At 44.6% G+C, this 44,885-nt stretch carries 28 protein-coding genes; 25 read left to right on the top strand and 3 right to left on the bottom strand.

Annotated features, from left to right (window positions below):
• The first annotated feature begins 666 nt into the window (after positions 1-666).
• The 4 genes from FFM80_RS11040 (at position 667) to FFM80_RS11025 (ending at position 3,269) form a co-directional block, all read left to right on the top strand.
• On the top strand, positions 667-1,161 hold the full coding sequence (locus tag FFM80_RS11040; protein ID WP_137640844.1) for a GNAT family N-acetyltransferase: 495 nt from the start codon (positions 667-669) through the stop codon (positions 1,159-1,161).
• 150 nt (positions 1,162-1,311) lie between these two features.
• The gene (locus FFM80_RS11035; protein WP_137640843.1) at positions 1,312-2,097 is read left to right on the top strand and encodes an AzlC family ABC transporter permease; all 786 of its coding nucleotides are present in this window, start codon (positions 1,312-1,314) and stop codon (positions 2,095-2,097) included.
• A 20-nt stretch (positions 2,098-2,117) separates the two neighbouring features.
• Positions 2,118-2,468: an AzlD domain-containing protein gene (locus tag FFM80_RS11030; RefSeq protein WP_137640842.1), complete on the top strand. Its 351-nt coding sequence runs from the start codon at positions 2,118-2,120 to the stop codon at positions 2,466-2,468.
• 84 nt (positions 2,469-2,552) lie between these two features.
• Entirely contained in the window at positions 2,553-3,269 is a 717-nt protein-coding gene (locus tag FFM80_RS11025) for a sulfite exporter TauE/SafE family protein (protein WP_137640841.1), read from the top strand.
• A gap of 256 nt (positions 3,270-3,525) precedes the next feature.
• Here FFM80_RS11025 and FFM80_RS11020 read toward each other — a convergent pair whose 3' ends face one another.
• The gene (locus tag FFM80_RS11020; RefSeq protein WP_137640840.1) at positions 3,526-4,719 is read right to left on the bottom strand and encodes an SAM-dependent methyltransferase; all 1,194 of its coding nucleotides are present in this window, start codon (positions 4,717-4,719) and stop codon (positions 3,526-3,528) included.
• Between the two features lie 268 nt (positions 4,720-4,987).
• On the opposite strand from FFM80_RS11020, the gene FFM80_RS11015 reads away from it, so the two are divergent.
• From FFM80_RS11015 to FFM80_RS10985, 8 genes are all read left to right on the top strand, one after another.
• The gene (locus FFM80_RS11015) at positions 4,988-5,944 is read left to right on the top strand and encodes a hypothetical protein (protein WP_137640839.1); all 957 of its coding nucleotides are present in this window, start codon (positions 4,988-4,990) and stop codon (positions 5,942-5,944) included.
• 400 nt (positions 5,945-6,344) lie between these two features.
• Complete coding sequence (locus FFM80_RS11010; RefSeq protein ID WP_137640838.1) at positions 6,345-7,499, top strand: ROK family protein; 1,155 nt, start codon at positions 6,345-6,347, stop codon at positions 7,497-7,499.
• A 670-nt stretch (positions 7,500-8,169) separates the two neighbouring features.
• Complete coding sequence (locus tag FFM80_RS11005; RefSeq protein WP_171001090.1) at positions 8,170-9,243, top strand: AI-2E family transporter; 1,074 nt, start codon at positions 8,170-8,172, stop codon at positions 9,241-9,243.
• 75 nt (positions 9,244-9,318) lie between these two features.
• A complete protein-coding gene (locus tag FFM80_RS11000; RefSeq protein ID WP_137616185.1) occupies positions 9,319-10,011 on the top strand; it encodes a 2,3-diphosphoglycerate-dependent phosphoglycerate mutase in 693 nt (230 codons plus the stop codon).
• 201 nt (positions 10,012-10,212) lie between these two features.
• Entirely contained in the window at positions 10,213-10,428 is a 216-nt protein-coding gene (locus tag FFM80_RS10995; RefSeq protein ID WP_137640836.1) for a hypothetical protein, read from the top strand.
• 129 nt (positions 10,429-10,557) lie between these two features.
• The gene (locus tag FFM80_RS10990; RefSeq protein ID WP_137633866.1) at positions 10,558-10,803 is read left to right on the top strand and encodes a hypothetical protein; all 246 of its coding nucleotides are present in this window, start codon (positions 10,558-10,560) and stop codon (positions 10,801-10,803) included.
• An 838-nt stretch (positions 10,804-11,641) separates the two neighbouring features.
• A complete protein-coding gene (locus FFM80_RS14820) occupies positions 11,642-11,752 on the top strand; it encodes a DUF3781 domain-containing protein (RefSeq protein ID WP_223877345.1) in 111 nt (36 codons plus the stop codon).
• A 205-nt stretch (positions 11,753-11,957) separates the two neighbouring features.
• Complete coding sequence (locus FFM80_RS10985; protein ID WP_137640835.1) at positions 11,958-13,367, top strand: hypothetical protein; 1,410 nt, start codon at positions 11,958-11,960, stop codon at positions 13,365-13,367.
• Between the two features lie 573 nt (positions 13,368-13,940).
• Here the strand turns inward: FFM80_RS10985 and FFM80_RS10980 are convergent.
• The gene (locus FFM80_RS10980) at positions 13,941-14,225 is read right to left on the bottom strand and encodes a hypothetical protein (protein WP_137640834.1); all 285 of its coding nucleotides are present in this window, start codon (positions 14,223-14,225) and stop codon (positions 13,941-13,943) included.
• Between the two features lie 326 nt (positions 14,226-14,551).
• Between FFM80_RS10980 and FFM80_RS10975 the strand changes: the two genes are divergently transcribed.
• From FFM80_RS10975 to FFM80_RS10930, 10 genes are all read left to right on the top strand, one after another.
• Positions 14,552-14,872 (top strand): hypothetical protein, encoded by a 321-nt coding sequence (locus tag FFM80_RS10975; RefSeq protein WP_137640833.1) that lies wholly within the window; start codon positions 14,552-14,554, stop codon positions 14,870-14,872.
• 394 nt (positions 14,873-15,266) lie between these two features.
• Complete coding sequence (locus FFM80_RS10970; protein WP_137640832.1) at positions 15,267-17,804, top strand: AAA family ATPase; 2,538 nt, start codon at positions 15,267-15,269, stop codon at positions 17,802-17,804.
• 288 nt (positions 17,805-18,092) lie between these two features.
• Positions 18,093-19,943 (top strand): GIY-YIG nuclease family protein, encoded by a 1,851-nt coding sequence (locus tag FFM80_RS10965; protein ID WP_137640831.1) that lies wholly within the window; start codon positions 18,093-18,095, stop codon positions 19,941-19,943.
• A 288-nt stretch (positions 19,944-20,231) separates the two neighbouring features.
• Positions 20,232-20,564, top strand: a complete 333-nt coding sequence (locus FFM80_RS10960; protein ID WP_137640830.1) for a hypothetical protein — start codon at positions 20,232-20,234, stop codon at positions 20,562-20,564.
• A 380-nt stretch (positions 20,565-20,944) separates the two neighbouring features.
• Positions 20,945-23,347, top strand: a complete 2,403-nt coding sequence (gene ppsA, locus FFM80_RS10955; RefSeq protein WP_137640829.1) for a phosphoenolpyruvate synthase — start codon at positions 20,945-20,947, stop codon at positions 23,345-23,347.
• A 683-nt stretch (positions 23,348-24,030) separates the two neighbouring features.
• Positions 24,031-24,795 carry a WxL domain-containing protein gene (locus FFM80_RS10950; protein WP_137640828.1) on the top strand — a complete coding sequence of 255 codons (765 nt, stop codon included), beginning with the start codon at positions 24,031-24,033 and terminating at the stop codon, positions 24,793-24,795.
• Positions 24,796-24,883: 88 nt separating this feature from the next.
• Positions 24,884-25,942 carry a WxLIP family cell surface protein gene (locus tag FFM80_RS10945; RefSeq protein WP_223877344.1) on the top strand — a complete coding sequence of 353 codons (1,059 nt, stop codon included), beginning with the start codon at positions 24,884-24,886 and terminating at the stop codon, positions 25,940-25,942.
• Between the two features lie 26 nt (positions 25,943-25,968).
• Positions 25,969-26,388, top strand: a complete 420-nt coding sequence (locus FFM80_RS10940) for a hypothetical protein (protein WP_137640827.1) — start codon at positions 25,969-25,971, stop codon at positions 26,386-26,388.
• Positions 26,388-27,947, top strand: a complete 1,560-nt coding sequence (locus FFM80_RS10935) for an Ig-like domain-containing protein (RefSeq protein WP_137640826.1) — start codon at positions 26,388-26,390, stop codon at positions 27,945-27,947. The genes FFM80_RS10940 and FFM80_RS10935 overlap by 1 nt, the downstream gene beginning before the upstream one ends.
• 894 nt (positions 27,948-28,841) lie before the next feature.
• Positions 28,842-37,403, top strand: coding sequence for an MBG domain-containing protein (locus tag FFM80_RS10930; protein WP_137640825.1), 8,562 nt, complete (start codon positions 28,842-28,844; stop codon positions 37,401-37,403).
• Positions 37,404-37,619: 216 nt separating this feature from the next.
• On the opposite strand, the gene FFM80_RS10925 is transcribed toward FFM80_RS10930, so the two are convergent.
• Positions 37,620-40,739 carry a hypothetical protein gene (locus FFM80_RS10925; protein WP_137640824.1) on the bottom strand — a complete coding sequence of 1,040 codons (3,120 nt, stop codon included), beginning with the start codon at positions 40,737-40,739 and terminating at the stop codon, positions 37,620-37,622.
• Between the two features lie 523 nt (positions 40,740-41,262).
• Between FFM80_RS10925 and FFM80_RS10920 the strand changes: the two genes are divergently transcribed.
• The 3 genes from FFM80_RS10920 to FFM80_RS10910 all read left to right on the top strand — a co-directional run bounded on the left by FFM80_RS10920 (position 41,263) and on the right by FFM80_RS10910 (position 44,781).
• Positions 41,263-41,745: an NAD(P)/FAD-dependent oxidoreductase gene (locus tag FFM80_RS10920; RefSeq protein ID WP_137640823.1), complete on the top strand. Its 483-nt coding sequence runs from the start codon at positions 41,263-41,265 to the stop codon at positions 41,743-41,745.
• Positions 41,746-41,983: 238 nt separating this feature from the next.
• Entirely contained in the window at positions 41,984-42,796 is an 813-nt protein-coding gene (locus FFM80_RS10915; protein ID WP_137640822.1) for a zinc-ribbon domain-containing protein, read from the top strand.
• Between the two features lie 188 nt (positions 42,797-42,984).
• Positions 42,985-44,781: a BspA family leucine-rich repeat surface protein gene (locus tag FFM80_RS10910; RefSeq protein ID WP_137640821.1), complete on the top strand. Its 1,797-nt coding sequence runs from the start codon at positions 42,985-42,987 to the stop codon at positions 44,779-44,781.
• The last annotated feature ends 104 nt before the right edge of the window (positions 44,782-44,885 follow it).

Raw genomic sequence — 44,885 nt, 5'->3', positions numbered from 1 at the left:
TGCCACTCTGGTTGGGCCAGCATCGGCTGGAACGTGGTGGCCGCGGTTATGAGCCACAGGGCGGTCTCATAAGCCGGGCTTTATCTAAGGCGGAAAATCACCGTCTAAGATAAACGACACCACTGAGCCAATTCTGACCCGCCCGGCGTTAATTAACCGGTTACTAATAGAGAATTCGTATTAGTCAATAGAGCGTTATTTAAAATGTGCGTTGGTGCCAGTTCACTAACATGTTTGTAGTGGGTTAGACTGGTTGCTAGGACATGATTTTCGGGACGAAACGGCTGTACATGATGACCTAGGTTTGCTTTCCGTTGATCTAATTGGTCTTGACCCTAACCACTAACTAGCCAATTGGTCGATTAATTAGCGCAGGGTGGGCTGGATGATGCTCAGTGGTGTCGTTTGACTTAGAGCGGGTGACTTTCCCGGTCTTAGTCAAAGCCCGGCTTGGAAGACCGCCCTTAAGGCTTCCAAACGTGGCCACCACGTTCCAGCATCGAGCCAGACCACCCGGAGCGGCAAGTTAATGATCAGTCATCACAACGATAGACAGACTTAAATAGTGATATAAACTGATTGAAAAAGGAATATCATCTAACTGCATAAAAATGTATAATGGAATTAGGTCGAAAATGTAAGAGCTTTCGAAAGGATGTTGATAACATGGATGTGACGCTACGAACGGCGACCATGTCAGACTTACCATTGATTGTGGATATTTATAACCAAACGATTCCGAGCCATCAAGTGACGGCGGATCTCAAACCAGTGACGGTGGATCAGCGGCGGCCGTGGTTCTTAGCTCACTCAGCCAATCATTACCCGCTATGGGTTGTCCAAGCTGATGACCAAGTTGTCGGCTGGATGAGCTTTTCGCCATTTTATGGTCGGGCTGCCTATGCTAAGACAGCAGAGATTTCAATTTATTTGGATCGAAGTGTTCAAGGTCAAGGCGTGGGGAGTCAGGTCTTGACATTGATTCCGACTCAGATGACCACGGTCGGCTTAACAACGTTAGTGGCCTATATCTTTTCCAGTAATTTGCCGAGTATCAAGTTATTTAAGAAGTTTGGCTTTGAACAATGGGGCTTCTTGCCAGCGGTCGCTGAATTAGATCAACGCCCGAATGATTTAGTAATCTTGGGGAGACATTTTTAGTGGCACCGGACTTAGGGAAACGATTACATATGGGCTTAAACCGAACAATATCGGTGAAAAGGTAGGATTGCAGCTTGAAACATGTTAAAATTAAACCCGAATGTCTAAGCAAATAGACATCACACAATGTTGCTAGAATTCTTTACTGGTATGGTACTGGAGGCATTCTTGGTGAAAAAGAACGAGCCAAATTGGTTAGCGGTGTTACGGACAGTAATGCCACTTGGGCTTAGCTATATCCCCATTGGTTTAGCTTGTGGGGTCTTATTGCATGCAGCCGGGTTCAACCATCTACTGACAGCGTTAATTTCAGTGTTGGTCTTTTCCGGTGGTGCCCAATTTTTGATTGCATCGATGTTAACTATCAATGCACCAATGACGACAATTATTTTGATGATGTTTTTCCTAGAACTACGGTATGCGCTGTTAGGGTCGAGTTTATCACGTTACCTTAAGGGCCAGCCGTTACCGTTCATTTTTGCGTTCGCTTTTTCGATGAATGATGAAAATTACGCGGTTAACTATTTGAAGTTTGCAACGGATAAACATTGGAAACCCACGCAAGCACTATTGGTTGAACACTATTCCTTACTTTTCTGGACTGTCAGCAATATTATCGGCAGTTTGATTGGGAGTGCGTTGACCATCAACTTGAGTGTGGTTGATTTTGCTTTGACGGCGCTATTTATTTATATGGCAGTTATGCAAACAAAGAGTCGTTTAACAATTTTAGTCTGTGCGTTATCAGGCGTCTTAACGATTTTCTTCTTGGTCTTGATGAAGAGTACGTTAGGCTTAGTAGTGGCAACGTTGATCGCATCGTTGACTGGCTACTTTATCGAGCGCCATTTATTAGCACGTAAGCCGGAAAGTCATCTGTTATATAAGGTTCACGATCCAACTAGCCAAACGGCGATGGAAGAATCTGACAAGTAGGGCACCGAGGAGTTTTGATTATGCAATCAGTTAGTTCAATGACTAGTATGGACCATTTTTGGTTGATTATCTTTTGTGCAATCGTGGCGTTTATTCCACGTTTTTTTCCGTTGCTATTCTTCACGAAGCGGCAAATTCCGGAATGGTTTAACGAATGGATGCGTTTTGTCCCTGTATCGCTATTTACAGCGCTAGTGGTCAAGAGTGTCTTCGTTGATAGTAAGTACAACATTATGACTTCCGGTAATTTAGGCCTGATTATTTCATCGATTTTAGTGGGTATCGTCGCTTATCGCACGCGCTCAATGACGTTGTCGGTGGTGATTGGCTTAGGTGCAGTTATGATATTTGTGCTAGTACTGCATATTTAACGATTAAGCTTATGAAGACTGGGAAACCGGTCTTTTTTTGTAGGGTGAACACATTCTGCCAATAGACTAAGGGGGCGCCCAAAAATGTCACAATTGCTAATCATTTTGCCAGCTATTCTAGCTGGTCTGGTCCAAGGCTTAACCGGTTTTGGCGCTGCAATCATCATGATGATTTTTCTCCCAGCGTTGCTTCCCATCGATCAAAGTGCGGGGGTGGCGGGTTTAATTATGGCAGCCAGTGTCATCATGTTGGTTGGGCGCTATCATCAAGCCATAAAGCTCAAACGTATCATCATACCGTTTATCGTCTATGCCAGTGTGGCTGCCTGGTCGGTTCATTTGGGCCAAGTCTTGGATCTGCAATTATTACGGTTATTGCTGGGAGGCTTATTAGTCGGCTTGGCAATCTATTTTACGCTATCCAAACAAGCAGGAACGCAACGGTATCCGTTTTATATTGCCGGTAGCTTTATGATTATTTCTGGCTTCTTCAATGGCTTATTCGGAATTGGTGGCCCGTTGATGGCGTTATATTTCTTATCACTATCAGAGTCAACTGCCGACTATACGGCTAATATGCAGACCTTTTTCTTAATCGATATCATTTACATCACTAGTATTCGAGTCGCTAGTGGCATTTTAACGGTTGCCGTGATTCCAGTGATCCTAATCGGTATGTTAGGCGCGTTCATTGGCACCGCGATTGCGGCCCGGTTGTTAACCCACATGAATATCCAACTAGTTCGGCGCGGTATTTACGCATTTATTGGGATCAGTGGCCTATATTATTTGTTGTTTTAGAAGGAAAGTGCGGTCAAGCGTACTACAGTGAAATTAATTAGCGTAGGGGGGACTGGATGACGCTCAGTGGTGAAATTTCTCTTGAGCGAGTGGGTTACTCGGTCTAGAGAAAGCCCGGCTTATGAGACCGCATTTTTGGCTCATAAACGTGGCCACCACGTTCCAGCGTCAAATCCAGTCCCCCCGGAGCGGAAAAAACGATAATACAAAAAAATTGCGCCTAGTCAGCTGACTAAGCGCAATTTTTGATTAAGCTTTAAGCATTAACGGTGTTGTCATCATACATATATTCCCGTGTCATTGGTAAGTTCCGTGAAGAAGGTCCCTTTGAGACAAGGTATTGCATGACGTCGATGTTACCAGATTCAAATGAAGCGGCACAAGCTTGGAGATATAAGTCCCACATCCGCGTAAAGCGGGTGCCCATCTTATCTTCGATGGCTTCGCGTGCAGCATTGAAGTTGACGTCCCAGAGTTCGGTCGTCTTTTGGTAATGCCGACGTAAGGTTTCAACATCATCGACTTGTAAGCCACAGTCAACGATGTGTTGTAAGTTTTCGGTCATCCCAGGAACGTAGCCACCGGGGAAGATGTACTTGTCTAACCAACCATTAGTAGCACCGCCTTGTTGCCGGGTAATCCCATGCAATAAAGCCACGCCTTCTGGTTTCAAATAATGGTTAACGCGTTCGAAGTACATCTTCAAGTTGGCTTTCCCAACGTGTTCAAACATCCCAACACTGGTGATGTAGTCGTAAGTTTCGTCGCCAAGTTCACGGTAGTCTTCCAACCGAACTTCAGCAACGTCACTTAAGCCTTCGTCTTCGATCCGCTTAGCAACCAAGTTGTATTGTTCTTGGGATAAGGTGATCCCAACTACTTTTAAGCCGTATTCCTTGGCGGCTGTCAACATCAAGGTTCCCCAGCCACAACCGATATCTAGCAAGGTCTTGCCAGGTTCAGGGTTCAACTTTTGAATGATGTGGTGAACTTTGTTGATTTGCGCTTGTTCCAAAGTGTCATCTTCATTTTGGAAGTAGGCACAAGAGTAAGTCAGCGTTGGGTCTAACCACATTTCATAGAAGTCGTTACCCACATCGTAATGACTCTGAATGTCTTTTTGGCTCTTCTTTTCAGAATGGGATTGTTTGGGCATGAACTTCTTGAATTTAGAGACGTTGAAGAAGCTTTCAGCAGATTCATAGGCTGAGCGAATCAACTTTTGAATACTGCCATCGATTTCAATCTTACCATCCATGTAAGCTTCGCCAAGCGCAATTGACGCATTTCTGGTAACATCGTGCATGGGAATGGCTTCTTTAAAGGTAATTGTTACATCGGGAGTACCATCGCCACCGTAGTTTTCGCTAGTGCCATCCCAATAGTTAACCTGGATTGGAATATTGAAAGAGTGGCTTAACAAGCTGCGATAAAAAGTCTTTTCTAGCATTACAATAAGGATCCTTTCTCGATTAAAAATACAGAATATATTATACGCCAATGAAAATGGGAATGTAAGCACTTGGTTCTAAGACATTTGTGTGCAAACGGTTAACTAAATGGTGGGTCGCGGTTCGTCATTTAATAATTTATTAAATTTCAAGATATTCGAGAAACTGATAGAAGTTCGAGGAGATTCAACCTTAAAAAATCGGCATAACAATGTATAATAGGCTTAGGTTCTAATTTATGGAAACCAACTAATGGGGGTGTCATTTTTGAAAAAGTGGATGTGGGTGATTGTCGCAGCAGTCATTGTGATTGGTGTCAGCGGTTATACCTATTCAAAGCACCGCGAACAGACGACTGCGTATACAACAGCGATGCGTTATGGTAAAGAAGCCATTCAAGATAAAAATTACACACAAGCAGAATCGTTCTTCAGTCGGGCGTCACGGACGAAAGCCAACGATGCGGCCGCACAACGTTATTTAGAACAGACTCAAACGTATGTTGACGGTGCCAATGCCATCAAAGAACGGCAGTTTTCAGATGCGAAGACGAGCTTTACCACCGTCTCCAAGACGAAAAACGGGTCCAGCGTGCTAGTCACCCGGGCGAAGACCGAATTGAAGCTGATTAAGAAGATCTTGAAAAAACGGCAGACCTATGCGAGTGAGTATCAAAAAGCGTTGGAATTAAATCAATCCAATGAATTTACGGATTCTAATGGTGTGTTAACCGTGCTTTTCCAAAGTAAGACCTTTAGTCAGTCTTATTATAAGGATATTTACAAAAAGGCCCATGCTTTACGGAAGCAAAATAACGCAGCTTTGAAATCCTTGACGGGTTCGACGCCAGTGATTGCTAATGGGAGTTCGCAAAGTAGTCAGTCAACGACGGATGACGAGAGTAGCCAATCAGACAATGATCGTTCAACGGGTAGCAGTACGGCCAAGAGTAAAGCTAATAGCAGTAGCTCTGGCTTGACCAGTGCAGAACAAAGTGCGGCTAAAAATTATTCTGGTAGCAATGAATACACCGTGACGAGCTCACAGCAGGCCGTCAATGGTTCAGCCGTGACTAGCAGCCAAATCAAGTCAACGCGTTCTGAATTGAAGGAAGCTGGCATCGATGCAGATGCATTAAGCGACCAAGACGTTCGAACCGTGCTACAGACGGCGGCTAGCGAGCATACATCACCAGTTCAAGCAGCAAAAAAATTATTTAAATAATTTAAAATTGGCCGCCGGTATGGTAGTTGACTTTACAATCATCGAGAAAACGCTTAATTTTAAGTGTGAATCGGTGATTTTTTTATAAAAACTGTTATAAATAGATGAGTAAGAGTGAATAAATTCATTTCTTGCGTGTAGCGGAACAAAATGGGGGCAGTCAGAATTTGTATCGCGAATTGGGGCATTTTTTAAGCCGTCAAATGTCAAAACGGGTATAAATATGACTATTTTGTGTACTATTTCAGTTTGATGCTTTAGAATATTAACAGACTAGGGGGTTAAGGTGAACGTAAGTCTTATTGGATGCATGGCAGCGCCAGAAGGACTTTTGAGTAACACGAACTTCGGCATTTAAAAGGCTATTCAATAAAACTTAAGTGGACACCGAAATGTAAGTATGATTATTAATAAACATGTCATGCGCAGTACCAACGAGAAACAGGTTCTTCAGCAAGTTATCAATGAAGGTCCGATCAGTCGTAGTCAAATCTCACGGAACTTAAGTTTGAATAAGGTGACGGTTTCTGATATCTACAATCAGCTTTTGCGGGCGCAGTACATCAAGGAAATTGGTTGCGGTGTTAGCACCAAGAATGGTGGTCGTAAACCAGTCATGGCTGAATTAAACGTTAACTATGGCTTTGTGGCTAGCATCGATTTGTCAGAGACGGCGGTCAAATTAATGTATTCACGTTTCAACGGCAAGATTCTGCATTTCCAAAGCTTTAAGACAACGGATATGACGTTGACTGATGTGATTGATTTGATTGAGGATCAATTGCGTAACGTTGACGATTATGGCACGGTCCACGGCTTGATGGGGGTCGCAATTGCCTTGGACGGTATCATTTATGAAAATAAGATTTTAAAGACGCCAATTAAATGTTTAGCACATTTTGACTTGGCAAAATATTTGCGTGATAAACTGCGGATACCAGTTATGCTCGAGAAGAAAGCCAACTTAACGGCGGTCTTTGAACGCGACTTCCACGACAATGAGATCTTCGATAATGTGGTCTCCGTGGTCGTTCGTGACGAGATTCATGCCGGAATTGTGGCGGATTCACGGTTGTACTCCGGGCATGAAGGTGAAGCCGGTGAAGTTGGGACGGCTTTACTGGAAGACCGGAAGCTCGAAAATCATATGGAATCGGCCAACGACTATGCATCCGAAAAGTCACTTTGGGCGAAGTTAAAGGCAATTAAGCATGTCGATCGCTTAGATTTAACGGCGGTTAAGCATGATTATATCAACCACAATCCTGAAGTAACGCAAGTCTTTGATGACTTCGTTTACTACTTGTCAAAAGTCGTTGCGAACGTGTCAACGGCCTTTGCACCGGATGTGGTTGTCTTGAACACCAGCGTGCTAGAAATCTTGCCACAACTGTTGACGGATATCCGCAACATGACGGCTAAGATGTCCTCGCCAAGCCGGCAAGTACCAATCATTGCTACTAAGAACGTGCAGTCAGCGGCCTTGTTAGGTGGCGCTTCGGAAATCATTCATCAAGCCTTGGGTCTTGAAAGCTTGAAGATGCATTTTTCTTAAATAGTTAAAGTATGAAAACTAACGTGTCGGTAACTTTGGGTTGACCTTAGTTACCGACACGTTTTTTATTGTGTTATCGATTGTCGTCTCCACTGTCCAGAAATTTAACGCGGTGGGGCGGACCTGACAGCCGAAGTACGGTCAGTCAGGCGCCTTTAAGCCTAGAACCCAAGTCTTAAAGGTCGGCCCAGCCACTAAGCCGGGGAAATCACCGGCTAACTGGCTCGCCACGGCGTTAATTTCTGGCCAGTTCCGACTGGGCTAGCTATTAGTTGGATGAGCTGGGCACGGACAATAAGGGTTAGTTTTGAAATTATCTTAGTCTTCAAAACTGTTTATCTGACGGTTATTGGTAGAGCTGGGTATTTTAAAAATTAACCGTCTAGCTAAAAATACATCGTTAAGATAACGCCGGGCGGGTCAGAATTGGCTCAGTGGTGTCGTTTGACTTAGTCGGTGACCTTCCGGCTAAGTCAAAGCCCGGCTTTTGAGACCGCCCCGTGGCTCAAAAACGCGACCACCACGTTCCAGCCGATTCTGACCCAACCAGAGTGGCAAGCTTTCATGAAAATAAACCCATAGAAAGTTGAAATAAGCATCACAGTTTCATATTTTTTTAAACCGTTTTCAGTTACAATGAAAGGGAGCGTTTTAAAGGGAGTTGAATGTTTTGGAACTTTGGTCACACTTTGTTCATAACGTCCGGTTGCGGCGGGCCAGCGTATTGGCGTTAATTGTGGTGATTTTGTATTTGGCATCTAGCATGATGAGTATCATTTTATTAACGTTTATTTTCACCTTTTTGGTGACGCGATTGGTGCGCTGGATTCAAAAGCACGTGCCAGTACCGAGTGCGTTGATTGTGATAGCGGTGTATGCGTTAGTGGTGCTGGGGATGTACTTTGCGGTGACGGCCTATTTGCCGCAGTTGATTAAGCAGACGTTAATGACGTTTCAATCCGTCTACGAGTTCTATCAAAATCCCTCGAATGATACGAATGAATTGTTACGCTGGGTGTCGTCGTATTTTCAGGAATCCGATATCATTAAGCAAGTGAAAACGGGCATTTCAGTGGTGTTTAAGTACATTACTAATATTGGTAATATGGGCGTCACCTTCTTCTTGTCATTGGTTTTGAGTTTCTTCTTTACCGTTGAAGACCGCCAGATGCATCGGTTTTCACAACGCTTTTTAACGAGTACCTTTGGTTGGTTCTTCCAGGATGTTTACTTTTTTGCGAAGAAGTTTGTGAATAGCTTTGGCGTGGTCCTAGAAGCCCAGTTTATGATTGCGATTGTGAACACTGTGATTACACTGATCTTTATGGCGTTTTTACGTATGCCACAGCTGATCAGTTTGGGCTTGATGATCTTTCTATTGAGCCTGATTCCGGTGGCGGGGGTGATTATTTCATTGATTCCGCTAAGTCTGATTGCTTATTCAGTCGGTGGGTTGAAGTATGTGGTTTATATGGTGGTCATGATTGCGGTCGTACATCTGCTGGAAGCATACGTGTTGAATCCGAAGTTTATGGCGAGCCGGACAGAAATTCCCGTCTTTTACACTTTTGTTGTTTTATTAGTCAGTGAACGGCTCTTTGGTGTTTGGGGGTTGATCGTCGGAGTACCGATTTTTAACTTCATTTTAGACATTATCGGTGTGAAACCGGTTCACGGATTAAAACCGCAATTACATTTGAAAAAAAGTTTAAATTCACATCATGATTCTGCAAATAAACCCTGATAATATTTTGATTTTTCAGCGTTTCAGTGTAAAATGAATGAAGTAAATAATAAATGAAAGAGGTCATTAACTGCTATGGCAAAATTAGTATTGATTCGTCACGGTCAAAGTGAATGGAACCTGTCAAACCAATTTACGGGTTGGGTTGACGTTGATTTAAGTGAAAAGGGTGTTGAAGAAGCCAAGGCTGCTGGTAAGAAAGTTGCCGAAGCCGGCTTGAAGTTCGATTACGCCTTCACTTCAGTTTTGACTCGTGCCATCAAGACATTGCACTATGTTTTGGAAGAATCTGACCAACTTTGGATTCCTGAAACCAAGACTTGGCGCTTAAACGAACGTCATTATGGCGCTTTACAAGGTTTGAACAAGAAGGAAACCGCTGAAAAATACGGTGACGACCAAGTTCATATCTGGCGTCGTTCATACGACGTTTTACCTCCATTATTGAGTGCTGATGATGAAGGTTCAGCTGTTAACGATCGTCGTTATGCTGACTTAGACCCTAACATCGTCCCTGGTGGCGAAAACTTGAAGGTTACCTTGGAACGGGTTATGCCTTTCTGGGAAGACCAAATTGCACCTAAGTTGCTTGATGGCAAGAATGTCATCATCGCAGCCCATGGTAACTCATTACGTGCCTTAAGCAAGTACATCGAAAACATCTCTGATGATGATATCATGAACTTGGAAATGGCTACTGGTGAACCAGTTGTTTATGACTTCGACGAAAAGTTGAACGTTTTAGGCAAAGAAAAGTTAGGCAAATAATCAGCTGATTATTTACTAGATTTTCAAGAAGCGCCCGCTTAGTGGGGGGCGCTTTTTTATGGCTTTAAAACTGGCTAAGTTGAGATAACTTAGGATTAGATTGGCAATTAATGACAACAAACGGCCGCTAGTGGACGCTAAATGGACACTGCCACTTTCAAGTTAGTTGATGCATTTTCTAAAAATCAAGGGGGACTTTGCATGTATGATGAAGCAGAATTAATAGAAGCCAAACGGCAAATTGATTCAACCTTGCATAAGATTCGTGAAGTTGTGAAGACTTTTGAAGCTAAAGAAAATCCATCACGGTATAAGTCGCAATTGACTTTAGCCAAACGCCGACTGAAAGCTTTTGGCATTGCGAATCAGTTAATTGAAGATAAGTTGGCTGAGTTGAAGTCAGATAGTGGTTACTAGCCATTAAGATTTAGCGAATTGTGAGTGGCGTGAAAAAGCTCCCCGTAATTCCCGTGGCACCTATATAGATGTAAAGCATAAGATTTGATTGGTTAAGACGAAGAGAAATTGATAGGGGTATTTGAATACATGAGTGAAACAGCAGCAAACGAAGTCACACAACGCGAAATGATCCGGATTATTGGGTTGTTTCGTAAGAATGGTTTTAAGGGCGAATACGTGAGTTTCCAACACGTCGTTGACGAAGGAGCTAGTTACTTCGTTGTGATGTCAGATGAAAACAACGGGACGCAAGGCTTGTTTAAAGCCGACTTGTTGGCTGGGACGATTGAATTCCAATATATGTTGGATGAAAATCATGAAGTAGCTAAGTAAATAGATGAATTTGAGAGGGATGGCTGTGGCTGTCTCTTTTTTGGTACATATATAGTATTTAAAAGCTGGTATACTAAAAAGTAAACTTAGTATTTAAAACAGTAGTTAATATTGTAGAGCTTGAAAGAGAATTACGGAGCTGTGGCTAGTATTGCAGAGCTCAAAAGAGAATTATGGAGCTGTGGCTAGTATTGCAGAGCTCAAAAGAGAATTATGGAGCTGTAGCTAGTATTGTAGAGCTTGAAAGAGAATTACGGAGCTGTAGCTAGTATTGTAGAGCTTGAAAGAGAATTACGGAGCTGTGGCTAGTACTGTAGAGCTTGAAAGAGAATTACGGAGCTGTAGCTAGTATTGTAGAGCTCAAATGATGATTTAGAATCAAAAATTGGAGAAGACTGGAAACAATTAAACTTTATTGAACAGGCAGCTGTGGGGCTCGCGTATGAGCATGGAACAGTCCGTACGCGTGAATTGTCGGCAGCTGTAGATAATTATAGTCTGAGTTCGGTTAGAAATGCACTAAAACATTTAACTGTAATGGGAATTTTGGAGAGAGTTGCAGGAGCACCGACGTCACCTAATCAATACTATCGTCTAATTAAATGATGGTTATTGAAATAAGAAAAATCAATTTTTAGTTTGAATTGTGTTGTGTCAGCAATTTTAGTGTTAATCAAGACAAAGCTGGAAAAATAATTATCAATTAAATTAGGGCGGCTCTGAATCTGGGGCGGCTCTTTTTAGGACAAATATTATCAGTAGTAACTAGAAAAGTATTTAGGAAAGGAAAATAAAATTGACAGACGAAAATGTAAATCTAATTACTCAGGGACACTTAGTGCAAATTAAAAAACATGTTTGTTATACCAAGTTGGTGTATCAGCGGGTGAACAAAAAATTGGCTGTTAAGTTGTCAAAGGCAGAGATAGAGTCACTAGTCATTTTGTAAGAGGACCGATATCTGGTATCGGTCCCTTTTTAGTTGAGCTTAAATGATGAATTTATTGTTCCCTGAATATTTAAGAAAAAATATTTTCGGCTGTAACTAATGATGTGTAGCGTATAAATCATTAACCCATCTATAAACGTGCGTTCCCCTTTCGCAATATCCGTGATACACTTAAATAAATTAGTTGAGCGGAGGGGAATATGGGGTGAAAAAGATGACTTATCAACTTGATAAAAAGAGTGATCAAGCTGAACGTTTTGACTATCAAGACCAGGCACGAGAAGCTAAGCAGGCGTTAATTGAGCGTTATTGCAAGCGCCATGTGTCAACGGCTGCACCTGCAACACCAAAACCAGTAGTGGCTACTAAAGAGAAGCCAGATGCTAAGTTAAAACAAGAAAATCGACGTTTAAAACGGCAATTAAACAAGCTTAAACAATCGAAACAGGACCAAGATCAGGCGCATGCATTGCGGCAACAATTACACCAAATGAAGCATCAATTGCAAGCAACGCAAGCGAACTTGCAACAAACCAAAGCTCAGGTTGTACAGCTTCAACAGAGTCGTGACCAAGTATTGGTAGATCAGCAGAATCTTCGACACCGATTAACACAGACTGAAACTTATATTAACGGGGCTAGTGATTGGCTCACGTATAGTTTGATTATTGCAGCTCAAGCTGAGAAAAAAATGACCGAAGCGCGGCGGCAAGCAACCCTTAATCAGGAACAACGACCGATTACGGCTAAAGAAAAAGAGAAACTTAAGCAGCATCATGATTTTAAACACCAAGTGATGGGATTGAATACTGCCCTTCAAAGAGCGCATGAACGGACCGCAATGTTGTTAAAAGAAAACATACAGTTGCGACGTCAGCCTAAGAATCAGTCGCAGTTAACAACGTTGCCGTTAGTAGATCAGGTGATGCGTGAGCTAACGGTTGACCGGATAGGGACTGTTAAGTGGTTACCGAGTGCTTATCAGCAGTATCGGAAGATTCTGTTAGAAGACGTGATGGTGAATGATGGTAACCGAATTTTTGGTTATTTGGTTAAGCACCGGGGCGGTTATTATTTTCAAGTAGTTAATGGTCAGGCTTATCAACAGTATCGATGTGTTGGCCCGGCTAAGAAACGGCTATCGGAGAACGTTGTTTATGCGGGGAAAATTGATGGTAATCGGGTTTTGGTTACGACGGTCTTTCGTGATGTTACACCTAGCCAATTACGACTGCAGCATGAGGTACAGCTACACCGACGCCATGCGCGTAAGGATTACCGAAGTTTATTGCCGGCGGATGCCGTGGCTAAGTTGACTGGGAAAAAGGTGCTGGTGGTTACTTGGCAACGGACACAGCGACTCAATCAGATGTTCCGCTCGTTTGGAATCGATCCGATAATCGTGAATGATCAAGAACGCAGTATTTCATGGATCACGACTACTGCATTATCCAAGCAAATTGACTATACGTTACTGCTGAGTGAAGGGGTGTCGCACAGCTTGTTAGCGACGGTTGGTAAAGCGCAGCTCAAGGCGCGTCATGACCTTGATTTAGTTTACAATGAATCGCCTGAGGAGCTTTTACGCCGGTGTTACCGCTTCTTCAGCCGATGATTTTAATCCTAGTGAAAAATGAAAGGGTTACTTGAATGAGTTAACAATTACGCTTGGTGCTAGTAGGCTTAAACTGTCACTCTGGTTGGGTCAGAATCGGCTGGAACGTGGTGGCCGCGTTTGAAAGCTAATTCTGGCCCACCCGGTGTTAACTAACGGGGATTAAAAAGTTAACGATTGATTATTTTAAGTTCAGTTATTCAACCGGTAGGCGGTAAGTCCAACCAGCAGGCGTTGACTTTAGATTAGCGCCGAATACTTATGATATTTTAAAAACGTACCGTCAAGCCGTAGTAATCTGAGGCTTGACGGTACGTTTTGAGTAATTGTGCTTAAAATGGGACAACTTCAGCGCCATGAAGAGGTCAGCTATTAGTGTTTAGGGACCCCACAGAAGCCGTCGCAGGCACATTTGCGTTCTGAAATCATTGGACAACGGCAGATGCCATCGCTACTGGCGCAACCACAGCCAGGCGCACAGGTCATGCCGGCATGACAAAATGGATTGTCATCCTTTTTAGTCTCGTTCTTTTTAATATTTTCGGTCATTATGATCGCCTCGGATTAAGTGGATTAACAACTTTGTAAGTTGTCCGTGCTGATGACTTTAAATCGGTCATCAAGTTGTTGAGTTAGCTGAACTTGTTCGGGCTCAGTTAATTGGTTACGTTCACTACCGACAGTGGGGCGAGTCAGCACCTGTTGATATAGCGCGGCTTTAGCCCGTGCCGGATCATCAGTCTTGGCGGTTGCTGCGGTGTCGAGTCCCGTCGTGGTATCGATATACGCGGCGCCGTTATTCACAATAAAGCCAGCCGCGAAATAATCTTGGTGATTAACAAGAAAATATTCAGTCATGCTAAGACCCCTCTTAGGTAAAAGATTTAGGACATACCTGTATTATACTAGCTATAGGCCGTAAAACAACCGTAGTCGTCACTTTACCCATCGCCGAAGGGGTCGAAGCGCATCGATGGCAACGTACTGGTTAACCTGGTAATTAAAACTAAATCGTCCGTTTAGTTGAAATCGTGTTAATATGAGATTAATGATAGCGCTTTCTTAAATGGCATTGATGCGACTATCCTAAAGCTTTCAAAACAGCGACAAGTTGTTGAGATTGGTCGCGGTTAGAAAAGCTGTTTTTTGCCAATGTCTAGCTCAATTTTGAGGAGGGGTTAATGATGTCACCGGATTTTCCAAAGGCCGTCAAGGTTTGGATGGCTGCGAACTTGTTAGCTATCGAATTTGATAATGGTCAGACTCGATATATGCGAACTCATTATATGGATAATTATGTGTCGGCGTGGTCGCCTAAGCGGGGGAAGGGCAACCGGCTTAACTTGCTAATGGCACCGACTTGGGCGTGGTTTGGCTCAAATGCACGGGTTGAACCGAATGGCGCAGTGATTCTTTTTGATAAAGATGTCTACACGCCGCAAGAACTTTGGGAAAATAGTCAGGAACAGATTAATCTCGTCTCAGGTATTAAAGGTAAGTCGTAAGTGGTAACTTAATCCAACGCATCAAACGTGAAATACCCACTTATAAAGGTTTAATTATGGTCATAATGAATTTTGACTTTTAAACGGTGTCCAGTCATGGTATGATTAGACGCGTAGGCGTACCCATGGTCGGGTATGCTCGAAAATCCTGATAATTTACGTTATGAGGTAATCGGGTCTTTGGGTTGTAAAATCCAAAGGCTCTTTTTTTGTGATTAAAGCTATGGTGGATTAGTGGCCTTGATGATGAAATGACCAACTTTTGTAAATAAATTTCGTTATTCCTATTGACTGTAACCAAACGGGACAGTTTATGATTAAAGCTGAGTCCAATGTAGGTTTGTTTTCAAAATAATCTGGATTAGGTTAGGATTGAGATTAAAGGTGGCTAATTATGGTAACGAATGAAAAGCAGATTGAACATATTAGTGTACGGGGCGGTAACGTCCATAATTTAAAAAATATTAATGTTGATATTCCCCTAAATCGCTTTGTGGCTATTTCAGGGCCTTCGGGATCAGGTAAGAGCTCGTTAGCGATGGGCATTTTGTATGCGGAAGGGTCGCGGCGCTATCTAGAGGCACTCTCAACCTATACACGGCGGCGTATTGGTCAAAGCAAACGTTCGCAAGTCCAAGAAGTCAAGCATATTCCGTCCGCGATTGCTTTACGTCAACGGCCGAGTGTCCCGTCTGAACGGTCAACCGTCGGATCGATGAGTGAATTGTTCAACGTGGTCCGATTGATTTTTTCACGGTTGGGCTCAATGGTTTGTCCCAACGGGCATCGACTGGCGCCTAGTCTCAAAGTGGCGCAGTCGATGGACCTTCCCGGTGGCGCCGATAGCAAGATGGGGTATGTGACGTGTCCAGAATGCGGCGTTGAATTTATGGCGAAGTCTGCGGAAGACTTTGCCTTCAATTCTGGTGGCGCTTGTCCAGAATGTCATGGGACCGGGAAAGTTCGGGAATTAGATGAAGCCAAATTAATTGGCGATGAGAATTTGAGCCTGGCTGAAGGGGTCGTAGCGTCATGGCATTTACCTGGTCGGAACTTTATGCCGACTGTGGCAGAAACCCTGGGCGTGCGCATCAATGTTCCTTATAAAGACTTAACTGATCATGAAAAAGACATTGTGTTGAATGGCGCGAAGAAACAATATCCGGTCGACTTTCGGACGTCAACGGGGCGGGTCTTCCATACCGATAAAACGTTGTATGAAAATGCCCATGCGGCGGTCTATGATTCACTTAAAACGGTTAAAAGTGAACGCGCAATTAATAAGGTGAACCAATTCTTCCACTTTTCAGTTTGCCCAACTTGTCATGGGACACGCTTGAATCCGGAATTATTAACGCAATTAGTTGGCGGTAAGAACATTGCCGAAGTCGCGGATCTCACGCTGGGAACTTTAGCTGATTGGCAAGCTGAAGCCCAACAAGACTTGCCACAAGAAATGACGGCGATGGCGACCATTCTATTTAAAAACTTAACGGATACGTTGCGGCCACTGCTGGAACTAGGGCTGGACTACTTAACGTTAGCACGCAATGGGAATACGTTGTCTACCGGTGAATTACAACGACTCCAACTTGCCAAGACGATTCGAACGGAGACGACTGGCGTGTTGTATGTTTTGGATGAACCGTCGATTGGGCTACATCCAGATAACGTCAAAGGCTTGATTCGTATCTTTAGAGAGCTGATTGCCCAAGGAAATTCGTTAGTGGTCGTTGATCATGAAGTCGATATCATTGAAGCGGCTGATTGGGTGATTGAGATTGGTCCCGGTTCCGGCGATGCTGGTGGAAAGGTGATCGCTGAAGGTACGCCGCAATCGTTAGTCGGTAATCCAAAATCGTTGATTGGCCCGTATATCTCAGGTCAAGCGTCGATTATGCATGCTAAGGTGCCGACTGCTAAAAAAGCGAGTGAGTTGACGACCGAATTCGAAGTGCAAGATTACTTTAATTTACACGACGTGGCTGTTTCGATTCCGGGTAATGAAATTACAGCGGTCACTGGCTTTTCCGGTGCTGGGAAGACGAGTCTAATCTTAGATAGTCTAGTGCCCGCGATCAAAGCGGTTAATGAAAAGGCAGCGTTGCCCAAACAAGTGAAGCGGCTTAAAACCCATCTAACCGATGTCGTGTCTGTCGATGCGAAGCCCATCGGTAAAAATACGCGGTCAACAATTGCGACTTACACGACAATTATGGATAATTTACGGCGATTATTTGCGAGTTTGCCAGCTGCCAAAGCTAAAAAATACGGTCTTGCTTATTTTTCGTACAATAATAAGCAAGGGGCCTGTGAGCAATGTGGTGGGCTCGGCACGATTACACTGGATATTCAATATTTACCAGATATGGAAGAAGTCTGTCCATACTGCCATGGCACGCGCTACAAGGATGAGATTCAGCAGATTCGCTGGCATGGCTATAACATTGTCGATTTGTTGAATTTATCCGTCCGTGATGCCTTAGCTGTTTTTGAAGCCGTCCCTAAGATTGAGAAACAGTTACAATTGTTGGATGAGATGGGTCTAGGCTATTTGCATTTAGGCGAAAGCACGCCGAGTTTGTCGGGCGGTGAAGCCCAACGGTTAAAGCTGATGAGTCATTTGAATAAGCGTCAAAACAAAACACTGTTTATTTTTGATGAACCTTCTGTGGGCTTGCATCCTCAAGATGTCCAAACATTGCTGGGCGTGATTAATAGTTTGAAGGCGAAAGGCGCCACAATTATTATCATCACCCATGATCTAGACTTGATGACCAATGCCGATTATTTAATTGACTTGGGACCTAAAGGCGGTCAGGCTGGGGGTCGATTAATGGCTAGTGGTGAACCTAAGCAGTTGATTAAAACGGCTAAAAGTTTGACGTTGGATTACTTGAAAGCCCATTTCCAGAAGTTTGAGTTAGCATAGAGTGGCTAATAAAATAAGGACCAGTGACCCAATAGTGGTTGCTGGTCCTTATTTTATGCTCCAAGTTTGTTTTTAGAGCGAACGTACACAGAATTTGGTAAAACTGCCTTTAATAACCTAACTGGATTCTTGCAACCTGGGATGCAGGAGATATTGTAGCGATAAAACAATCGGACCTGATTCGATAGTCACTAAATTTGATATTGCTTACTATAAAAATCATTTGATATACTTTTAATAGACAGCTCTAGAGGAGAGGTCATCAAATAAAGGGTAAGGGGCAAAAAAATGGGATTTGTTTTTGTGATTGTATTTATGGGGGTTGTTTTCTGGGTTGCGCGAGATGGTAAGAAGAGACAACAGCAGAAAGAGCAACAAGAATTAGAGCAAGAGCACCAAGCACAACTGGAACAGGCGCGACAAGAGCAGATCAAGCAAGAAGAAAATCGTCTTAGACAATTAGAAGTAGAAAGATTGGAGAAAAAGCGTCAGATAAGGATCTTACGGGAACAAAAGATTGCGGAACAAGCTCAACGCGAACGACAGTCAGATGAACTTTCTGAAAAGGAGGAGCATCATTCGCAACTTCATTTTGATTTTCACTTCAATTATTTTTATGAAGAAAGGTTCAAGTCTCTAATTGTCATATTTAATAAACAAAATGATTGGCAAAATTATGAACGGTTTATTGATGATTCAAGTGATTATTCTAAACGTGTCTATGAATATCTGAGAGATAATCAAGGAAAAATGGAAACACATCTTGAATTATCGAATGAGGTTGGCTTGTATTTAATGCCAGTCTATGGGGAGAGCAAAGATATAGATCGTATTTCAAAAGAGATATTGGCAAATGAAGAGTCAATGGTCAAAGAATCTATTTTACATCTAGATAGTAAAGGACAATTGGTCGGTGGCACAATTGCACAGATATTAAAATCTAAAGAACAGAATGTGCCGTCTAAAGAGATGGGCGAGCTTCAACTACTGATGCAAAAGATTAATTATTTTGTTCAAGGGAACATGATAATAGCATATTTTAAAACTGAGGCTATTTCAAATCAAACAATTGGGACAATAACTGATAGTTATCAACAAGCAGTTCATTTTTGCCGGTTGATGCAGATGTTAAAACAGAAAATCGAAGAAAGAAAGCAGATTGATAAACCATTACGCTTCTTACTAACACTTGGTTATTCGGCCGATGATGAGACAGCTAGTGCAATTGTTAATGCGTTAATGAATGATGAAAAATCAAAATTAGATAAGAGTCTAGTGATGCTTGATGAGCAAGGACAGTTTATTGGTGGAGCCTTGGTTCATAATATTCCAGAATCAGTGCTACTGAGTACGCGTGACGGTCATACCGGAAAGAAAGTGTTATCTGAGTTAACGTCAGTTACTGATTCTGGTCAGCAAAACAAAGCGAACGACAATTATAATGTTTATGAATGGTACATTAAAGAAACAGGTGAGATTTTTTATGTAGGCATTGGAATCGATGGAAAATCGATGATGGATAAAAATGATTTGTTTTTACAAGTAAAAGATAAGTATCCATCTGATTACCGTTACGTTGAGCAGCATTTAACTAAATCGATGGCTCATGAATTAAAGAATATGACAATGAGGGCAGTTTTAAGTGCGGATAATGTTTTGACAAATATTCAAGTTCCAATGGGTTACATTGGTGGGCTAAGTTCTGCGGCGGAAAAGACAGATATTGGTGCGCGAAAGTTTAATTATTTGGAGACACCCCAAATTGTTGGAAACGTTGTTGAAGAACATTACGGATTACTTGATAAGGCTGAGACTTATGATGACGTAGATATGATCTCCTTGAAAAAAACAGTCGTTCCAACGTACTCTTTGAATTTAATGAAGCCACTTTATTTTAAGGATGGATCTGGTAATGTAGATGATTTGATCAATAGGATTAAGGTAGAAATTCAAGAACGAATAGATGCCAAAATTTATAAGTCAATTGCTAAATCTGCAAATTCCGTCATCATAACAAATGATCCAATGCCTAGACGGGTGAAAGAGCTTCATGATAAAGGGTACAAAGTGTTTCATATGATAGATGTTATTAAATTCTTGAATATCGATTTAGAGAAAAAGGCTGTTGATACTGAATGAGTAATATTTTCTGCTGATATTGATGTTTAATTATGTTACCAAGACCTGGTGAAAAAGCTGCTATGGATTTGTTAAATGCAATGTGTGATGTAGTCTCTTAAAAGAGAGTTTTTGCTATCTCTTTTTGAGTTATCGTGTATGTAAATGAGTCATGATTTTTGAAACTAGCATTTTGCGAAATGCTTGAATTGTCTTTAGTGGCTAGTAAAAGCCGTCGGACTTTTTAAGAACCCGCCGGCAGTGTGCTATGATACTTAAGAAGTCAAAATTTAGGATGGTAAGATAAAGATGTCAGAAGTAAAGAAGCAGTTAGCCGCATTGTCAATGTACGAACGGGCGATTTTAATGTTCTGTTTGCACGCCTATTTTAGTAGCGGCAACTATACGAATAAGCTACCATTGGGTGAGATGTTACCAGACGTGGCCGCCATCTTTGATGTGAATCCGAGTGTTAACATCTTTGCCAAGTTGACAACGTTACAGATAAGCACACCTAATGATGCGCAAACATTGGTTAACGTTTTTGAATCGATGACTTACGAAAAGACGGGACAACAATTAGTGACGGTGTTAAATAAGCAAGCGGATTTAAAGACCTTGCTAAAAGCCGTTGACGACTAGCGACGTTAATCACTTTTCATAACAAAAATGGCTAATTTTCAATTGCAATTAATGGGGCCAGTCAATGACAACAAAGTGGTAATTTAAACGAGAAGGGATAGTTAAAGCTATCTCTTTTTTTGTTGGATTGCCGCCGTTGAACTGCTGGCTTCTGGATGATACCGGCAATTATCGATAATAAAGTGTCCTTGTAAACACCAGCTAAAGCGCTGTCGTCGTTCTACGAGGCTTTAGAATAATTTAAACAAAAAGTGTGAAATCGGCTTTACACTTTGTGCATCGGTGAACTACAATGAAGTTGTAAATGAAAACGCTTTCACTTTTTGGAACAGCTTAACTTGACCTGAAGTTGATGTTAACAGTTACAGGGAGGTAATATCATGAGTAGTCGCGATACAGCAAATGTTTTATGGTTTAAGGATTTACATCGTGAAGATGTTAATTTAGTTGGTGGGAAGTCATCATCGTTAGGGGAAATGACGTCTTCAATGAAGGTGCCGGTTCCTTATGGCTTTGCCACTACTGCGCGGGCTTACCGTTACTTTATGAAAGCTACGGGCTTAAACGATAAAGTTAATGCCTTACTAAAAGGCATTAAGGACTACGAAGATTCAGATGAACTACATACCACTTGCGAACAGATTCGTAACTTGATCGTTGGGGCGACCATGCCAACGGATCTTGCAAATGATATTCAAAAAGCTTATGTGGACTTAGCCGATAAGATGGGACAGTCCAATCCATTCGTTGCCATTCGGTCTTCAGCCACGGCGGAAGATTTACCGAACGCTTCGTTTGCTGGTCAACAGGAATCTTATCTCAATATTAAGGGCGCCGCGGACGTCGTTAACCGGGTGCAACAGTGTTATTCATCGCTGTTTACGGATCGCGCAACGTACTATCGTCATAAGCAACAGTTCCCTTATGAGAAAGTCGCGTTATCGGCCGCAGTTCAAATGATGGTCTTCTCCAAGGCATCGGGGATTATGTTCTCCGTTAACGTTGCTAATGGGGATGACACCAAGATTGTGATCGATGGCATTCGTGGTTTAGGCGAATACATCGTTTTAGGGAAAGTCACCCCGAACCACTTTGTGATCGACAAGGGCTCGATGCAAATTGTTGAACGCAATATTGTGAAACAACCGGTTGAATTGATGCGGGTTGCTAATGGTGGGACGAAAGAACAAGCGGTTCCCGCTGAATTACAAGAAAAGCCGGTCTTGACCGATAGCCAAGTGTTAGAGTTAGCCGGTTACGCTAAAGAAATCGAAAAACATTATGGCTGTTACATGGATATGGAATATGCCTTGGATGTGAACACGAACCGGCTTTGGATCGTGCAAGCACGGCCAGAAACCGTTTGGTCACAGCGTAATAAAGATAAGACCAGCACAACTGGAGATGATAACGTGGTCGCTGAAGCAGATGCAAAAGTGGTTGTTCGTGGTTTACCAGCTAGTCCTGGTTTAGCCAGTGGCGTGGTTCATGTCATTGATAACCCCAAGGATATCGATCAATTCAAGAAAGGTGAAGTCTTAGTCACCTTAATGACGTCACCGGACTGGGTACCAGCAATGAAGAAAGCGGCTGCCATTGTCACCAATAATGGTGGGATGACGTGTCACGCGGCCATCGTTTCACGGGAAATGCAGATTCCATGTATCGTTGGGACGGAAAGCCGGCATGTCGCTGCGACAGAAGTTTTGAAGACTGGCGATGTGGTGACGGTCGATGCGAAGAATGGGGTTGTCTATCAAGGCAAGGTTGAAAGCCTCTTGAAGAAGAGCGCCCCAGCAACCGCTGCGGCTGGTCAAGTTGTCGCGGCTGAAACCTTTGCACCAACGGCTACTGGCGTGATGATGAACTTAGGCGATCCTGAGTTAGCGGAAAAGTATTCGACTTTGCCGGCTGATGGGATTGGGTTAATGCGTGAAGAATTCCTTTGGACCACATACATTCACGAACATCCACTCTACTTGATCGAACAAGGCCATCCTGAAAAAGTCGTTAATATGTTGGCTGAAGGCATCTCGAAGGTTGCCCGGGCCATGGCACCACGGCCAGTCGTCTTACGGTTGTCAGACTTTAAGTCGAGTGAATACCGGAAGCTTAAAGGCGGCGAAAAGTATGAACCGCACGAATCCGCGGACTTATTAGGTTGGCGGGGAGCTTCCCGTTACTACGATCCGAAGTATATTAATGCGTTCAAGCTCGAATTGGGCGCCGTTAAGAAGGTTCGCAACGAATACGGCTTGAAGAACTTGAACGTCATGATTCCATTTGTACGGACGGTCGCTGAAGCACAACGGGTCACCGACATTATGGCCGGTGAAGGCTTAGTTCGGAATGCCGACTTCAAAGTTTACATGATGGCCGAAATTCCATCAAATATCATTTTAGCCGACAAGTTCAACCAGTTCATCGATGGGTACTCAATTGGGTCTAACGACTTGACGATGCTACTCTTGGGCTGTGATCGGAATAATGATCAAGTTGCCAGTCTCTTTGACGAACGGAACTTAGCCGTTAAACGGGCAATTCGCCACTTGATCAAGACTGCGCATAAAGATGGCAAGACGGTCTCAATCTGTGGGCAAGCACCATCTGAATTCCCTGACTTCACGAACTTCTTGATTCAAAGCGGGATTGATTATGTTTCGGTTAACCCAGACATGGTCAAAGCTACAAAACGTAACGTCGCGCACTTTGAACAACGGATTATGTTGGACAAGGCGACGGGCCGCGGACTGCAAGATCCGACTGACTATGATTGGGAATAAACGGGTTAAATAACTTTTGATAGATACAGTAATTGAATAAGAAGCAGTCTACTAGGATTTGATTAGGTAAATCTTAGTAGACTGCTTTTTTGTTTAGAAGCAGCGCCTACTTGGTGTGACTGCTATCATTGGACCAGAATTGGCTGGAAGGTGATGGCTGTATATATTAAAAAGCGAACCCAAGTAAGTCAAACGACACCACTGAGTTAATGCTGGCACCCGGCGACTTGACCTAGCACTAACTATATAAGCACATATACGATTTTTGATTAGTAATTTCAACTGACTAACGAATAAATAAAAATGGCTAAATTTGTCCAAAATGGTCGAATAAATAATAATTTAATAAAATAAGTTATAAACAAATTCTTTATAATCGTTGATATTAAAGGGATAATAGCGTGAAATCTAATTAATGATAATTATTATAATTTGATAACGTTACTCATTGGCAGTTAGTAAATTCGTTATTCTTACATAATGATAATTATAAATATAAAAATCATGCTACAATGAGTGTCGTAAATGGTTGACATAGGCAACAGAATAAGACTGGTAGCAATTATGGACGACTATTTTATGGATGCTGTAAGGCAATGTCACTAGTAGCGGTTCGCCTATTTACTTAACTGGCAACATTGCCGAAAAATTTGGGGATTTAAAGCAAAGGAGTGTTTTGTATCATGAATAAAAGAGTAAGCAGTTTAGTGTTAGTCGGGGCATTAGCTTTGGGGAGCGTTTTACCATTAACGGCGAATGCTGAAGCAGTAACCGAAACGAGTGGTAAAACTACTAGTGACGTGGAATTTTTACCACCAGAAAATGTTATTAATCCAGTTGATCCAACAGATCCCGGTAAGACAGTAACTGACCCTGATGGTGCCAAAGATCCCGGTGGTGCGACTGTCGATCCAACTGGGCCATTATCTTTCTTATACGTCTCACCATCGATTGATTTCGGGCATCAAAAAGCGGTCTCAAGCAACACCCAGAATATTAGCAATGCGGACACGCCAGGCCAAATTACAGTTGCCTCGCAAAAGTTCAATGGCACCGATCCTAATACGAACCTGGTCACCGAAGTTTCAGATACTCGTGGGACTAGTGTTGGCTGGAACGTCCAAGTCAGCAGCACGCCGTTAACACTAGAGGGTGCCACCGATGTTTTGAAAGGCGCTACGATTAACTTAGGTGCGAATGATACCGCCAAGAATATCGTCAATAACTCGGGCGATGCAACCGGGATTGATGGTCAAGATGCGGCGTTATCGACTGAAAATGGTAATGCTGCCACAATTTACACCGCTGCCAAAGATGCTGGGGCTGGTCAGACGGCCTTCCAGCTTTCACCAGATAACATTACCATGACTGGGATTGAAGCTAACGCCAAAGCCGGGACCTATAAAGGAACTTTGACTTGGACTTTAAATGACACACCAGTTGAATAAATCATTTCGCGAAAAAAGGTGATCATCGCTAAAATGAGCGCCTTTTTCGCGCTACATAGTAAAAATAAGTTGTTCAAGGGGGAGTTCAATGATGCGTTTAGTTAAAAGGTTATCAATATTCGGGTTGGTTTTATTGGCTGGTTTACTGAGCGGTTGGGGACGCTTAGTGAGTCAAGCGGCCAACGTTTCAAACAATGTCGGGTTTAGTGTGGCCGCCAAGTTGCCCAAGAATCAGCTTAATACCAAGAATTCATTTTATGATTTGAAGATGAAGCCAGGGCAAACGGAAACGTTGAAAGCCACGATCTATAATTCAACCAATCGCGACATTCGCGTGCAGATGGCGATTCATACGGCGTGGACCAACTCGGCTGGGACGATTGATTATACAAATGTCCCGAAGTCATTTGATACTTCCTTACAGACGCCAATGAGCAAGATCAGTCAGGTGCAAGGCGCCAAGACGATTACGGTTGCGGCGGATAGTAAAAAAGTTGTGACAACGAAAGTCAAAGTGCCCGAATCAACGGCGCATGGCGTTATCCTAGGTGGCTGGTTCTTCAAGCGGGTCGATCGTAAAGTGACAAGTTCAGTTAAGAATGCGAATAATATCCGTAGTGCGTATGCCTATGTGATTGGGATGAAGTATACAGTTGGTAAGGTACCAGCACCTAACTTGGTGTTAGGCAAAGTGAATGCCGGAACTTACAACTATCATCGTGGCATTATTGTTGATCTGCGTAACCCAATGGCGGTCATTATTCCTAATCTGAAAATGGACACGACCGTCACGACATTAAGCGATGGTAAAGTTGTGAAACACTTGAAACAAAACGATGTTCAAATGGCGCCCAATACCGTCTTTCGCTATCCAATATTAGTTGGTGAAACCAAATTACAGCCAGGTCGCTACCACTTGCATATGGTTGTTAAGAATAGTGCCCATCGCTGGGTCTTTGACCGTAACTTTACGGTCACCAAAGCCGCGGCTAAGCAAGCAAATATGGCCGCTGGTGATCGGCAGAACATGAATGTTTGGTTACTGGTCGGTCTAGGAGCACTTGGAATGTTGCTATTAATGCTATTGATTTGGCTGATTATCTACTTAGTCAAACGGCGGCGTAATGCTGATCAAGCAGAAGCTTAGTTGAAACTAAAAGGGGGGCGTTAACTTTGAGAAATCGTTTAAAATGGTGGGGATTCATTTTAGTCTTGGTATTAGGGGTTGTTGGCCCGACGACAATTGGTCAAGCCGTCACAACTTACCGAACCCAAGTCGGCGTGACGATTGTAAAATCTGATGCTGACGCCGATCAGTTACGGCAAAGCAACCAGCAGATTCCTAATGGCACACAAAATCAGTCCACGGCCGATACGATTGGACCAACTAATAAGCAGGCCCCCAAGCGAGCTAATTGGTCGCGGGCGGTTCAGTCAGCTGCAGCCAACTTACGACAAGGGCAGTTACCGCAAACAGCTGAAGTTAGTGCTGGGTTAATGGTCATCTTAGGCGGACTGCTCTTAATCTGCTGGCTGTTACTGCTGGTGATTGCTTGGCAGTGGCGCCGATCACGAGAGGGGCGTGAGAGTTAATGACATATAAGTTAATATGGCGCCGATTAGCCTTACTGCTGGTGATTTTATTAGGCGTTAGCTGGGGATGTACCCAGACTGTCAGTGCTGCTGGTTCTGGTACGTCGGGGGCCGCTACTTATAAGACCGTTAATGGTGACCGGTTATTGGCTGAAGATGGGTATGCCATTAGTAACTATATTGCCTTTTCGACCGTTACTGCGAACAATATTCAAAGTAATCGGTTGACTAAGTATACTGATAAGATTTATGTCAATGTTGACAATGATTATAAGGTGTTACAGGCAAAAGGATTTTCCTTTAGCAAAGCTTATTTAGACGTGGTTGATTCTAGCGGGAAATCGTTGATGACGAGTAAACCCGTGCAAGCGTCTGTTTCAGGGACTAGTGCCACTTTTTCAACCTCTAAACAAACTTTGAGCGTGGACTTATCAAAGTTAGGAACTCAAGACCTGCAATTGCCAATCTATGTTGGGGTAACATTTAGCTCGACGACGCCAAACCCGGATGGCAGTACACGCTGGATGGCGTATGGCTTCGGGAAGTTTGAGCAAGATGAAACGACCCTTAATAACATGAAAGATATCACGATTGATCAACCAGTTAAGTTGTACGATACCAAAATTACCGGTACAGCGGAACCAGGTGCGGCTATCTCGGCAACATTGAACGGCAACGCGGTGACGACGACTGCGGACGCGGATGGCAAGTACACGTTGACACCAACACTACCATTGATGTCTTCAGGTCAAATTACCGTGTATGAAAGTAACGATATGGGTGATACGAAGAGTGCTTCGACTGATCTTCAAATGTCAGTGCCGGTGATTTCAGCAGGTTCAAAGGATTTGACAATTACCCCGTCGAAATTGGAAACATTAACTTCGGATGCCGAGGTCATAGATTGGATTTCTAATGAGGCTAAGCTTAAAGTTCAAGACTCGATGACAGCGGACGTTGATCCTGATGCGGCTTATAGTTCAACTGACAGCGATTTAGTTAAAAAGCTGACTGATTTAGCTAGCGGCGACAGTACGACGATTGATATTGGCGCAACCAGCAAGGGTGTGAAAGCACCAGACGATGTGAAGATTACAATTACTAAAAGCGCTGGTGAACTTAAATTTACCACGGTTAGCGATAAGTTAAGCTATGGTAGCTTGCAGGTACCAAACACAACGACCTTATTTGCCCCGACAAGTGCCCCGGATGTTGAAATCTCGGATACTCGGGCGACTGGATCGGCATGGCGAGTCACGGCTAGTGCCGCGCCACTTGCAACTGCTGATGGGACTCACAAATTGAGCGGTCAATTGATGTATGTCAATGCGACTGGTCAAGCACAATCGTTGGCAACTAGCCAAACGGTGGCGAGTGGTACCCGGACTAAAGGTGAAGATAGCATCAATGTCACGAATGGCTGGGAGACCCAGTCAGATCAGCCATCCGGTATCGGCAAAGCTGGTATTTATTTGCAGGCCAAGCCTAGCATTTATACAGGTAGTGGCACGACGAGCTACAGCGGCACGGTCACGTGGGCGTTAACTGATGCGCCTTAATCGTGTGGTGTTGATCGTAAACAATGACGAATATATTGGCAAGAGCCTTAACCTGATGAGACAGGTTAAAGCTCTTTTGTGCGTCCACCCGGTAACGGTGGCTAGCCGTTAGTATGTGAAGTTAGCGTATTAATTAATAAATTGTCACTAATTATTTGATGACAATTGAAGCGTAAATCCTTGCTAATCCGCGTTGATAAAGCATTTGGCTAGCTAGGGGCTGATTTTATCGTTCCTTGTATGTTGGGAGTTTCAATACTATACTTGGATTGGTGTGGATATTAGTTATATATGAATTAGATTTTTTCGATTAATTGCTGATTACGTTCATAGCTAATGTTTATTTAAAAGATAAGAAGCAGTAACTAAATGATGACGGTATGACTGGTATAGGTCTATAAATGTATTAAATACAGGCACTTAGCAGTGATATATCGATAATGGTAATGCTAATTGACATTATCAGTTTATAATGTATAAATTAGATTATTTTAATTTTTGCCTCAAATACTTATTAATGTAAGCGCTTGAAATACTTTTAATAGGAGGCTGTTGGCATTTGTTGGGGGTTAGTTGAAATTGTCGTTGCCGGTGGAAAATTATTACTCAGTCATTTATAGGTTAACGGATGTGCTGAACGGATTAAATCAAAGTAATGTTTGTTCGAATAGTTAATTAACGTCAATCAACTGTGTAGCTATCATATTAACAACCCGTTTAAGTTAGTAGGGCCATCAATCACGCATCGCCGTATTTTAGGACGGTTTATTAGCAAGATTAAATGGCTTTTTATAAACGGCCAAAAATCACAAATGAGTAGTCTTTATAAATAAAAAACATAGTTAAGCAAGCTTGATCTGCATCGTGTTTTTAGTTAAAAAGGGGATTTAAATTTTGAAACCAAGATTGATCAGTCAAGAAATTAAAAAGCACTTTATTTTGTATAAAGGACATACGGGATGGTGTGTGAAGACGCGGATCTTTGGCGGCTTAGTCGTAACGTTATCAGCACTAACCTTGGCGCAGGCGGTTCAGATTCAGACGGCAAGTGCCGCGACGACTGGGACTGTTGTGACGTCAACGGCCCCAGCGACCCAGTCAACGGCGACTAGTCAGCAGTCGACAGCTCCAGACCGCACAGCTAAATCAGCGGCGCCGGCTAGTCAAACGGCGCCGAAAAATAGCGCCGCTACACCGACAACGGCTTCAACGCAATCGCAAGCCACTAGTAGTGCGGGTTCAATCGCAACTTCGACGACTTCACAAGCGTCATCGGCTGCCACTAGCGGTAGTAGCGCCGTAGCGCCCATTCAGACCAGTGCCAGAGCTGTTAGCCCCCGGTCATTAATGCAAGCTAGATCCGTGCGAAGTGCCGCGGTTGTTCAATCAGCGCCGACTAATAAATACCCCGTTTTATCGACCAGTCAACCAACTAATATTGGGGTAGACACGACCCAGGTTAATTTAACTGCGGATCAAATTGCCGATCACTTTACTGATACGGTTGAAAACCGTGGTGGTAATGATCAAGATGATGATCCAACTGATAACACGGTGACGCAAAAGATTGCGGCAGATGGGTCATTTCCACTAACAAGTAATGATCCGCACAAATACTATTCTTCACCTGGTGATTCAACGAGTATTCAAGGGCATCAATCCGCGCATGTTTCTTTCGAGCATGAAATTGACTTTAGTCATAATTTCTCGATGAGTGGTGCTTTGGGGATTGGGAGTAAGGATCATGGTGGGGGTGATAGTGTTGGCTTTATCTTTGCACCATGTAACCCAGTTGAAGCGGCTAAGGGCGGTTCAGGTGGTCTGTTAGGATTGGGCGGTTTGAGTAATGCTTTTGGTTTAGTCTTTGATGAATATTATAATTCAAATTACAATGATCCTAGTGATAGGCCCTATGTTGGTTGGCGAACTACTGATGGCAGTGGTGATTTGCAATATCCTGATAAAAATGATTGGAAAGCCGCTAGTCAAGCAGGTTTAAACGATCGCAGTGTTAACACGTTAAATAATTTCACGATGAACTACAATGCGACCACACAAATGCTGACGGTGGTTTTGGGAACCGCGACATTAACGCGTAAGATTAGTGATGTCAGTACCGGTTATTCGATTTCAGTCTCCGCCTCGACCGGTGGGAACCAAAACGATTATTCGGCTAAAGTAGATAAATTCAGTTATACGCCAAAAACCATTCCATTAACCGTTAAGTTAGTGGATTCGGCCGATCAAGATGCTTTACTTAATGATACCGATGTCACGGCGGTCGCCAACATTGGGGATACGATTTCGGTCTTCTCTACCCAAGCGGCGGCTGATCGGGCGGTAGCGGATGGTGAAATTAAAGATCCGTCATTAGTGACGGTGTTGCCGACTGATTCAGCGGGGAATATCTACGTCATCGATGGGACCAACGCTACTGACAATAGTGGCACGGTTCATTATATCGGCGGTACTAGCAATAAAGCGATTGCCGATGCAACTTATTACACTTATACGGTGACGGATGCCGATGATCAAAGCTTAACGGTCCCGGTCCGGTTGGCCTTTACTGCCGAAGTAACGCCGGTTGATGCAGCAACTCAACAAGCAATTCCGGGCTTAGATCCAGTAACGGTCGTGGCGGTGGCTGGTGAACCGGTGATTGTCTCTATTCCGGGTTATACGCCAACGACGGTTACATTAGCTGCGCCAGTTAATGGTGACAAGGTTGCGCATGATAACCTACCAATTGATCAAGGGACCACGCAGACGGATCCAACCAAGACAACGAGTACCACTGCCAATCCGATTGGCCATTATTATACCAGTACTGGGAAGACGGTGGACGGTCAGACGGTTACGACGAAAGCAACGGTCGGGACCGGGCAATCGATTACCGATGATTTGAATCAACAGGTTTTAGTTGATGGTAGCGGACAAGCTGTGACTAGTGGTGGCAAAGTGATTACGAACGCCGACTACTACTGGTCAACGGTGGGGACTGCTGGAGCGACGGATTCGACTGATGCGCAACAGCCGCAAACGACGGGCAGTATTCTATTGCCGACCGCGGCGACCTTAACTTATTGGGATCAACAAGCGACTGAGAATCAAGCTAAGGCGGATGATTATAAAGCCCAGACTCAAAAGCTCTACGATGACTTTATTGCGCTGTCCGGGTTGACGCAAGCTCAAAAAGACAGTGCCAAGACGTTATTAGATTCGGTTGTAGATATTTATAATCAGGTTTCAGCTACCAACGGCCAAGCGAAAGCGGCCTTTGAAGATGCGGAAGCGCAGACTGATGCCACGACAATCTATCATGACGGTCAGACCGGCTATGCCCGGTTGGAAGAAGTTAAAAACCTGTTAGTGAGTTTCAAAGCTGATTTAACGGAAATGACGACGACTAATCAAGCTGCGACTAATAGCTTAGCGACATTTAATTCATGGTCACAGGTCTATGGTAGTACGCCGCTTCAGTTCCCAACGGTTAGTTTGGGAAAGGATTTTGGGGCCGTAACGGAGACGCAATTACAAAAGCTCAATAATCCGGATTATTATCAGTACTTTGATACTGATGATCCTAATGGGGTCGCGGTGACGCCTAAAAATGTTGGTGCGTATATCTTTAAGCTGACTGATGCTGGCCGAGCTTACTTAAAGAGCTTGAGCACGAATAGTAATGCAGGGTTATATGTCTCGGCAATTGTAACGATCACAGCGTTAGATACAGCACCTAGCATTGCTAACGGCACCATCGTGTATGGTGGCGATGCAACCGGCAACTGGCCGGACTTTATCGGAAATCTGGATAAAGATACTGACGATACGCTTAGCCAGACTGACTTTGAAGTCGATGATGCGACTGGTAAAGAAGTGACCATCAGCGATCTTCAAGTCAATGGTACCTATACGATTCGGTATACTGACGCCGCGCAAACGGCGTTAACTAAAAATAAAAACTATCACTTTACGACCTTTGGCACTGCTAAGTTGGTCGTTACGCCTCGGCCAATCACTGTGACAGCGCAGGATTATGCGAAAACGTATGGTGACCCTGGCGAACCAGTGCTGGACTTAACTAGCGATTCGATTGATGGTTTAGTTAACAAAGATTCATTAGCGAGTTTAGGGGTTCAGTTGGTGCGGGCAACTGGTGAAGATGCGGGTAAATATCCGATTACGTTAGCTCCGACTGCGACGCTGAATCCAAACTATCAGGTCACAGTCACACCCGGGACCTTTACGATTAGTGCCTTACCAGTTACGGCCACATTGGCAGATGCAACCGTTGATTATGGCCATACCCCGACTTTTGTGGGTGATTTGGGCCGAGCTGATGCCGCACATCAGCTGGATCAAGCTGATTTTGAAATCGTTGATCAGCAGACTGGCAAAGTTGTGACCGCTGACCAATTGCAAGCAGGCGGCGATTATACGATTCAGTACACCGCCGCCGCACAAGCTGCTTTGACGGCGGATGGCAATTACGCCTTTACGTTTAGAACGGCGACCTTAAGTGTCAAAAAGTTAGCAATCACGGTGGTCGCAAAAGATATTAGTAAAACCTATGGCGATCCTGATCCGGTGTTAACCTTGACTGCTGACTCAGCCAAGAATTTAGCTAATCAAGATAAGTTGTCGGACCTAGGTGTCCAATTAGTTCGCGATACTGGGGAAGCTGTTGGCGACTACGCGATTATGCGAGACGCCAAGGATACTGAAAATCCTAACTATACGATTACAGTGACACCTGGAACGTTCTCAATTAAGCCATTAGCGACAACGACTAGTCTCGCTGATGCTTCGGTCGTTTACGGGAGTGATTTTCCGGAATTTAAGGGTGATTTTGGCGCAGCCAAGGCTGCCCATCCGCTTAGCCAAAGTGATTTTGAAGTCATTGAGACTAAAACTGGCGACTTGATGTCAGCTAAGCAGTTACAAGTCGGTGGCGACTACACGCTTCGGTTTACCGCCGCTGCGCAAGCTGCATTGACACAAGATAAGAATTATACCGAAGCAGCGCCATTTGCAACGGCTAAATTAACGGTGACGCCATTAGCGATAACCGTGACGGCAGCCAATAGTCAAAAGACTTACGGTGACGCTGATCCAACGCTGACGTTAACGGCAGCTTCAGCGGCGGGGTTAGTTGATGGCGACACGTTGAAGACGTTAGCCGTTGACTTAACGCGTGAAACTGGACAAAATCAAGGAACTTATAAGATTACCGGGACATCAGCTAATCAGAACTATACTGTTACGGTTAACCCCGGGACCTTTACGATTACGCCACGGGCAATCACGGTGACGGCTGATCAATTAACGAAGACCTATGGCGATCCTAATCCAATCTATACGGCTCAACTGACTGATGGCACGTTCGGCTATAACGATCAATTGAGTGACTTAAACCTAGATTTAACGCGGACCAATACCAGTGAAAATGTCGGCACATATACGATTAGCGGTCAGGCGGATAATCGTAATTATACGGTTAAAGTTAATGAGGGTAGTTTGAAGATTACGCCACGGGCAGTGACTGTTAAGGCAATCGATAATGGTAAAGTCTATGGTGCGACTGATCCTAAGTTACAGTTATTAATCCCCACAGATAGTCTGGTTAAGGGTGATAGCGAAGCTGACTTGGCGGTGACCTTAACACGCTTGTCTGGTGAAAGTGTGGGTACTTACGCGATTAGCGGAACGTCCACGAGTCACAATTATGCCGTGACAGTTACGCTTGGGCAGTTTGTAATTGCGGCCAAAGCCTTGACGGTAACAGTCGATAATCAGACTAAGCAGTATGGTGATCAAGACGCAGCGTTAACCTATACGATTGCGCCTGATAGTTTAGCGAACGGCGATGATGTCGCAGCTTTAAATATTAAAACCAATCGGGATGCTGGTGAAACAGTTGGACGTTATACGATTACCGGACAGTCCGATGATACCAATTATGCCATAACGTTTATTAACGGGACTATGACGATTAATAAACGACCAGTGACGGTAGCGGTGACTAATACGGGTAAGACTTACGGCGCGGCAGATCCTGAATTAAGTTTGACGAAGCCAACCGATGTGCTAGTTAATGGCGATACCGATGCTAACGTATTAGGCGTGACATTGCAGCGAGTAGCTGGCGAAGACGTTGGTAGTTATAAGATTACTGGTCAGGCAACTAGCGCTAACTATGACGTGACCGTCACGCCGGGGACCTTTACCATTGATCAACGGGCAGTAACGGTGGCAGCGGCTGATCAAACCAAAACGTATGGCGATGCCGATCCAACCCTAACCCTAGTTAAGCCAACCAGCGTATTAGTTAATAGTGATACTGACGCGAGTGTGCTTGAGATCACGTTGACCCGTGCGCCTGGTGAAAATGTCGGCGTTTATGAGATTACTGGGACGAGTAAGAGTAAAAATTATCAGGTCACCGTAACACCTAGCAAACTGACAATTGTTAAGCGTGATGTTAGTGTTACAGTGGCTGACAGTACCACGACTTATGGGACGCCCGCAGCAACGTTGAGTTTAACCGCTGATGCGCAAAAGGTGTTAGTCAACGGTGATACTGAGTCGGCTTTAGGGGTGACTTTGACGCGAGTTGCTGGTGATCAAGCTGGCGATTATACGATTAGTGGGACTAGTGATAGTAAGAATTACACGGTAAAAATCGGTACGGGGACATTAGTTATCTTAAAGAAGCAAGTCAGTGTTCAGGCCAATGAGTTGACCAAAACGTATGGTGAAGCTGATCCAACGTTTACTTTAGCCGATCCAAGCGCGGTGTTAGTTGGTCACGATACTGAGACTGATTTAGGGGTGACGCTGACTCGTCAACCAGGTGAAAATGTCGGCAAGTATGAGATTAACGGGACCGCGACTAGTGCTAATTATATTGTGGCTATTTCGACAGGATACTTGACGATTAAGCCGGCAGCGGCCCACGTTACGGTTGCATCAGCGGCCACGACTTATGGTGATCTACCAAGCTTTACCGGCACATTGAGTATTCCGGATATGCCAAGTAACCTGCAGCAAAGTGACTTCCAAGTGGTCGATGCTCAGCAACAGATTGTACCATTAAACGATTTGCAAGCGGGTGGCGATTACCAGATTGAATTGACCGACTTGGCACAGAAAAAAGTTGCGGCGGCCTATCCGAACTATACCTTTAATCGGATGTTGTTTGGTCGGTTAAACGTGACCAGACGCCTGTTAACGTTACGGGTCGATGACGCTGATAAATATGCCGGTACCGCTGATCCGCAGACAGTTGTTCAACTAACTGACGGCTCCTTAAAGTCCGGTGAAACGTTATCCAGCTTAAGACTTCGCTATCAACGGCCAACGCGTCAAGCTGTGGGGACGTATCCGGTTCAAGTAGCGGCGATGAATCCAAACTATGATGTGCAAGTTATTCCCGGTGAGTTGAAGATTCTGGGTCATACGGTTGATGCTGATGGCAACGTGACGATTACCGAAAAAGATACAGATGGTAACGTCGTCAAAGTGACTAAAGAATGGAATGATGGCCATACCACGGTCTATACAAATGATCCCAAGACCAATACGCAGACGGTCAGTGAGATAGTTGACGGTCAGCCGGTCAACCCACAAACGATTGCGCCATTTAGTACTGGGACCGTCTTGCCGGATGAATCTGGGGCTGCGACAGTGGTCAAAGTGATTGATCCGCAAAACCCAGAAATCACGCATTATTCAGCCGACCCTGATCATGATGGCGTGTCAAGTGCGACGGAATTGGCTGATGGGACTGACCCATTGAAAGCTGATACGGACGGCGATGGTGTCAGTGATGAAGCTGAAATTAAAGCCGGGACGGATCCCTTAAAGACCGATACAGATGGCGATGGTGTTAATGACGCTGAAGAGTTAAAGGATGGCACGAATCCGTTGAAAGCTGATACGGATGGTGATGGTGTGAGTGATGCTGAAGAGCTAAAAGATGGCACGAATCCATTGAAAGCTGATACAGACGGTGATGGTGTGAGTGACGCTGAAGAGCTAAAGGATGGCACGAATCCATTAAAAGCTGATACAGATGGCGATGGTGTGAGTGATGCCGAGGAACTCAAAGACGGTACGAATCCATTGAAAGCTGATACAGATGGCGATGGTGTGAGTGACGCTGAAGAGCTCAAGAACGGTACGAATCCACTAAAAGCCGATACGGATGGTGACGGTTTAAGTGATGCCGAAGAACTTAAGAACGGTACAAATCCACTGAAAGCCGATACGGATGGTGATGGCGTGAGTGACGCCGAAGAACTTAAGGCCGGCACGAATCCACTGAAAGCCGATACAGATGGCGATGGATTAAGTGATGCCGAAGAGCTAAAGGATGGCACAAATCCGTTGAAAGCCGATACAGATGGCGATGGCGTGAGCGACGCTGAAGAGCTCAAGAACGGTACGAACCCATTGAAGGCTGATACGGATGGTGACGGTGTGAGTGACGCTGAAGAACTTAAGAACGGTACGAATCCATTAAAGGCTGATACGGATGGTGACGGTTTAAGCGACGCTGAAGAGCTCAAGAACAGTACGAATCCATTGAAGGCTGATACGGATGGCGATGGTTTAAGTGATGCTGAAGAACTCAAGAGCGGTACGAATCCATTGAAGACTGATACGGATGGCGATGGTTTAAGTGACGCCGAAGAACTTAAGAATGGTACGAATCCATTGAAGACTGATACGGATGGTGACGGCTTAAGCGATGCCGAAGAACTCAAGAACGGTACGAATCCACTAAAAGCCGATACAGATGGTGATGGTGTGAGTGACGCCGAAGAACTTAAGAATGGTACGAATCCATTGAAAGCCGATACGGATGGTGATGGTTTAAGCGATGGTGAAGAACTTAAGCTTCATACCAATCCACTAAAGGCTGATACAGATGGTGACGGTCTGAGTGATGGCGAAGAACTTAAGCTTCACACGAATCCACTAAAAGCCGATACAGATGGTGACGGCCTGAGCGATGGCGAAGAACTTAAGCTTCACACGAATCCACTAAAAGCTGATACGGATGGTGACGGTCTGAGTGATGGCGAAGAACTTAAGCTTCACACGAACCCACTAAAAGCTGATACAGATGGTGATGGGTTAAGTGATGGCGAAGAAGTTAAATTACACACGAATCCATTGGAAGCCGATACAGACGGTGATGGCGTCAATGATGGAACTGAATTCAAGCGACAGACGAATCCATTGAAGGCTGATCAACCAGCTGACGACAAGGAATCGACGACGGGTGTTCATCAATCAACGACTTTAATGCCACGTCAGGCAAAGCACTCAGCGGATCAAAAAGCAGTAATTTTACCGCAAACTAATGAACAATCATCAAATTGGTTAGCGGTCTTAGGTATGATGCTGCTGACTTGGCTGGTTTGGCCATTTAATCGGCGTCATCAGTAAAGTACCTTTAAGCAACTGAATTAGTTAGTCTGATAACTTAGTAAAGCTTAGTTCATAAATGCAGCCACCGTGTTCCAGCCGATTGCTAATTTAGCTAAAGCAACCAGTTTACGCTGACTAATACTAAGCGATGTAGATGAAAACGACCTCATCTTCAACAGGTTAATGCCTGTTAAAGACGAGGTCGTTTCGTGTATCTTCCATTAATGAAGCCTGTTATGCATGCCGATGGAAGCTGTAACTGCCTAACAACAAACAAAGTAAGAAGCTAACGAGGCCAATCATTACTAAATCAATGGCTGGATGTTCGTTAGTCTGTGGTAACCGCTTGCCAGGAAGCACGTTGGCCGGTGTTTCAGTCTCGGCTGGCGCATTGGTCGTCGCCGCATTCGTTACGGCTGGTGCCGTTTGCGAATTTGGCTGACTAGTGACGGGGGCTGAAGTGGCTGGAATGGCTGGAATGGCTGGAATGGCGGTCGTTGGTGTTGCGATACTTGGCTTAAATGGCGCGACGGTCGGCTTCTCGGCACTAGGCTTAACCGGTTTAACCGGTTTGGCCAGACTTGGCCGACTTGGCTTGGACACACTCGGCTTATTCGGCTTGGTGATACCAGGTTTGCTAGGCTTGCTTGGTTTGGCCGGATGCGTTGGGGTGGTCGTTGCTGGGCGTTCAGGTTCAGGGGTGACAGGAACTTCCGGTGCTGGTACGCCCGGTTGTTCTGGCTGCGGTGTTCCTGGCTGTTCAGGTTGAGGCTGGCCAGGTGTCTCAGGTTCAGTCGTGTCTGGTTCGCTTGGCGTTGTGTCTGCTTCGTCGCGATCAACGGTGGCGTGCGCCGAACCGTTATTATCGTTGTCATCTTCATAGATGGCGGCGTTAGCGAAGCTGTCCTTGCCGCTGGCGGCTAAGGTCTGATAGGTTAACGTAAAGTCGTTAGTGAGCTTGCCGGTAATTGTAAAGACGAGCTGGTGCGCCACGACCGTTGCTTTAACAGGCAATACTTTACCAGTATTGTCTATCGCTTTGGCACTACCGTCGACATAGGTTAAGTCCGTACTACTGTCATCAGTGATCTTAGGATTCAGCAAGTCATTGCCATTGGCGGCAATCTTGATTGTCCAGTCAATCTTGGTGAAAGCGCCCGGATCAGCCCAAGCGGCATTTTTGGTCATCCCAATATCTTTAGTAACTGGTTGTTCGGGTTCAACCGGCAACTCATCGCGGTCAATCGAGGCTTCCGCTGACGCATTGTTGTCAGCGTCGTCTTGATAGATGGCGGCGTTGTCAAAGATGGCAGCACCAGTTGGTTTAGTCGTTTGGGTTTGGTAGGTCAAGTGTAGGTTTTCCGTAAACGTGCCACTTAACTTAAAGGTCAGCTCAGTGCCCTTTGCGGTAATGGTCAATGGAATGCTCGTGCCGCTGGCGGTGTAAGCTTTGGCACTGCCGTCAACGAACGTTTGATTATTGGTAAATTCGTCAATAATCTCCGGGTTGACGAGCTTGTTCCCATTAGCAGCTACTTCCAAACCCCAATTAATCTTGGTCTGATCGTTCGGGTCAGTCCAAGCCGCTAGTTTCGTCATTGCAATTGGTTTGGTGGTTTCATCAGGGTTATTCGGTTCAACGACGGGACCTTCGCGATCGAGGGCTGCTTGTGCCGTGGCGGTATTGCCATTGTCGTCGTGGTAAACGGCGCTATTTTCAAACGTTTCGTCACCAGTTGCATTGTCAGTCGTCGTCTGATAGCTGACCTTCAAGGCCGTGGTATAGGTGCCGGTGACTTTGAAGGTGACGACTTTACCATTGGTCTCAACGGTAAATGGTACCGCGGTCCCCGTCGTATCGGTGATCTTAGCACTACCGCTGAGATAGCTATGGTTGGGACTGAGCGTGTCGACAATGACGGGATTGGCTAGCTTTTGATCGTTCGGTTCAACGACTAGCTGCCAGTCAATCTTGGTAAACTTACCGGGGTCGGCCCAAGTGGCGGTCTTGGTCATGTCAATGGGTTCTTCCTCGCCAGGTTTGTCTGGTTCGGTTGGCTCAGTGGTTCGGTCGATTTCAGCCTGCGCAGTTGCGGAATTCTGATTATCGTCGCTGTAGTAGGCGATGTTAGCAAAGGTTTCGGTGCCGCTTGGCTGGTCACTTTCGGTCTGATACGTGACGTGTAAGTCGGTATCAAACGTCCCAGTAATCTTGAATTCAACTTCAGTCCCGTTAGTTTCGGCACTAACGGTGGCCGCCTGACCGGTACTGTCGATGACGCGAACACTGCCGTCAACGTAACTCTGGTTGGCACTTAGCTTATCAACAATGACCGGATTAACCAGCTTGTTCTTGTTAGCTGAGATGGCCAGCGCCCAGTTGATCTTAGTGAAGGTGCCGGGATCAGCCCAAGCAACAGACTTCTCCATGGTGATGGGTTCCGTCGGGGTTGGTTCGGGCTCCTTCAGCGTGCGGTCGATACTAGCATTCGCGGAAGCGTTGTGACCGTTATCATCATGATAAACGGCCGCATTCGTAAAGGTTTCTAAGCTTCGCGATTGGGCAGGGTACGACGCGTTTGGTGTTGTTTGATACGTGATCTTAAAACTGCGTTTGACGGTGGTCCGCAAATGAAACGAGAGCGTTGAACCCGTGTTCACGGTTGCAACGGGTAAGGTTTGCCCGAGCGAATCGGTCGCGCGCGTGCTTTGCGGCACGAAGCTTTGGTTATCGCTGAGCTGATCATCGATGACCGGATTATCCAAGGTGTTACCGTTGGCGTTGACGCGAATCGTCCAGTTAAGCTTGGTTGGGTGATTCGGGTCGACCCAGCTGACGCCTTTAGTCATGGAAATCGGCTTCGTTGGCGTTGGGGTAGGCGTCGGCGTTGGTTCCGGTGGTGTCTCTGGAGCGGCTCCGATGACACCGATCCGAATAAAACCGTTACGCTGCGACATGCTTTGTAACCGGCTATTTAACGTAATCAGACCTACGTGTGACCCGGACTTAATACTCGTTACCCCGCAGACGCCGATACTGCCGGAACCTGCCAGATCAAAGGAACGGTCACCCACGACTTCTACGTTATTTGGGACGTAGAAGTGGACGGTATCGCCACTTTGAATCCGAGCGGTATTTGAGATTCTCCAGTTATAGTTAATCGTATATTCCTTATCCGGCGATAGCGCCGCGCTGTGCGAGACGATTCTACCTCGAGCGTCTTTGATGACACAGCTATTGGCATCCAGACCGGAAGCTGTCACTTCTTTCGCTTGGCTAATCAGTGGTGGACTTAAAATCATGATGATTAGACCTGTAACCGCTAACAAAAGGTATTGCCAAAATTTGCGCATCTTAACTCCCTCCAATCAATGCCTATTGTCTAACCCTAAGCGCAATTAATGCACTTAGTAACTTTAAATCTAGCACGGGTCACGGTCGGTTAAGCAGGTGAGGGATTATTTGGATAGCTTGCAAACTGGTGATTTTGATGGTGGCGATTAGGAAGAATAATCTTATTAATGCGGGGGTGTCCGTTAACGGTCTGAATGATGATTATTTTACTGATGGGTGCTTTAAAGTAATTGTTTTCAAAATTAAATATTTTAATCCCCTGACCGTTTTAGGAATCAGTCTCTTAGCTAGCGCAAGTGAATTGGAGTCGCTTAGCAAAACTTTTAAGACTGTACCAATTAACGCCGGACGGATCAGAATTGGCTCAGCAGCCACCACGTTCCAGCCAATGCTGGTCCAACCAGAGTGGCAAGTTTAATCTAACTAATACCTGCCATAGTTTACTAAATAAAGTGTAACCGCTTGTTTGGTTAGTTCGTTTAATTTACCATAAAGGCAATTAATGGCGAAAGGGATGACCAATTGCGGGCTAATCAGCCGTCAATTTACGCGCTTGGGGACTGCGCGGCAGCTGGGGTACCGAAGTTGGCGAACTACGCTATCTATCAAGGTAAGTACTTGGGTGATAGCTTGGTAGCGCCAGTAGTCTTTCCAATTAAATATCCGATGCCAGTTACGGCCGTCTTCAGTCTGCCACGATTAGCCCAAGCCGGTGTTACCGTTATGCAAGCCCAAGCTGAGCCTGATCAGTATCAGATTAGAGAAAAATCATTAGCGCATTGGTTAAATTACCAGCGTCAGCATGATGACCAAGCGCGGTTAAAATTGATTGTCAATCGGCAAAACCAGCTTGTAGTTGGCGCGGAAGTCTATAGCACCACAGCTGATGAGTTGATTAATGCTTTAGCAATCCTGATTCAACAGCGGGTGTCGGTGACACGGTTACATGATTTGTTTTTGGCTTATCCGAGTGTGGCTACGGATTTATATGGGATTTGGGTTTAGTAAAAGGCGGTGCTAATTTTTGAGATTAGCGCCGCCTTTTTATTGCCCACCGGCTATTGAACGCAATCGGCGGTGAGCATTGCTTTCAGAAAAAAGAAGAAAGTCCTGCAAAATGCCGAGGTTACGTTATAATAATAGTTGCATAAAAGATTAATGTGCTTTTGGCGATGTGCAGGTGACCAACCAAAGTCAGGTTAATCGGGGGTAATGATTATTATTAAAGGGAAGAGGCAGTTAAATGGAAGAAACAAAGTTTTGTCCTCATTGTGGGACTAAAGTCGGGGCAACGGTGAAGTTTTGTCCCAAGTGTGGGTTTAAGCTAACAAGTGATGAGGCTACTGCGAAGCCGCAAGCAACTGAGACAACCACTAAGACAGCCACGACGCGGACGACCGCTAATACGACCAATCAGTCAACGGGTTCTGGCAGTGATTTTAATGCGCGGTTAGATGCGATGATGAAGTGGATTATGGCGAACTGGGCCACGACCGCAGTTATTGTTGTTGGTATCTTCGTCTTCTCGTTTCTCATGCGGGTCTTGTTCTACCATGCGTCATTAGGCTGGATTGCTGTGATTGCGGCGGTTGTCTGGTTATATAGCTATGCGTGGACTAACGGGGTTGAACCAACGAGTATGGAACAACAATTACGGCACGTGACGAAGAGCGGTGTTAATGCGGTCAAGACATCTACGCAGACCCATGCTGATACGACCGCGTCGCAAGCGCAACCGACTGCGAGTCAAGCAACTGCTGATCCCATTCAAGATATGACCCAAGCAGCTGGCAGTAATAATATTTACGTGCAAGCTGCCCCACAAAGCAATGGGATTGGGACCGCGGGCTTTGTCTTAGCCTTGATCTCATTTCTATTCTCTTGGATTCCTGGCGTTAGCTTTGTGGTTTGGTTCTTAGGGATGTTATTCTCATTTATCGGGATGTTCAAACGACCACGGGGCTTAGCTATTACTGGGTTTATTTTATCGTTTATTGATTTGATTGTTATCTTTATTATTTTGAGTGTGGGCATTGGCGTGCTCAGTTCATTATAGAAATTAAGCTATTTTTTCAGAACGTCTTGGTCTGTCAATGTTATGTTGGCAGGCCTTTTTTAGTTGGTCTAGTCTAAATGTGCAATTAGTTGACGGGGTAAACATTATTAATTAATATAATTGTGATTGAAAAATACATATATTTTTTAAATAATATAAAAAATCGTTATTGAGAAGGAGGATTAGCCATGCGACAAGTTAATAGAATGTTTGGTCTGATAGCAGTGGTCGCACTATTAGGTCTGACGACGGTGTCGGCCAGCACGAACTGGGTGATTGCCGCGGAAACTAACCAATCCTCAGCAATAACAGCCAGTGAAACGAGTGACCTCACGCAGGCTAGTCCGAGTGGCATGGCTATTGCCAATGCTGCGTCCGATAATTCTGAAACCACGGAAACTACTAATGCCGAGCACACTAGTCAATCCTCGGCGACTACTAGTAGTTCGGCTACGAGTGACAGCGCCGCGACGGACAGTGCGGACTCCTCATCAAGCAGTACAAAAAAGACGTTAGCCAAAGCGGCTGCGCTGAGTACCGGGACGATTGTCGCCGGACAAACATCCGGTCAATTGGGAACCGTGACGTGGACGATTACGAATAAAGTCTTGCATTTAAGTGGCGGTAACTTTGGGTCATCATTGTACGAGTATCAACACAAGGACAGCCCAACGTCACCGTGGAATGCGGTCATGACAAGTTTTACCTCGATTTCGATTGATGGGCCAATTACGGCAAATGCGGGAGCCGATTACAGCTATTTATTTGCCAGCCTGACTTCAGCCGCGTCAATTAATGGGTTGAGTCAGATGGATTTCAGTCAGGTCACGAGTGCTTACTTGATGTTTTGGGGCGATAAAGTTACGACCTTAGACTTAGGTAACGCTGACTTTTCAAGTATGACAGATATGAACGCGATGTTTTCCGGGTGTTTTGCGTTAACCACTTTAGATGTTAGCAAGTGGAATTTATCGCATGTAACCACGATTGGTAGTCTGTTCTTCAGCTGTAGTGCCCTCACGAATCTGGATGTTAGTCACTGGGATGTCAGCTCAGTGACCGATTTTAAGAGTACTTTCAGTTATTGTAAAGCGATCACATCACTGGATCTCTCTAATTGGGATATGCGCAAAAGTACGACGCAAGGGAGTTTGTTTGCGGGGATGAGTCAGTTGGATCGCTTGACGTTAGGGACTAATACCAAAATCAACGCGTCGAACTTGCCAACGCCGCCAACTAATACGACGTATAACGGTAAATGGGTCAAAACCGGCAGTAGTACGATGTATACGCCGGCTGATTTGATGGCGAAATATGATGGCAGTAGCGCCATGACTGGGACGTATGTCTGGGCGAGTGATGCGATGGTTATCACGAAATATGTCGACGAAGATGGCACTGAACTGGCCACGGCGGATGTTCAAAATGGCGCAGCCGGCAGTGCTTATACGACCTCGGCACCGGATATTACCGGTTATACATTGAAGACGAAGCCGGCCAATGCTACGGGGACGTTTACTAATTCAGTGATTACCGTGACGTATGTCTATGCCGGTAAGCTATTCTTCCAGTCGGTGCCAACGGCGTTTGATTTCGGTAATCATTTGATTTCGAGTGCGACCGAAACATATGCGTTAACGAGTACGACTGGGGACTTGAAAGTTCAAAATAACGGTAAATTAAACTCAGGTTGGACGCTGTCGGCCAAGTTAGCGACGGACTTTACAGGTGCTGATACTGGTGCCAAGCTCGGGGCAACGCTCTATTATCAGACAAGTGATGGTACGAAGATTCCGATTACGACTGCTAGTGATACAGCACTAATCTCGAACACGACCACTAATCATGATCCCGTGGATGTGACCGGTAATTGGTCTAGCGATGCGGAAGGTTTGAAGCTAAAAGTCGCGGGTGGTACGGCGCGACAAGACAGTTATCATGCGACGGTTGATTGGAATTTATCGAATACCGTAGCGAATAATTAAAACGGACAAAAGATTGGATGCGATATCGGCGCGGCTCCGTGTCAAGTAGACAATCAAATAATTAAAATTGTTATGCAATTTTCTTGACGGCATGATTTCGGTAT

The organism is Lactiplantibacillus dongliensis, from assembly GCF_005405105.1.
Lineage (GTDB): Bacteria > Bacillota > Bacilli > Lactobacillales > Lactobacillaceae > Lactiplantibacillus > Lactiplantibacillus dongliensis.
This window is presented reverse-complemented; position numbering and strand designations above follow the sequence as displayed.

Excerpts from the sequence above, each read along its gene's own strand:
- FFM80_RS10990 (WP_137633866.1), top strand. The coding sequence starts at position 10,558 with ATGAGTGAAACAGCAGCAAACGAAGTCACACAACGCGAAATGATCCGG.
- FFM80_RS10995 (WP_137640836.1), top strand. The coding sequence starts at position 10,213 with ATGTATGATGAAGCAGAATTAATAGAAGCCAAACGGCAAATTGATTCA.
- FFM80_RS10975 (WP_137640833.1), top strand. The coding sequence starts at position 14,552 with ATGTCACCGGATTTTCCAAAGGCCGTCAAGGTTTGGATGGCTGCGAAC.
- FFM80_RS11020 (WP_137640840.1), bottom strand. The coding sequence starts at position 4,719 with ATGCTAGAAAAGACTTTTTATCGCAGCTTGTTAAGCCACTCTTTCAAT.
- FFM80_RS11000 (WP_137616185.1), top strand. The coding sequence starts at position 9,319 with ATGGCAAAATTAGTATTGATTCGTCACGGTCAAAGTGAATGGAACCTG.
- FFM80_RS10910 (WP_137640821.1), top strand. The coding sequence starts at position 42,985 with ATGCGACAAGTTAATAGAATGTTTGGTCTGATAGCAGTGGTCGCACTA.
- FFM80_RS11030 (WP_137640842.1), top strand. The coding sequence starts at position 2,118 with ATGCAATCAGTTAGTTCAATGACTAGTATGGACCATTTTTGGTTGATT.
- FFM80_RS10935 (WP_137640826.1), top strand. The coding sequence starts at position 26,388 with ATGACATATAAGTTAATATGGCGCCGATTAGCCTTACTGCTGGTGATT.
- FFM80_RS11035 (WP_137640843.1), top strand. The coding sequence starts at position 1,312 with ATGGTACTGGAGGCATTCTTGGTGAAAAAGAACGAGCCAAATTGGTTA.
- FFM80_RS10950 (WP_137640828.1), top strand. The coding sequence starts at position 24,031 with ATGAATAAAAGAGTAAGCAGTTTAGTGTTAGTCGGGGCATTAGCTTTG.
- FFM80_RS11025 (WP_137640841.1), top strand. The coding sequence starts at position 2,553 with ATGTCACAATTGCTAATCATTTTGCCAGCTATTCTAGCTGGTCTGGTC.
- FFM80_RS10965 (WP_137640831.1), top strand. The coding sequence starts at position 18,093 with ATGGGATTTGTTTTTGTGATTGTATTTATGGGGGTTGTTTTCTGGGTT.
- FFM80_RS10945 (WP_223877344.1), top strand. The coding sequence starts at position 24,884 with ATGATGCGTTTAGTTAAAAGGTTATCAATATTCGGGTTGGTTTTATTG.
- FFM80_RS10960 (WP_137640830.1), top strand. The coding sequence starts at position 20,232 with ATGTCAGAAGTAAAGAAGCAGTTAGCCGCATTGTCAATGTACGAACGG.
- FFM80_RS10915 (WP_137640822.1), top strand. The coding sequence starts at position 41,984 with ATGGAAGAAACAAAGTTTTGTCCTCATTGTGGGACTAAAGTCGGGGCA.
- FFM80_RS10970 (WP_137640832.1), top strand. The coding sequence starts at position 15,267 with ATGGTAACGAATGAAAAGCAGATTGAACATATTAGTGTACGGGGCGGT.
- FFM80_RS10925 (WP_137640824.1), bottom strand. The coding sequence starts at position 40,739 with ATGCGCAAATTTTGGCAATACCTTTTGTTAGCGGTTACAGGTCTAATC.
- FFM80_RS11010 (WP_137640838.1), top strand. The coding sequence starts at position 6,345 with ATGATTATTAATAAACATGTCATGCGCAGTACCAACGAGAAACAGGTT.
- FFM80_RS10980 (WP_137640834.1), bottom strand. The coding sequence starts at position 14,225 with ATGACTGAATATTTTCTTGTTAATCACCAAGATTATTTCGCGGCTGGC.
- ppsA (WP_137640829.1), top strand. The coding sequence starts at position 20,945 with ATGAGTAGTCGCGATACAGCAAATGTTTTATGGTTTAAGGATTTACAT.
- FFM80_RS11040 (WP_137640844.1), top strand. The coding sequence starts at position 667 with ATGGATGTGACGCTACGAACGGCGACCATGTCAGACTTACCATTGATT.